Annotated in this window: 49 protein-coding genes and 1 pseudogene (2 of these 50 cut by a window edge); 22 read left to right on the top strand and 28 right to left on the bottom strand. The window is 37.2% G+C overall.

What is annotated here, in order from left to right:
* On the top strand, positions 1 to 551 hold the 3' end of the coding sequence (locus JGE69_RS01420) for a Na+/H+ antiporter NhaC family protein (protein ID WP_199111987.1). 877 nt of this gene lie to the left of the window's left edge; 551 of the gene's 1,428 nt are visible here — the last part of the coding sequence; its start codon lies off the left edge, out of view; it ends in the stop codon at positions 549 to 551.
* Between the two features lie 180 nt (positions 552 to 731).
* Here the strand turns inward: JGE69_RS01420 and JGE69_RS01425 are convergent, their stop codons facing one another.
* Positions 732 to 1,547, bottom strand: a complete 816-nt coding sequence (locus JGE69_RS01425) for an alpha/beta fold hydrolase (RefSeq protein ID WP_199111989.1) — start codon at positions 1,545 to 1,547, stop codon at positions 732 to 734.
* A 479-nt stretch (positions 1,548 to 2,026) separates the two neighbouring features.
* Here JGE69_RS01425 and JGE69_RS01430 point away from each other — a divergent pair, with 479 nt between their 5' ends.
* Positions 2,027 to 3,775 carry an FAD-dependent oxidoreductase gene (locus JGE69_RS01430; RefSeq protein ID WP_199111991.1) on the top strand — a complete coding sequence of 583 codons (1,749 nt, stop codon included), beginning with the start codon at positions 2,027 to 2,029 and terminating at the stop codon, positions 3,773 to 3,775.
* A 386-nt stretch (positions 3,776 to 4,161) separates the two neighbouring features.
* Complete coding sequence (locus tag JGE69_RS01435; protein WP_081410586.1) at positions 4,162 to 4,485, top strand: hypothetical protein; 324 nt, start codon at positions 4,162 to 4,164, stop codon at positions 4,483 to 4,485.
* 11 nt (positions 4,486 to 4,496) lie between these two features.
* Here the strand turns inward: JGE69_RS01435 and JGE69_RS01440 are convergent, their stop codons facing one another.
* The 3 genes from JGE69_RS01440 to JGE69_RS01450 form a co-directional block, all read right to left on the bottom strand.
* Positions 4,497 to 5,597, bottom strand: coding sequence for a M48 family metallopeptidase (locus tag JGE69_RS01440; protein WP_199111993.1), 1,101 nt, complete (start codon positions 5,595 to 5,597; stop codon positions 4,497 to 4,499).
* Positions 5,598 to 5,617: 20 nt separating this feature from the next.
* Positions 5,618 to 6,706 carry a YjgN family protein gene (locus JGE69_RS01445; RefSeq protein WP_199111995.1) on the bottom strand — a complete coding sequence of 363 codons (1,089 nt, stop codon included), beginning with the start codon at positions 6,704 to 6,706 and terminating at the stop codon, positions 5,618 to 5,620.
* Between the two features lie 186 nt (positions 6,707 to 6,892).
* Positions 6,893 to 7,264, bottom strand: a complete 372-nt coding sequence (locus tag JGE69_RS01450; RefSeq protein ID WP_068563288.1) for a hypothetical protein — start codon at positions 7,262 to 7,264, stop codon at positions 6,893 to 6,895.
* Positions 7,265 to 8,068: 804 nt separating this feature from the next.
* Here JGE69_RS01450 and JGE69_RS01455 point away from each other — a divergent pair.
* The 4 genes from JGE69_RS01455 to JGE69_RS01470 all read left to right on the top strand — a co-directional run bounded on the left by JGE69_RS01455 (position 8,069) and on the right by JGE69_RS01470 (position 17,634).
* Positions 8,069 to 8,641: a TetR/AcrR family transcriptional regulator gene (locus tag JGE69_RS01455; protein WP_199111997.1), complete on the top strand. Its 573-nt coding sequence runs from the start codon at positions 8,069 to 8,071 to the stop codon at positions 8,639 to 8,641.
* 274 nt (positions 8,642 to 8,915) lie between these two features.
* Complete coding sequence (locus tag JGE69_RS01460) at positions 8,916 to 12,122, top strand: type VI secretion system Vgr family protein (RefSeq protein ID WP_199111999.1); 3,207 nt, start codon at positions 8,916 to 8,918, stop codon at positions 12,120 to 12,122.
* Positions 12,123 to 12,192: 70 nt separating this feature from the next.
* On the top strand, positions 12,193 to 16,896 hold the full coding sequence (locus tag JGE69_RS01465; protein ID WP_199112001.1) for an RHS repeat-associated core domain-containing protein: 4,704 nt from the start codon (positions 12,193 to 12,195) through the stop codon (positions 16,894 to 16,896).
* A 12-nt stretch (positions 16,897 to 16,908) separates the two neighbouring features.
* Complete coding sequence (locus JGE69_RS01470) at positions 16,909 to 17,634, top strand: tetratricopeptide repeat protein (RefSeq protein ID WP_068563289.1); 726 nt, start codon at positions 16,909 to 16,911, stop codon at positions 17,632 to 17,634.
* Positions 17,635 to 17,789: 155 nt separating this feature from the next.
* On the opposite strand, the gene JGE69_RS01475 is transcribed toward JGE69_RS01470, so the two are convergent.
* Complete coding sequence (locus tag JGE69_RS01475) at positions 17,790 to 18,647, bottom strand: tetratricopeptide repeat protein (RefSeq protein ID WP_069122597.1); 858 nt, start codon at positions 18,645 to 18,647, stop codon at positions 17,790 to 17,792.
* A gap of 369 nt (positions 18,648 to 19,016) precedes the next feature.
* Here JGE69_RS01475 and JGE69_RS01480 point away from each other — a divergent pair, with 369 nt between their 5' ends.
* From JGE69_RS01480 to JGE69_RS01495, 4 genes are all read left to right on the top strand, one after another.
* Positions 19,017 to 19,754 carry a tetratricopeptide repeat protein gene (locus tag JGE69_RS01480; protein WP_199112003.1) on the top strand — a complete coding sequence of 246 codons (738 nt, stop codon included), beginning with the start codon at positions 19,017 to 19,019 and terminating at the stop codon, positions 19,752 to 19,754.
* A gap of 141 nt (positions 19,755 to 19,895) precedes the next feature.
* Entirely contained in the window at positions 19,896 to 20,246 is a 351-nt protein-coding gene (locus tag JGE69_RS01485) for a hypothetical protein (protein ID WP_068563197.1), read from the top strand.
* A 204-nt stretch (positions 20,247 to 20,450) separates the two neighbouring features.
* A complete protein-coding gene (locus JGE69_RS01490) occupies positions 20,451 to 20,804 on the top strand; it encodes a hypothetical protein (RefSeq protein WP_063098375.1) in 354 nt (117 codons plus the stop codon).
* 65 nt (positions 20,805 to 20,869) lie between these two features.
* Positions 20,870 to 21,238: a hypothetical protein gene (locus JGE69_RS01495; RefSeq protein WP_227602349.1), complete on the top strand. Its 369-nt coding sequence runs from the start codon at positions 20,870 to 20,872 to the stop codon at positions 21,236 to 21,238.
* A 238-nt stretch (positions 21,239 to 21,476) separates the two neighbouring features.
* On the opposite strand, the gene JGE69_RS01500 is transcribed toward JGE69_RS01495, so the two are convergent.
* The 9 genes from JGE69_RS01500 to JGE69_RS01540 all read right to left on the bottom strand — a co-directional run bounded on the left by JGE69_RS01500 (position 21,477) and on the right by JGE69_RS01540 (position 31,167).
* Positions 21,477 to 21,947, bottom strand: a complete 471-nt coding sequence (locus tag JGE69_RS01500; protein ID WP_063098376.1) for a hypothetical protein — start codon at positions 21,945 to 21,947, stop codon at positions 21,477 to 21,479.
* A 230-nt stretch (positions 21,948 to 22,177) separates the two neighbouring features.
* Positions 22,178 to 22,537 carry a hypothetical protein gene (locus JGE69_RS01505; protein ID WP_002120526.1) on the bottom strand — a complete coding sequence of 120 codons (360 nt, stop codon included), beginning with the start codon at positions 22,535 to 22,537 and terminating at the stop codon, positions 22,178 to 22,180.
* A gap of 365 nt (positions 22,538 to 22,902) precedes the next feature.
* The gene (locus JGE69_RS01510) at positions 22,903 to 24,261 is read right to left on the bottom strand and encodes an amino acid permease (protein ID WP_081325663.1); all 1,359 of its coding nucleotides are present in this window, start codon (positions 24,259 to 24,261) and stop codon (positions 22,903 to 22,905) included.
* Between the two features lie 145 nt (positions 24,262 to 24,406).
* The gene (locus JGE69_RS01515; protein WP_199112005.1) at positions 24,407 to 25,852 is read right to left on the bottom strand and encodes an NAD(P)/FAD-dependent oxidoreductase; all 1,446 of its coding nucleotides are present in this window, start codon (positions 25,850 to 25,852) and stop codon (positions 24,407 to 24,409) included.
* Between the two features lie 18 nt (positions 25,853 to 25,870).
* Complete coding sequence (locus JGE69_RS01520; RefSeq protein WP_044425212.1) at positions 25,871 to 27,202, bottom strand: APC family permease; 1,332 nt, start codon at positions 27,200 to 27,202, stop codon at positions 25,871 to 25,873.
* Between the two features lie 187 nt (positions 27,203 to 27,389).
* Positions 27,390 to 28,097 (bottom strand): cache domain-containing protein, encoded by a 708-nt coding sequence (locus JGE69_RS01525; protein ID WP_068611530.1) that lies wholly within the window; start codon positions 28,095 to 28,097, stop codon positions 27,390 to 27,392.
* A 65-nt stretch (positions 28,098 to 28,162) separates the two neighbouring features.
* Entirely contained in the window at positions 28,163 to 28,882 is a 720-nt protein-coding gene (locus JGE69_RS01530; protein ID WP_199112007.1) for a FadR/GntR family transcriptional regulator, read from the bottom strand.
* 55 nt (positions 28,883 to 28,937) lie between these two features.
* Positions 28,938 to 29,708, bottom strand: coding sequence for a nuclear transport factor 2 family protein (locus tag JGE69_RS01535; protein WP_199112009.1), 771 nt, complete (start codon positions 29,706 to 29,708; stop codon positions 28,938 to 28,940).
* A gap of 28 nt (positions 29,709 to 29,736) precedes the next feature.
* Positions 29,737 to 31,167 carry a gamma-aminobutyraldehyde dehydrogenase gene (locus tag JGE69_RS01540; protein WP_130118683.1) on the bottom strand — a complete coding sequence of 477 codons (1,431 nt, stop codon included), beginning with the start codon at positions 31,165 to 31,167 and terminating at the stop codon, positions 29,737 to 29,739.
* A 467-nt stretch (positions 31,168 to 31,634) separates the two neighbouring features.
* Between JGE69_RS01540 and JGE69_RS01545 the strand changes: the two genes are divergently transcribed.
* Positions 31,635 to 32,084, top strand: coding sequence for a hypothetical protein (locus JGE69_RS01545; RefSeq protein ID WP_060465481.1), 450 nt, complete (start codon positions 31,635 to 31,637; stop codon positions 32,082 to 32,084).
* 112 nt (positions 32,085 to 32,196) lie between these two features.
* Here the strand turns inward: JGE69_RS01545 and JGE69_RS01550 are convergent, their stop codons facing one another.
* Positions 32,197 to 32,619: an Lrp/AsnC family transcriptional regulator gene (locus tag JGE69_RS01550; protein WP_002001056.1), complete on the bottom strand. Its 423-nt coding sequence runs from the start codon at positions 32,617 to 32,619 to the stop codon at positions 32,197 to 32,199.
* Positions 32,620 to 32,754: 135 nt separating this feature from the next.
* Between JGE69_RS01550 and JGE69_RS01555 the strand changes: the two genes are divergently transcribed.
* The 4 genes from JGE69_RS01555 to JGE69_RS01570 all read left to right on the top strand — a co-directional run bounded on the left by JGE69_RS01555 (position 32,755) and on the right by JGE69_RS01570 (position 37,548).
* Positions 32,755 to 33,990 carry an aspartate aminotransferase family protein gene (locus tag JGE69_RS01555; RefSeq protein ID WP_199112011.1) on the top strand — a complete coding sequence of 412 codons (1,236 nt, stop codon included), beginning with the start codon at positions 32,755 to 32,757 and terminating at the stop codon, positions 33,988 to 33,990.
* Entirely contained in the window at positions 33,987 to 35,081 is a 1,095-nt protein-coding gene (astA, locus tag JGE69_RS01560; protein WP_000972685.1) for an arginine N-succinyltransferase, read from the top strand. The genes JGE69_RS01555 and astA overlap by 4 nt, the downstream gene beginning before the upstream one ends.
* 398 nt (positions 35,082 to 35,479) lie before the next feature.
* Positions 35,480 to 36,943 (top strand): amino acid permease, encoded by a 1,464-nt coding sequence (locus JGE69_RS01565; protein ID WP_199112013.1) that lies wholly within the window; start codon positions 35,480 to 35,482, stop codon positions 36,941 to 36,943.
* Positions 36,944 to 37,182: 239 nt separating this feature from the next.
* Positions 37,183 to 37,548: a hypothetical protein gene (locus JGE69_RS01570; RefSeq protein WP_017400408.1), complete on the top strand. Its 366-nt coding sequence runs from the start codon at positions 37,183 to 37,185 to the stop codon at positions 37,546 to 37,548.
* A 50-nt stretch (positions 37,549 to 37,598) separates the two neighbouring features.
* On the opposite strand, the gene JGE69_RS01575 is transcribed toward JGE69_RS01570, so the two are convergent.
* Positions 37,599 to 39,059, bottom strand: a complete 1,461-nt coding sequence (locus JGE69_RS01575; protein ID WP_199112015.1) for a coniferyl aldehyde dehydrogenase — start codon at positions 39,057 to 39,059, stop codon at positions 37,599 to 37,601.
* A gap of 129 nt (positions 39,060 to 39,188) precedes the next feature.
* Here JGE69_RS01575 and JGE69_RS01580 point away from each other — a divergent pair.
* The 3 genes and pseudogenes from JGE69_RS01580 to JGE69_RS01590 all read left to right on the top strand — a co-directional run.
* Positions 39,189 to 39,588, top strand: a pseudogene (locus JGE69_RS01580) (AraC family transcriptional regulator ligand-binding domain-containing protein); the annotation flags it as partial.
* 99 nt (positions 39,589 to 39,687) lie between these two features.
* The gene (locus JGE69_RS01585; RefSeq protein WP_069030434.1) at positions 39,688 to 39,957 is read left to right on the top strand and encodes a hypothetical protein; all 270 of its coding nucleotides are present in this window, start codon (positions 39,688 to 39,690) and stop codon (positions 39,955 to 39,957) included.
* 258 nt (positions 39,958 to 40,215) lie between these two features.
* Entirely contained in the window at positions 40,216 to 40,560 is a 345-nt protein-coding gene (locus tag JGE69_RS01590) for a hypothetical protein (protein WP_199112017.1), read from the top strand.
* Between the two features lie 250 nt (positions 40,561 to 40,810).
* Here JGE69_RS01590 and JGE69_RS01595 read toward each other — a convergent pair whose 3' ends face one another.
* From JGE69_RS01595 to JGE69_RS01635, 9 genes are all read right to left on the bottom strand, one after another.
* The gene (locus JGE69_RS01595) at positions 40,811 to 41,707 is read right to left on the bottom strand and encodes a DMT family transporter (protein ID WP_199112019.1); all 897 of its coding nucleotides are present in this window, start codon (positions 41,705 to 41,707) and stop codon (positions 40,811 to 40,813) included.
* A 147-nt stretch (positions 41,708 to 41,854) separates the two neighbouring features.
* A complete protein-coding gene (locus tag JGE69_RS01600) occupies positions 41,855 to 43,606 on the bottom strand; it encodes a tannase/feruloyl esterase family alpha/beta hydrolase (RefSeq protein ID WP_199112021.1) in 1,752 nt (583 codons plus the stop codon).
* Positions 43,607 to 43,639: 33 nt separating this feature from the next.
* Positions 43,640 to 44,029: a PaaI family thioesterase gene (locus JGE69_RS01605; RefSeq protein ID WP_086394521.1), complete on the bottom strand. Its 390-nt coding sequence runs from the start codon at positions 44,027 to 44,029 to the stop codon at positions 43,640 to 43,642.
* A gap of 39 nt (positions 44,030 to 44,068) precedes the next feature.
* Positions 44,069 to 44,605: a DUF3237 domain-containing protein gene (locus JGE69_RS01610; RefSeq protein WP_002120536.1), complete on the bottom strand. Its 537-nt coding sequence runs from the start codon at positions 44,603 to 44,605 to the stop codon at positions 44,069 to 44,071.
* A gap of 57 nt (positions 44,606 to 44,662) precedes the next feature.
* Complete coding sequence (locus JGE69_RS01615; RefSeq protein ID WP_199112023.1) at positions 44,663 to 45,913, bottom strand: OprD family porin; 1,251 nt, start codon at positions 45,911 to 45,913, stop codon at positions 44,663 to 44,665.
* A gap of 81 nt (positions 45,914 to 45,994) precedes the next feature.
* On the bottom strand, positions 45,995 to 47,134 hold the full coding sequence (locus tag JGE69_RS01620; protein WP_199112025.1) for an acyl-CoA dehydrogenase family protein: 1,140 nt from the start codon (positions 47,132 to 47,134) through the stop codon (positions 45,995 to 45,997).
* Between the two features lie 74 nt (positions 47,135 to 47,208).
* On the bottom strand, positions 47,209 to 49,095 hold the full coding sequence (locus JGE69_RS01625; protein WP_199112027.1) for a feruloyl-CoA synthase: 1,887 nt from the start codon (positions 49,093 to 49,095) through the stop codon (positions 47,209 to 47,211).
* Positions 49,096 to 49,177: 82 nt separating this feature from the next.
* Positions 49,178 to 50,629, bottom strand: a complete 1,452-nt coding sequence (locus JGE69_RS01630; protein ID WP_199112029.1) for an aldehyde dehydrogenase — start codon at positions 50,627 to 50,629, stop codon at positions 49,178 to 49,180.
* 37 nt (positions 50,630 to 50,666) lie between these two features.
* Positions 50,667 to 51,506 (bottom strand): p-hydroxycinnamoyl CoA hydratase/lyase, encoded by an 840-nt coding sequence (locus JGE69_RS01635; protein WP_169538806.1) that lies wholly within the window; start codon positions 51,504 to 51,506, stop codon positions 50,667 to 50,669.
* A 248-nt stretch (positions 51,507 to 51,754) separates the two neighbouring features.
* On the opposite strand from JGE69_RS01635, the gene mhpT reads away from it, so the two are divergent.
* Together mhpT and JGE69_RS01645 are read left to right on the top strand one after the other, a co-directional pair.
* On the top strand, positions 51,755 to 52,987 hold the full coding sequence (mhpT, locus tag JGE69_RS01640) for a 3-(3-hydroxy-phenyl)propionate transporter MhpT (protein ID WP_032037968.1): 1,233 nt from the start codon (positions 51,755 to 51,757) through the stop codon (positions 52,985 to 52,987).
* Positions 52,988 to 53,057: 70 nt separating this feature from the next.
* Positions 53,058 to 53,516: a MarR family winged helix-turn-helix transcriptional regulator gene (locus tag JGE69_RS01645; RefSeq protein WP_002120484.1), complete on the top strand. Its 459-nt coding sequence runs from the start codon at positions 53,058 to 53,060 to the stop codon at positions 53,514 to 53,516.
* 95 nt (positions 53,517 to 53,611) lie between these two features.
* On the opposite strand, the gene JGE69_RS01650 is transcribed toward JGE69_RS01645, so the two are convergent.
* A complete protein-coding gene (locus tag JGE69_RS01650) occupies positions 53,612 to 55,183 on the bottom strand; it encodes a carboxypeptidase regulator (protein ID WP_068563218.1) in 1,572 nt (523 codons plus the stop codon).
* A gap of 488 nt (positions 55,184 to 55,671) precedes the next feature.
* On the opposite strand from JGE69_RS01650, the gene JGE69_RS01655 reads away from it, so the two are divergent.
* Positions 55,672 to 56,364 (top strand): GntR family transcriptional regulator, encoded by a 693-nt coding sequence (locus tag JGE69_RS01655; RefSeq protein ID WP_199112031.1) that lies wholly within the window; start codon positions 55,672 to 55,674, stop codon positions 56,362 to 56,364.
* Between the two features lie 41 nt (positions 56,365 to 56,405).
* Here JGE69_RS01655 and JGE69_RS01660 read toward each other — a convergent pair whose 3' ends face one another.
* Complete coding sequence (locus JGE69_RS01660) at positions 56,406 to 57,350, bottom strand: PDR/VanB family oxidoreductase (protein ID WP_199112033.1); 945 nt, start codon at positions 57,348 to 57,350, stop codon at positions 56,406 to 56,408.
* A 12-nt stretch (positions 57,351 to 57,362) separates the two neighbouring features.
* A protein-coding gene (locus JGE69_RS01665) for an aromatic ring-hydroxylating oxygenase subunit alpha (RefSeq protein ID WP_199112035.1) crosses the window boundary here: on the bottom strand, positions 57,363 to 57,671 show its 3' portion. The gene runs 768 nt beyond the window's last position; only the last 309 of its 1,077 coding nucleotides appear in the window; its start codon lies beyond the right edge, outside the window — the gene reads right to left on this strand; its stop codon occupies positions 57,363 to 57,365.

Raw genomic sequence — 57,671 nt, forward strand, 5'->3', positions numbered from 1 at the left:
AAGCAGGCTTTAGTTTTGCAATTATTGTGATGCTTACTGTTGCCACATTAACTGGGTTAGTGGCGGGGTTTAGTCCTAAACAAATTTTGGAAGCACTCTATGAGGGATGCGGTAAATTAGTATGGATGTTTATTCTTTACTGGTTATACAATCCAATTTTAGTTCTTGTTGAAAAACTTAATGCTTATCAAACACTGTTAGATAATGCGACACCGTATTTGGTCGACTTAAGTCCTGCGATGCTGTGTTTTGGTATTTTTTTATTTAATATTGTGGGGCATATTCCAGGAGCAGCTGTTGCACAAATGACTTTTACCAATAAAATTTTTGGACCAATTTTACTGGCAAATGGTGTTCCACCTGTTGCGGTTACAGCAGTTTTATTATCAAGCTCCCAAGTAGACTGGTTTGGTCCTTTCCCATCTTCTGATATGTTTGGTCAAATGGGTTTAGCACGTTCAAGTCAACTGAAATATATGCTATATGGTGGTTGGGCCATAGTGATCGCAAATATTCTACTCTTTGCAGTATTGTTTCAGATTTTGAATTAGCCCCTACAAATTAAAGCTATTTCTTATTTAAATGAATTTTAAAAGTCTTTTAAACTAGAAAGTTTAAGGGGCTTTATTTTTTCGACGATAACAAATGCACCTAACATTGTAGGAGTTGAAAATTCATTCTATTCGTTTTTAACAAGACGAGAACCTTTTGCAGTCCAATCTAATCAATTTTTAAATATTATAATTTCTGATATTTTTTAAGAGGTAATGATCTTTATCTTTCTCAATTATGAAATTAAAGTTAGCTTTTCGCATGGAAATTTTTTTTAAGGATTGGACTATCTCATAGGGAATAGGGGAGTACTTTGTAATACCATTCATTTCATAAAACCCTTTCGACTTTCCATTATCTGTTTTTATACCATCTAACTCTCCATAAACTATTGTGATTTCTCTTTTATATTCCATTAAAAAAAGCCAAATTGATGATGAGTAAAAGCTATAAGGTTTGGAAATTTCATCCTTAAATTCATTTCCATATATTTTTTTGACTGCTTGATCTGAATATATCGCTGGGCATAATAGAATCAATCGATCAATTTGAAATTTTTTAGCTAAATTAATTGCAATATAACCGCCTAAACTATATCCAATGACAATATCCACTTTTTTTAGAAGGCTGTAAAAAACCATACTTTCATTTATGTTCTGAGATAAAGATGATTTCGTTTCACTCGTATTATTTAAGCCACTTAAATTGAATGAAAGTGTTCCAATATTTTTACTTATAAGTAGATTTTCCAAAGGACTTAAAGAACTTAAATCAGAATTGCCGCCATGTATCAGTAAAGCAATTTTCTGTGGAAAACCATCACAATAATTGAATTTAGCTTCTAATTCATAAGTACCAAAGTCATGTAGAAAGAAGAAAGAATTTTCATTTTCAATAGGATCATTTTTTAGCTTATGTATTGGAAAATTTGTTAGATTAGAAATCGTATTGGAAAAATATCTATCTACAATCGATATCACATCTTGCTTTTCCATAATTCATAATTCCTATTGATGGTGTTAATAATATTCGTTTGTATAAAGTACAATTTAAATAATGATTACTTCATAATTTTATTTTAAAAGTATAGCTCATATGATTTTAATAAATAAAAAAACTGCTTAAAAATTAGAGATTGAACTAGAGGCCTAGGTCTATCTAAAAGATATATTCTGTATGGATTTGCCAATGCTACCAATAAAATCTAAATGTTATATTATTTTAGACTCTAGATCATTTGGTTTCTAAATTTTCCTTTATTTATTAGAATCTTGAACTGTGAAGATATATCAATTTTTATTAAAAATCTGTTTTATAACTTTTATAGACTTATTTAATACTTAATGTTGTGAAGTTTTTACCTACATGATCTAAAAGAGTTTTTAGAAGCAATATTATATCAAAAATAGTTATTTTCGTTAAGTTTATGCAATAGCGATTTAGCTACCAAGAATATGTAAGTAATAGGATAAAAATGTTAGAAACTGATGTTTTAATTGTTGGAAGTGGTCCAGCTGGTTCTTCTGCTGCACTTATGTTAAGTAATTATGGAATCAGAAATATCATAATAACTAAATATAGATGGCTAGCAAACAGCCCTCGTGCCCATTATATCAGTCAAAGAACTATGGAAATTGTTCGAGACTTGGGGATCTCAGATGAAGTAATCGCAAAAGCAGCACCAAAAGAAGTTATGGGAGATGTTGTTTATTGCACATCTTTAACGGGTGATGAAATTGGACGTTTTCCTTATGGAATGAATAATCCAGAAAGAATATCTGAGTATGCTAAAGCGAGTCCCTGTGAACAGTGCGATCTTCCTCAACATCTATTTGAACCTATTTTGCTTTCAAATGCTGCATCACGAGGTAGCCATCCAAGATTTGATACGGAATACTTATCTCATGTACAAGATGAGAATGGTGTAACAGTCACTGTTTTAGATAGATTAACTAAACAAACATACTTAATTCGTTGTAAGTATTTAATCGGAGCTGATGGTGCAAGCAGCCAAGTCGTAAAAGATTTAGATTTGCCTATGGCAGGTAAAATGGGGAAAAGTGGGAGTATCAGTATTATTTTTAAAGCCGATTTAACAAAATACGTTTCACATCGGCCTGGTTACCTGTGGTGGATTATACAACCTGGAGCAAACATTGGTGGGATTGGCCTAGGGTTGTTGCGTATGGTCAGACCTTGGAATGAATGGCAGATTGTTTGGGGATATGACATTGAAAAAGAAGAACCATCTCTTACCGATGATGAGGCAATTGCAATTTGCAAGCAGCTTATTGGCGATAACGACATTGAAATAAGCATAAGTAGTAAGTCGTTATGGACAGTAAATGAAATGTATGCAGAGCAATACTCAAAAGGTCGAGTTTTCTGTATTGGCGATGCTGTCCATCGTCATCCACCTTCGAATGGATTAGGTTCAAACTCATCTATACAAGACGCTTATAACTTATGTTGGAAATTAGCATTTGTATTAAATGGCAAAGCGGGTAGTGGTTTATTAGATAGTTTTAATGATGAAAGAGCACCTGTTGGTGAGCGAATTGTTAAACGAGCAAATCAAAGTGTTAGAGAGTTCTCTACAATCTTTTCTGCTTTAGAGTTAGATGGAAAGTACAGTACAGAGACGATGCAAGGAAGTATAAATGTCTTAAGCGAAGGTAATGAAAAAGGTGCTGTTAAACGCCGTGATTTAAGATCTGCAATTGAATATAAAGCTTATGAATTTGCTGCTTTAGGCGTAGAAACTAACATACGTTATCATTCATCTGCAATTGTTAGAGCAGAATATCATATTGAAAATAAAATAGATTCTAGTAGAGATGAAGATCTTCATTATTATCCTTCATTTACCTCTGGCCATAAACTCCCTCATGTATGGCTAGTCAAAAATCATAAAAAAATATCAACCTTAGACTTAATCGGAAATGGAAAGTTTACGCTGTTCTGTTGGTTACAAGGTGACAAATGGAAGTGGGTTGTAGACAAACTTAATAACCAGCTCAACTTGGATATTAACGTTATACAGGTAGGTCCAAAAAGAGACGTTGAAGACTCTTATGGAGAACTTTCTCGCTCTTGGGGTAATGATGAAAATGCTTGCATAATGATCAGGCCAGACGGCTATATTGCTTGGCAAAGCAACAAAATTGAATCGGCGGACAATGAATTACACAAAGCCATGTCATCAATACTTAGTTTGAATTAGGATTTCACCGCTTCCGCCAAATTCGAAAAGCCCCTGTTAAAAGCAGGGGCTTTTTTTTATATCTATTATTTTACCCCTCATTCTACCCCACATAAAAATTTGGATTGAGTTAGACAGATTTTGATTTCAGTTTAATTTTATATTGTGTAGTTAATGCACCATCATAATGGTCAATATCTTGTAATTGTTTGATGAATTCTTTCGAGTCAACTATTGCTGCTATATGTATAATTATAGGCGGAATAGCTCCTTATAATACTAATCCCTTTGCATCACTAACTTGCAAAGTAAAATCGCCTGATATGTACCAAATTTAAATTAAGAGATATGGATAATTCATGAATTTAATAAATCACAGTAGTAAGTTCTTTTTTGCAATTTTTCTTATGATGAATCTTTCAAATACATATGCCGCACAAATACAGGCTGTAGGTGTTGAAGTACAGGAGAGTGCTGGAGACGCAATGGAAGCTGCTGGAGCAGAAGCTGTAGAAGTTGGTGGGCAAGAGGCTATATGTCGTGCTGATGAGGCGTGTGATGTTGCATCTGCTGTTTCTGAGGATGAAATGTACGGTGGTATTCAACAGGAATATGTCGTAAAAGGCTGCAAGGTAACAATCTACAATGATGGGCCTGTGAAAATGGTCAATATAAAGACGGATCAACCATGTGATGCTCCACTTCCTAAAGACCATAAATTTTCTAGATAGACTCTGTGAGCCTATAAATTATTTTGTGCGCCTTTCTGTTTTTTCTCAAAATCATGAACCATTCGAATACGCTCTTCGGTTGCAGGATGAGAGGATAAAGTATCAAGAACAGCTGTAGATAGTTTATTAGCTGAAGATTCTTCTTGAGAAGTTGCTGGGTTGGCCTGATTCTTTTTATCGATACCTTCTTCTGTTGTATCGCTTAAACGTTGTAAGAAATTTGCAAAGTGCGAGACTTCGATATGCTTCCTATCCATCAACTGTAAAGCATATAGATCGGCTTCGGATTCAAATTTACGTGAGTAATTTGCACCAATCATAGCAGCAGGTAAGGACGTAAATAAGTCTGAATTATCTCCTGTCATTGCAATATATAATATACTTAGGCCTAAACTCGTTAACCCTTGTTGCAAACTATGGCGATAAACCAAATGGCCTTGTTCATGGGCTAATACGCCTAAGATTTCCTGATTCGTATGTGCCAATTTGATCAGTTCATCTGTGATAATAATCGTATTATTGGGTAGCGCTACAGCATTAGCCCCTAATTGATCGCCTTTACGGAAGACTAATTTGGCTGGTTTGTTTTCAGCAACAGTATTCAAATATTGTTTAGTAATTTGATCTTTTTGAGTTTGTGTTAATTGGCTGGGTGCAGTCCAATTATTTAATACATAATTCTCTGCTTCATCACCTAGTTTCTTTAAAGTATTCTCAGGCAATTGAAAAGCAAGATAATGGGATGTGGCTGGAACACCCCATTTGACTAGACTGATCGCAAAAGTAATCACAAAAATTACACTAAAAAGAATAAGACCCGGAGAGCGTTCAAATTTCCAGATCGAATGTTGAACCTTTTTAGTTGTGTAATTAAACCATTCAGGTAATGCACTATGAAATTCAATTCGTGCATCATCAGATAATTCAATTACTGGGTGTAACTGTCCCAGCGCACCAATCAATTTCATATCAGTATATTGATAATGACGCTGAAGTTCTAATTGCTCACCATACCGAATTAGAACTTCAGATTCAGATTGAGCTGAAATCTGAGCAGGGTATGGTTTAGACACTAGGCCATCATAGAAAGTGATATCTACTGCTTGGGACATAAATTATTAAACTCAGATTATTATAAAGAGATGTCGATATCAAAAATATCACTGATTTCTTCAGCTAAAGCACTTTGCTCTTGTTGGGCTAGATTCATCATTTGATCTGGATCATCTAATAAAATTAAACTCATCGATTCAATCTGGTATTTATGAATACGAACTGCAGCCCAAGCAGACATTAAACCTATGGATAAGATTTTTACAATCCAGTTTGATGCTACAATCCATGCAAAACGCCATTGATTACAGTCTGTTTTAAATTGACTGTTTCCAACTGTAGTATTGTTCCATGTCGTAATAAAAATACGTGCAGCGATTAATGGATAAATAAATAATCCAATAAATGCATATACCGTAAATATTCCGAAGAATATAGCGTTTGGTGAGAACCCAGAAATTGTTCCTGCCATAGCAAAGTAAATGATTGAAAAAATAGCAATTATACCAATTGCAATAAAAACTGGTATATAAACTGCAGCCATATATGCAGACCATTTCGCGTTTAATTTAAAATTTAATTGTCCAGCATATAAGTTGTTAAGATAATATTTTTTATATAGCCAAATAGCTACAGGTGTAAAGATTCCTAAAGTGAAAATATATACCAATATACTCAAAAGAAAGACTTTATAAGATTCTTTTGTCGTTCCACCAAAATAAAAACGTGCGTTGCCGAACTTACTATTTCTTGCCGTAAAACGTAAAGTAGCGCGAATTAGCCAAGGTACTGCTGCATATAGCGCAACTAGTCCAACCACAGTCGCAATCATTGAATACTGTGATGAAATTGCAAAAACGACGTAAATTCCTAATGCAATTAAACGTCCAATCAAAATCTTGGTTGGAATCCCTGTAAAATCAAAGCGGCGTTCAAAAAATTCTGTATTACCATAGAAATAGCGTAAGCGACGAACTTTAGCCCAAGGCGCATATAAGCTTAAGGTAATAATAGTCAAAAGAATATTAACGATCCAGATTCCAAAATATTCTGAGGCATTCCCATGAAATTTAAAATGATGAATTCCTGAATGTGAAATTGGTGGAGTTGTAATATTTTGATCCTCATTTACATCTTGAGGAAGAGAGGTTAAAGCTTGGTCTTGCATTTTATTCTCTTTATTGAAAATATATGATCTTGATTGAATGTAATAGATAATTAAAAAACTATTGAGAATATTATATATTTTTTATAAATTGAAATAAATAGAATGAAAAGCAAACAGCAATACCACTCGTGTCCTTCTGTAGCGAAACGGGAGAAAATCACCTTTTATTTTATATAAAGCTTCTTATTATTTTAGTTGAGAATAATATTGTTTTCTCCAATCAAGATAGTTTAAATCTAAATAATCTTCATTCCCCAACTTTATGGAATAGTATGATCGCAAGGCTATTTCAAAAGCGCCTTCATGGTGTAAAAGCTCTGCAACTTGCTGCATAGTCAATCTATGTAATAAATTATGATAAAACTTATTCACTATTTTATCTGAATTTTCTTTATCTTCTTTAAATATTGAACTTAACTGAGATGATATAACATCTAGTAAGTGAGGAATATCACATTCAATAATAAAATCACTTTCTAATCTCTTTTCTAGTGTTTCTTCTGCAATTGAGTGGATTATCAGTTTCGATATTATTTCGGAAGATTGTGAAAGAATCATTATTTCTCCTTTTTCTTCCAAATTTTCAAGTATTTTACTTACCTTATTTATATAGTCTTGATGAGTGTTCGTTAGCATTAAATTTTTAGTCTTATAGATTGTTATTAATATTATAAAATTTTCAATAATTAATATAGTACCCCTTATACGAAATACGGGCACAAACCCAAATCAATAAACCTATAAATCGCTAAATTATTGTGACTTTATAAACCCCACTTTAACAATAACTCATTCATTATTTATCCTTACTTTTTAATGATCTAATTTAAAACAAATGTCATTTTGTGTGCTTGACTGTAAGAGAGTTGAATACTATTCTTCGCATGCTGGCCACATTGCCAGCCGGTTGTCGCAGACCGGGAAAACAAAGTCGATATGCAAAATTCTTATTTTGTGTGTCGGGAACTCGTTCGCCCCCTTTTTCTCTACGGTAGGGCGGAAGGGGGACACCTTCGGGTGTGCTGGTTCCTTTGTTTCCAGTCTGCGAACCCCCTTTCGTTCTGCCACCATAATTTTAATGATTTGGCAGAACTCCCAATAAAAAAGGAGTTGGCTTTGCACATTCATTATTTCTTGGCAGCCTTTGTCAAAGTCTATATCGACACAACTTAAAAATTTAAAGCAGCTTGAACGTCATAAGGTTTTCAGGCTTTAAGTCATTTTTACTTAAAACTTAGCAACTACAAAACTTGAGATGTGCCAAGCACCGTCTTACGGCTTTGCTGTGCCTTTTTTTCTCCCAGAAAGGGCACAGGCTTTTTATCTCATTTAGACATAACAAGAATTTATAACGGTAAAACGATGCCAACTTTAGAAATATCTTCCAAAAAATTACAGGTGGTTCAAACCGCTATCCAACTTTTTACCACGCATGGATTTCATAATGCAGGCGTAGACCTGATTATCAAAAAATCCAAAATTCAAAAAGCGACGTTTTATAACTACTTTCACTCGAAAGAACGACTTGTTGAAATGTGCTTAATCTTTCAAAAAAGCCGACTCAAAGAAGAAGTTCTGGCAATTGTCTACTCACACCGCTACCCAACCGCAGCCGATAAACTCAAAGAAATTATTCGCTTACATGTCGATATAAATAGCCTTTACCATCTTTTGTTTAAAGCTATTTTTGAATTAAAACTGCTTTATCCTCGAGCTTACCGCATGGCGATTGAATATAGAAAATGGCTACTTAAAGAACTTTTTGATTTGATATTTAGTCTAGAAAGTCGTGGCTTAAAAGCTGATGCAAACATGATTTTATTTATGATTGATGGCGCAATCATCCAACTTTTAGATCCTAATAAAGCTAGTGAAAGGGAGAAGTTGTTGGATTATTTTTTAAATGCTTTGGAACGAAGTTTGGTGACTGTATGAATAAGAGTATAAAAAGTATATTAGTTATATTAATAATATATTCTATATCAATAATTATATTATCTAAATTTTATTAATTTGTGCTTAAGCTATTGTAATTGTAGTGAATTGTTTTTACTTTTTATGGGGTGGCATTTTATAAGATATTGATTTTTAATTTTATTACATACATTCTAGGAAGTTATTATTTGTAAAAGGGTAGATTTGAAAATAGACAAATCTGTCTATTTTTTATAAAATATAGTAGTTTATAACTCAGATTTATAAAAAAGTGATGTTTAATAATATCTTTCAAATTTTAGAGAATTTTGGTTTTCTCTCAAAACATCGTTCGGTATACCTTCAATTTTCAGATGCATCCCTGAATAGCCAAGTTTTTTTACAACGTATAGATGGGCAACATTATCTTAATCAGGGCATAACTGCAGATTTGATTTGTTTATCAACCAATGCTCACCTTCCACTTAAAAAATTTATAGGTGTACAGGTTGCTGTTGATCAGGTGACAGATCAAGGACAATTATTTCGTACTACAGGTATTATTACTGGAGCATCACAGGGGCAAAGTGATGGTGCTCTAACTTTATATAAGCTCACAATAAGTGATTCAACTTATCTTTGGCATAAACGCAGAAATAGCCGTGTGTTTATGAACAAGAGTGTGAAAGAAATTAGTGAAATTCTTTTTCAAGACTGGCAAGGGAAAAGCCCATTATTTGCTGCTAGCCTTACACTAGATTTGAGTGGGTTAAAACAGCAATATGATACTCGTCCTTTCGTTATGCAGTTGAACGAAACTGACTATGACTTTCTAACTCGTTTATGGCGAAGTGAAGGTATTAATTGGCTGATTGATGAAGCGGAACTGATCGTACCGAATAATACAGATCATATTCAGGCACAAAAATTACGTCTCATTGATGATAATAACCAATTTCAAGCGCTGACAAGAAGAACGGTTCGCTACCATCGAAGTCATGCAACTGAACAGTTTGATAGCATGACTAGCCTAATCGCTGGTCGTAGTTTACAGCCGACTTCTGTGTATGTGCAGCGTTGGCAGTCAGATACATTACAACAAACAGATGGGGCTGGCAATGTACAAAGTAAACATCAACATAGCAGTAATTATGACAATCAGAGTTTAAGTCTTGAAGATGCTTGGCATTTTAGCCCAGCATGGATGCAAGATTTGAAAGGTGAAGATGGTGCAACACCAGCAAGTGGTCAGCAGCTAGAAAAGTTCAATCAAAACTTAAGTGCTTATCATGATGCTCAATCTAAGCAGTTTGTTGCTCAAACTACTGTACGGGATACACAAGTCGGCTATTGGTTTGAACTTAATGAGCATCCGGAAATTGATCTACATAGTGGAGCAGACAAAGAGTTCTTAATTATTGGTAAGAGTTACTACAACCAGAACAATTTACCCAAAGATTTAAATCAGCAAATTCAAGCTTTGGTTCAACAAAGCGATTGGCCGTTGGGTAATACAGAAGAACGTCAGGGTAATGAACTGATTTTACAACGCCGCAATATTAAAATTGTGCCTGAATATCAACCATTACAAAATCGGCCTAAAGCTTCTCCTCAACGTGCGCGTGTAGTTGGTCCAGCGGGTGAAGAGATTTATGTTGATCAATGGGGACGTATTAAAGTTCGTTTCTTGTTTACAAGAAGTGATGACCATAACCACGATGGTGGAGCGGGAAGTAATGACAATGACACTGATTCAGCTTGGATCGATGTTTTAAGCCCTTGGGCTGGAAAGGGGTATGGTGTACGTTTCTTACCACGTGTTGGAGAAATCGTTGCTATTAATTTCTTTGATGGTAATGTCGATCGCCCATTTGTAGTTGGACGCATTCACGAGGCTGAACGTCATCCAACCCGATTTGACCAGAAAGGACAGTTACCCGATACCAAAAAACTAAGTGGGATTCGTTCAGAAGAGGTGGGTGGAAAAGGCTTTAACCAGTTACGACTTGATGATACGACTGGGCAAATTAGTGCACAGTTACAAAGTAGCCATGCTGTTAGTCAGTTAAACCTTGGTAATTTGAGCCATCCGAAAGGAAGTGCGACAAGTGAAGGTCGTGGTGAGGGGTTTGAACTCAGAACGGATCAATGGGGAGCTATTCGAGCTGGTAGTGGTTTACTCATTACTACTCATAAACAGGATCAAGCCCAAGGTGTGCATCTTGATGCAAATAATGCCGAACAACAAATAGAGGGTAGCCTCAACAATGCCAAAGCACTTAGTGAAGTTGCTAAAAATCAGCAAACCGATCCACTAGAAGTGCTTGAAAATCTAAAAACTTTTTTAGAACAAATTGAACAGCAAGATAAAGATAAAGCAGCTGTATTTAAGCAAGCTATTATGGTGTTAAGTGCACCAAATAGCGTGGCTATAGCCAGTAACGAAGATATACATTTAAGTGCAGATGGCCAATTAAGCCAAAGTGCTGGAGATAGTATTAATTTAAGCACTCAAAAAAACATAATTGCACACGCACAAAATAAGATCAGTCTTTTTGCAGCCCAACAGGGAGCTAGGCTCTATGCGGGTAAAGGGAAAGTTGAGATACAAGCCCAAGCTGACGGAGCAGACTTAATTGCACGTAAAGGCGTTCAGATTATTTCTACAGAAGATCGAATTGAAATTACTGCCTCTAAAGAAGTTGTAATCACATCTGGTGGTTCCCAAATTAAGATCAATAGTTCGGGAATTTTCCCCGTCACAGGCGGGAAGTTTGAGGTGAAAGCTGGGCAGCATTTATTTACTTCTGGAGCAAGTGTGAGTGCAAATACTCCACAGTTACCTAAAGCTAAATCAATGCAAGGAGCTTTGGAGTTATTGCGGAGTTATGGTGGAGAAAATTTCTTCAAGCAAAATAGCTATAAAGTTATTGATTCATTAGGTAAGCAAATCACAGGCAAACTCGATGGAAATGGTTTCGCACAAGTAACAGGTATTGCGCCTGGACCGGCTAAAGTAGTTTTTGAGAAAGATAATACAAGTGCATGGCTACAAAGCAGTGATTTTAATCGTAAATACACTTGGGCTGAGCCAGTCAAAAGTGTTCAAGGTTTAATGAAAAATACCCTAGGAGCAGTGGGGCAAAATGCTATGTCTCAGTTGCAAAATAATCTTTTTTCAGCTGATAAAAATAGTTTCAAAAACTTTGGCAAGAATACTTTAGATAATTTAGTTGGACAAACAGTAGGTCAGATTAAAAATCAGGTAACCAATACTGCCCTCAATACTGTTTCAAAACAACTTAATCACAATTTATCTGCCGATCAAATGAAAAGTCTTGGTCAAATGGCGTTAAACCCAAGCCAGTCTCTTGAAATGCTTAAAGAGCAGAGTGAAGGTTTTCTCAGTAATCAAATGGCTGCAAAATTATCTAAGTCCATAAATCAAGATTCACCTATTCAGCAGAGTGCTGTAGATACTTTTGTGCAGTCAAAAAAGTAGATTAGATGAATAGAGCGATTCAACATAGAAAAACATTGCTGTAATTGAATGAGTTAAAGGTTTTATATTGATGGCTAAAGAGAATACACAACAGAAAGAAATTAAAAAACAACCTGCTGTTGAACTTGCTGTTTTTAACTTAAATAGCGTTACGGATGTAGCGGACTTGCAAATGATTGCAAGTCAGGTTCAGCGTTATTTACAAGTGTGTGGAAACACGACACTAGAACAAATAAAAAGTAAGGCCAATATAACCACGGTTGCTAATATCTTTGCATTAACGGGTAGTGTATTAGACCTAATGCTCTATGCTACAGATAAGAAAACTGGTGATGTTGCTGTACAACGTGGGGCATTACTTGCGGCAAATTTAATAGGCTTATTTTCAGAACCAAGTAATGAAGCTCATGCGCGCATGGCTTTACGTCCGATGTTTGGTTTAATGGCACAGCGCTTATATCGAGAAAATGGAAAAATTACAGAAACTGATATTAAGCGGTTAGGTTTACATCTCAATGCGATGATCGCTGGAGATTTAGAGAACTTTTTAAAAGAGACTCAAGCGAAGTTAAGCACTCTACTTGCCAGTGCTACGGCGTTGGGTGTAACTATATTACAAAGCATGGCGACCCCAGCAACAGGTATAAATGTAGGAATAACTATTGCGGCAGGTGCAAGTGCAGAGAAACGAGATCCAAAACTCAAATTTACAAATTGGGCCATTCCACTCATTGATTTGTTAGGGAAGCCTACCCAGGCAAATTTAACCCCTAAAATACAACCAACTATAACAAGTCTTTTGCAACAAGAAGCAACTCAAGCTATTGTGGCTTTAAGTCAAACTTTACAACAGCAAGCGAATACAAGCCAAAAATATACGTTGGCATGGCTATTACAAGAAACACTGAAAGCCATACAGGCATTAGAAAATAAAGGTAATGCAAATGTGCCAATCAACCAGACGGGCGAGTATGAACGGCATACGAAAGGAGACACTTTAGAGTTTGTAAGTTTACAGGCAGATGCTTTAAATGCTCCGCCATGTGAAGGTGCTGATTCACAATCTGGAAAAAGTATTAGCTATTCAATTGGTGCTGAACGGGTTCAACATGCAGACTTCTATTTACCAAAAATAGGTTTTTCTTTTATACGGCAATATAACTCACAAATGGATGAGTTTGATCAAAGTATGATGGGTGCACGTTGGATGATGCCATTTTCCAATATGATTCAGCATAATGCTCAAGGCTATCTATTTATTGATAGTAAAGGGCGAAAGCATCAACTGCCAGCTTCCATTATATTTGAAACTTATGAAGTACCGTATGAAGGAATAATAGTACAACCTCTTAAAAGTGGAGATTTGGTTCTAAACTTTGGGGGAGACTGGTCTTTTCAATTTCATCAGTTTTCAGTTGGACAGCCTTATCAATTGATTCAACAATTCAATGAAAAAACACAAGAAAAGATTGATTTAAGTTACCTTATTTTTGAAAAGGTTGCTTATCTTCAATATGTTGATTTTCAATTAGAGCATGCCAAACACCAATTAAAATTTGCTTTTAATGAGCAAGTTAAAATTATGGCGGTGTTTTTAGATGATAAAGCCGAACCATTAGCACGTTATGAATACGATACCCAAGGGAACTTAATTAAAGCTATTGATCAGAATGGCCATATAAGAACTTATGAATATAATCACTTTCATCAACTAACGCGCTATACAGACCGTACAGGGCGTGGACAAAATATTCGCTATGAATCAACTGAAGCCAAAGCTAAAGCAATAGAAGAATGGGCTGATGATGGCAGTTTCCATACCAAACTAAAATGGCATCCCCGCTTACGCCAAGTGGCGGTTTATGATGCTTATGATGTTCCAACTTACTATTACTTTGACCTCAATGGGTTTACTTACCGCACACGTTTAGCAGATGGACGTGAATCATGGTACAGCCGTGATGGGCAAAAGCGGATTACTCGTCAAATTGATTTTGAAGGGCGAGAGACTCAACAAGAATATAATGATCAAGATCAACTTGTTAAAATTGTCCAGCCAAACGGCGGAGTAATTCGTTTTGCATATGATGAACAGGGCAATTTAGTTGAAATTAAAGATCCAGAGGGCAGTATTTGGAAACGCGAATATGATAAAAATGGTAACCTTAGTAAAGAAATCAATCCATTAGGGCATATCACACAGTACAAATATAACAATAATAATCAATTGGTTGAAGTCATTAATGCAAAAGGTAGTGCTAAGAAAATTCAATACAATGAATTGGGGCAGATGATTTCATATACCGATTGCTCAGGTAAGAGTAGTACATGGGAATATGATGAAGATGGTGCACTGACAGCTGAACAAACTGCAAATAATAAAGTTGTACAGTATTTTTACAGCGATAAAGGCCGAGATAAAGGGCAGCTACAAAGCATTATCTATCCTGATGGGTTAAAAGAATACTTTGAACATGATGAAGAAGGACGCTTACTTAAGCACATAGATACTAAAGGTTTAGTAACGGAATATAAGTACAATCAAGTTGGCTTATTAGAGCAACGTATTGATGCCAATCGACATAGCGTAACTTATCAATGGGACAAACAAGGTCGCATTCAAAAGCTAATTAACCAGAATCAAGCGGAATACTTGTTTGGATACAATCCGTATGGATATTTGATACGTGAACAGGCCTTTGATGGAGAGGAAAAGCACTATAGTTATAATGAGAACGGAAGATTATTTCAAATCCGTCAACCAAATATACTGACCCAATTTGAATATTATGCAGATGGACAAATTGCTTCTAAAAGCTTTACCCATTTACATACAGGGCAGAAACAAACAGAACAATTTGACTATAACCTGAATAGCCAACTGAGCCGAGCCAGTAATGAGGTTAGCCAAATTGATTTCTATCGCAATGCACTTGGACAGTTGGTTAGAGAGCACCAGCATTATAAAATTCCAGAACTAAAACCACTCACAGCAGTATTACATTATGAATATGATGAGCTTGGAAATTTAATTAAAACAATTCGACCTGATGGACAAACATTGAACCATCTTGTTTATGGTTCAGGGCACATTTATGCGATTGGTTTAAATAACCAAGAAGTTGCTTCATTTCAGCGTGATGAGTTGCATAGAGAAACAACACGACTACTGGCAAATGGACTCATTCAAACCAAACAATATAATGATATCGGGTTATTGAATTCACAGCTCATTCAACCTGAGCAAGAAACTCAAGACTATTTACAATATCAAGCACATAGATACTATCAATACGATCAAAACTATTTGCTTAGTCAAGTCGAAGATAGCCGTCTGGGTAAGCTCAATTATCAATATGATTCAATTGGGCGTTTAATTGCAGCTCAAAGTTTACATAAAACAGAAAGTTTTAATTTTGACCCAGCAGGTAACTTAATTGACACTGACTCGGTACTAAGTCCAGCACAAATTAAAAATAACCTTATTAAAAGTTATAAAGGTAAACACTACCAATATGACGCTCAAGGTAATGTGACAGAGATTACTCAAGCAGGCAAAAACCTTAAACTGACTTGGGACAATCAAAACAGACTTATTCGAAGCGATAATAATGGTCTAGTTACAGAATATGGTTACGATGTATTTGGTCGTCGACTCTACAAAAAAACAGCCAGAGAATTAACTTTATTTGGTTGGGATGGAGATTTAATGATATGGGAGTCTTTTAAATCTGCACAGACCAATTATACAAAGCACTATATTTATGAACCTGATAGCTTTGTTCCACTATTACAAGCAGGTTATAAGGATTTTATTCAACTCATAGAAACTCCTGATTATCAGGAATATCAAACAAAACCTTATTCTATTTATAAAGACCCAATATGGAATAGTAATACTCGGAAAAAGCGTACTGATTTAGAGCAGATTACATTCTACCATTGTGATCAGGTAGGAACACCACAAACCATGACTAATACCCGAGGAGAATGTGTTTGGGAAATTCTCCACGACACGTGGGGAACGGCATCGGAAATTACAACGGTAAACCAAGATAATCCATTTGAACAAAATAATTTACGCTTTCAAGGACAATATTACGATCTGGAAACAGAACTGCACTATAACCGTTATCGTTATTATGAGCCTCATAGTGCAAGATATGTGAGTAAAGACCCGATTGGTTTAAGTGGCGGAATTAATACCTCTGCTTATGTAAGTGATCCAACTCAATGGATAGATCCGCGGGGGCTTGCATCGAATTCGATTGGTTCATATGGAAGTGTAAAATCAGCATCAGATACATATGAAAAGTATGCAACAAGTAAAAGTTTAAAAGATGTAGCCGAAAGATATGCGGCTGGGAAAACAGCTAATGCAAGTATTGTGGCAGGTGTGGGGATTGGTGGTTCTGTAGAATATAAAGGAAATGGTGTAACTAGGTCGACTTTAGAAAGAAGTATAGGCTTATATGGAGAAGCAAGTATCACCGAACCAGTCGATGGGTTTGCATTTGGTGAACGCAAAGATGGTAAGTATGTAGAAGCATGCGCTGGTGTTGTTAAATATAAGGCTTGTGGTGGTTCTAATACAGACAAGATCAATCTATATGGTAGATTAGAAAAACCACAAGGTATTTCTAAAGGATTGAAAATTTCTCAGGGCCAACAAACAACAGTTGACCATAAGTTACCGAAACTCCCACGAATCCCAGATGCCCCATCCAAAATGGGTTATCATCCACTTGATTTTCCAAACCAAGGCATGTTTTAAATGAGAGATAATATGAAAATTTTCTTGTCAATATTTATATTTAGTACATTAACTTTGGTAGGATGTGATTCATCTAATATAAAAGTTAAAAGTTCTAATAGTGAGTTAAGTAAATATCAAAAAGACGCAGAAAATGGTGATCCTGTTGCCCAATACAATATGGGGGTAGTATATCAACAAGGTTTAAATGGTGAGAAAGTAGATTTAGATAAGGCCGTTTATTGGTTTGAAAAAGCAGCTAAGCAAGGTGAAGAAGATGCTAAATATAATTTGGGTGTAATTTACATTAGTGATAATTCAAAATATAAGAATGTTAAAAAAGCAATTGAAATTTTTTCAGAAGGGATGGAAAAAAATGATGCTGAATCTATTAATCAATTAGGAGTTATATATAAAGATGGTATTGATACTGCTGTAGATTATACAAAAGCATTATCTTTATTTAAGCAAGCAGCTAATTTAGGATCGAATAGTGCAGAGTTTAATCTAGGGATAATGTATTTTAAGGGGCAAGGTGTTAAACAAGATTTTATTGAAGCTAGGAAATGGTTTGAAAGAGCATATCAAACAGGTGAAAATATTGATGCAGCTTATACCCTTGCTGGAATGTATTATGAAGGGAGAGGAGGGAGTAAAGATATTGAAAAAGCACTAAATTTATATCAGTTTGCAGCTGATCACGGAGATCAAGAAGCTGCTAAAAATATAGAAATTATAAAAAAAGAATGTGGGTGTTAAGAAAATGAGATGATCTGAGTGAGGATAAATAATATCTAAGCTCAGGATGAACTATAAAATAATATTTTAATTTTAGTATGGATTGGTTTTTATATATTAACTACTTAGTAAGATAAGAATTATACTTTTAGGTTAATTTTATATTTAAATAGATATTAATTTAACTTGAATAATTCTTGAGCTGCATATGAGTTTCCTGCTTCAGCAGACTTTTCAAACCAAGTACGGGCTAAGGATAAGTTCTTATCCACTCCTAGTCCGTCTTTATATATTTTCCCGAGATGATATTGTGCATTGCTTTCGCCTTGATTTGCAGCTGCCAAAAACCATTTTTGTGCTTGAGAATAATCTTGTCTTATACCATCTCCGAGTAAGTGCATAAGCCCTAAATTATATTGGGCATCAATATCTCCTTGGATGGCAGCTTTCAAATACCATTGAGAAGCTTCTAACTTGTTTTGAGTTACTCCTCTACCATATAAAAACATGGTGGCAAGATTTGTTTGAGCATCTGAATCACCTGCATTCGCAGCATCTAAGTAGTATTTAATAGCCTTTTGATAGTCCTGCTTAATACCTAAACCTTTACTGTAGAAATTTCCAAGTTCGTTTAAGGATGGTATATCACCTTGTACTGCGGCTTTCTCATACCAATATTTTGCTTTGATATAATCTGGTTTAATATGCTCATTTCCCATGTATAATAAACCTAAATTATATTGAGCATTAACATAACCCTGATTTGCAGATAAAGTGTACCATTCAATAGCTTTTAGAATATCGGGTTGAATGTCTTTATATCCTTCTGCATACATTACACCTAAATTGTACTGTGCTTCCGGATCTCCCTTTTCAGCTTTTGATCGGATATCATTTACATTAATATTATTTATATTATTCTGATTAGAGTGCTGTTGTTCATTATTGTCATTAGCTTGATTGACATATTTTGCACAACCTGAACTTAATATACTTAAAAGACAAACAGTTAGAAAATTTTTTTTTGATAACATCTTTTATCTCGGATAGATTAATGGGTGTTAATTTACTATATAAGAATTCTACTTGCTCAATTTGCAACGTAAAATAACATAAACGGAAAAACAACGTATCAAAAAGAAGGATTTTCATAGATCAATTTTAAGAAAAGATATATGCGTGTATCTATAGAAAATTATAATCAATCTAATTACTGATTTTAATAATAAGAATAGTTTTATGATCATGTACATACTACTAAAGATTGAGAATATAATTTCAAAGCTTCACAAAACTAACAGTCAACTGTTGATCATAAATTACCGCCAGCTCCAAGAATTCTTCATGCTCCATCCCAAATAGGCTATCATCCACTTGATTTTCCAAATCAAGGCATGTTTTAAATGAGAGATAATATGAAATTTTTCTTATCAATATTTATATTTAGTACATTAACTTTGGTAGGATGTGATTCATCTAATATAAAAGTTAAAAGTTCTAATAGTGAGTTAAGTAAATATCAAAAAGACGCAGAAAATGGTGATCCTATTGCCCAATACAATATGGGGGTAGTATATCAACAGGGTTTAAGTGGTGAGAAAGTAGATTTGGACAAGGCTGTTTATTGGTTTGAGAAAGCTGCCGAACAGGATGAAAAGGAAGCCAAAGCTAATTTGGGTATAATTTATTATACAGAGGGGACTAAATATACTAATATCCCTAAGGCTTTAGATACTTTTTCTGAGCTTTCGAAAAAAGATAATAGAGTAGCTCTTAATTTTTTAGGAAAAATGTATAAGGATGGAGTTGGTGTAAAACAGGATAATAATAAGGCTTTTAATCTTTTTAATAGAGCTTCTATTTTGGGTGACTTAAGTGCAAATTTTAATTTAGGTAATATGTATTTTAATGGCGAAGGGACCCCTTTAGATTATGAAAAGGCTGCCTATTGGTATAATAAAGCAGTTATAAAAGGAAAAGATGGAGATGCGGCTAAAATACTTGCTGGAATGTACTACGAAGGAAGAGGTGTAGAAAAAAATATTAATAAATCAATTGAATTACTTCAGATTGCTGCTGATCAAGGAGATCAAGAGTCGGCCCAAAATATAGAAATTATAAAAAGAGAGTGTGATTGTTAATAAAGAATATATTAAATTGGTCTGAACTAAGATAAATAATATCTAAGATTAGGAAAGAATATAGTTAATAATTTAAAAAATATAGTATTCTAATTGTTTAATTAACTTAATTTTAAATTATTATTGGTTTTAGAGATTCTAATGAAAATTATCGCTATTTTATCAATATTATTAATACTTGCAGGTTGTGGTAAAAAATATACGATTACTCCTGATAGTTTGCCAATAGCTCACGTTAATCAAGAATATAAGCAAACTATAGAAATATCAGGGGGTAAAGTTGTCGATCAATATGCTGAATTAAATACGAATATTCCAAAAGACTTTGGGATAACTGTTCAACCAGATAATGATTCAAATGGCTATAATATTTTAGTTGTGAAGGGGACTCCAAAATATAGTGGAGAATATCTCATAACGATAAGAGCTGATTTCTTTGGTGGTGGTGGTGCTGAAATCAAAAAAACCTATACTCTTAAAGTTGAGAAATAAATATTTTAAATTTTAAGAAGTTCCAAAATTAACTTAGTACTCTTCCCAAAAAAAATAGTCTATTATTTATAGGCTATTTTTATTTGTAATTTTTATCAATGCAAATTTAACAATAAATTTTAATATTTGAAAGCTTGCTTAGTCGCGGTAGTTAATTACGAAAAAAGTATTTTTTGCTTCAATTGTTAAAAAGGAAAAATTCTAATGAAAATTAAACTTATTGCTATTTTCTCAATATTATTGATACTTACAGGTTGTGGTAAGAAATATACGATTACACCTGATGAGTTACCCGTTGCTCATGTCAATCAGAAATATTATCAAGTGATTCATATTTCAGGTGGTAAAGTCGTTGATACAGATCAGCCATTGAACACAAATATTCCTGAAGATTTAGGAATAACAGTTCAACCTGCTAATGATCGAGATGGTTATAATATTATTGAGGTCAAGGGAACCCCAAAGTATAAAGGTACATTTACAATTCATATTTGGGCTGGTTTTTATGCAGGGGGTAATAATGAGATCAATAAAACTTATAATTTTACAGTTCAATAAAAGAGATTTAACCTGTAATAAGTTATATGAAATTTCTATCCATTTAACAGAAAGAAGATGGTCTAATGATGGGGAAATCTAACAACTATATTCGCTCCATTATTTTTTCAATTTTACTGATACTTACAGGCTGCGGTAAAAAATATATGATTACACCTGATGTGCTTCCAACAGCTCATGTGAGTCAGGAGTATAGACAACTTATTCAGATTTCTGGAGGTAAAGTTGTAGATAAAGAGGCTGAATTAACTACAGATATACCTGATGATCTGGGTATTACAGTTAAGCCAGAAAATGATTTATCTAAATACAATATTATTGAGATCAAAGGAAAACCAAAATATAAGGGAACATTTTCTATAAAAATTTGGGCTGGGTTTCATGGTGGGGGAAGCTCTGTAATTGAAAAAACCTATACTTTTAAAGTTGAATGAAAAGAAACATCATTTAGTATCTATACTTTTATGTGCGCTTTTATAGAAAACTTAAAAATATAGTAATACATGGTATTTTAATTATGTTTGATGGTGCTAATTTTGTAGGACTTGCAGCAACAATAAAGACTTGATAAATAATTGAATTATGGCTTCTTATTGCTGAGTTAACTATATATTCCTTTATTATTTTGAGCCAAACAACTTGTTTGGCTCTTATTTTGAGGTTAATCCCTATCTATTCAGACTGAGCTAAGTCACGTTCACGGCATGATAATTCATAATAATTACCTTTTGGCAGAGAACGAATTTTAAAGCCATAGTAATCACTCGTCGACTCTATAGGAGCGACACTACATTGATTTGTTTTCGCAAATTTTTCAATCAATTTTAAATTAGAAGTTTGCTTAAATATGGCTCCCCAACCTTCACTCACACAACAGCCCACATATTCAGACATATATTCATCTGAAATGAGTACAACGTTTTGTCCCATAAATTCATAAGGCTTTTTCAGTTTGTATATATCGTTATAGTCTGCTCGTGAAATATTAGGTTTCTTGGCTAAAAAGCCTTTTTGTTTGAGTATTTGGAACTTTAAAAAATTCTGAGGCCCAGTACCAAGTCCTCTATAAACCGAATTATTATCTTCTGCAAAGCTATATGAGCTAAGCATACTGACTAAACTTAAAAATAATATTTTTCTCATTTTAAATTTCAAAAGTTATATGAGGCCGTAATTCTTTCATATCTTATGAGTAGCGTAAAGTAAATGACTGATTTTTACAGTCTACACATAAAATATAGTGTCGATAATAGTTTGTTATTAAATTAAGTTTTCTTTGAATTAGATGAGGTAAGAGAGGGAGGAAAGCAATCAAAAATGCTTACTTTCCTTACTTTAAAATAAATTAAACCTGAGCTTAATTTATATAAATATTACTTCTTTTGCTTAAAACGGTATTTACATTTTAAACAGCGATAATCTTGAAAAATATTCTTGTCGATTATTACGCCAGCTTTCTTACCAAAAATATTACCAACTACACCGCCAGTAATTCCTGCACTAATGGCACCAACAAAAGTCCCTACAGTTCCGCCAACAATTACACCTAAAGGACCAGCAACAGTACCAATAGCTGCTCCAACAGTAGCACCAGTCGCAGCACCACCTACAGTGCCTGCCGTTGTGCCGGCAGCTGTGAGTAAAACACCGCCAGTTGTTCTAAGTAATTTGTCATGGTCACGTGCTTCAATTTCTGTAGAACCACACTTAGGACATTGCAGAGCTTTTTCCATAAAATTTCCTGTCTTTCATCATTGAGTGACACAGTTGAAGGCTAAATCAGTAAAGTGGGTAAAGAACCTGTCTTGCGATACAGTATCTTTTGCCTATTGAGTGATCGTAACGATAAACTGGTCTGTTTTGATTTTAGCTGAACATTGACACAAATATTTATAGATCATGTAAACACTTGTACTTTAATAATTATCTCATTAAATACCAATGTTTAGAATGACTAAGGCTTATATATCCATGTGTCTAGTAGAGAACAATTTAATAATGATGAATAGAATGTGAATGGTTTTTCTAAAGTTACTTAGAGTGACAAGCTGATAAATGATAAAAGGCCTATTCTGTTTGAATAAGCCTTTTTTGAATATTAGAGTGCTTTTTTCCAACTCAGAAATTTATATAATCCAAACATGAATATAATCCAGATTGGAATTAAAATCACAGATTTTTCAAACCCTTTTGTCCACATGATATATAAAATCATGCCAATAAAAATCAAAACGATATAGTTACTTAAAGGTGAAAATAGAGCAGGGAACTTGGCAACTTTGTCTTCAAGTTTCATGGCACGTTTAAACTTTAAATGAGTAAAGCTAATAATTGCCCAGTTTAAAACCAGTGCAGCCACGGCCATGTACATGAGATAGCTTAAAGCTTCTTCTGGAATAAAGTAGTTCAGCAATACACAACCGAAAATCAGAATAGAAGAAAAGATAACAGCAGGTGTTGGAACCCCTTGTTTGCTGACTTTTGTAAAAATTTTGGATGCATGGCCTTGTACTGCTAGACCATATAACATACGACTGTTTGCGTACATACCGCTGTTATAAACAGACAGTGCGGCTGTTAAAATAATAAAGTTAAGCAAATGCGCTGCCCAACCAATCCCAAGCTGGCTAAAAATCATCACAAATGGACTTTTATCTAAACCACCGAGGTCAAGCTGATTCCACGGAATAAGCGACATGATGATAGCAAGCGAAGCCACATAGAAAACCAAGATTCGAAAGATGACTTGGTTAATGGCTTGCGGAATACTTTTTTCAGGATTCTCTGCTTCAGCGGCAGTCATCCCAATCAGTTCAATACCGCCAAATGCAAACATTAAAAAGGCGAGCATATAAAACAGGCCCGAGAACCCATGCGGGAAAAATCCGCCATGCTGCCACAAGTTCGCAAAGCTAGCGATAGAATCACTACCCGCGGTAAGCAACAAATATAAGCCAAACACGATCATGGCAATGACCGCCGCAACTTTAATAATGGCTAACCAAAACTCAGATTCACCGTAAAATTTAACGTTGCCTAAGTTCAAACAGGTAACCAAAACAAAGAAAAATAAGGCTGATATCCACGCAGGAATGTGGGGCCACCAGTAATGCACATATTTAGCAACTGCTGTTAATTCGGTCATCGCGACCAGAATATAAACCACCCAATAGTTCCAGCCCGATAAAAAACCGGGGAATTTCCCCCAATATTTTTGTGCAAAGTAACTAAAGGAACCGACCACAGGTTCTTCTACGATCATTTCACCCATTTGACGCATAATTAAAAATGCGACCAAACCGACAATGGCATAACCTAAAATAATAGAAGGACCAGCAGACTGGATGACTTGTGCAGAGCCTAAAAATAAACCTGTCCCGACAGCACCACCCATAGCAATTAACTGGATATGGCGATTTTTAAGTCCGCGTTTTAATTGGGAAGATGAGTTGCTCAAAATATATGCGCTGAATAAAAAAGCTGGCGCTATTGTAATAGATTGGTTAGGGATAACCTAGTTTGAAAAGGATTTTACTCCGCTAAATAAAAAGGATCCGTACAAAGCTATACGGATCCCTTTTTGAAATCGGTTATTTTATAAATTAGAAAGATACCATTTTGCCCGGATTAATCATTGCACCGATACCATACATGCTTTTAGCGAGTGGAATAACAACGGGAGCAAGGGTACGACCAAAAATAATATTTTGATGATCAATTTTAGATAACATTTCGAAGTCGTTAGATTGCCCAACAAAGTCATTCGCGATGGCTTTACCAATACGTACCGTCTGAGCAACGCCGTGACCACTCCAACCATGAACAGCATAAATCGGGAACTTATTACCAAACTTACGGCTATCGACTGCACCATTTACGGTTAAATCAGTTGTTCCACTCCAGACAAAATCCATCTCTAGATTTTTAATTTGAGGGAAAACAGTGTGAATTCGATGCTCTAGATAATTTAATGTTTTCTCTGGACCCCAGCATGTGCCAGTACCTTGGCCACCAAACAATAAGCGGTTATTAAATACGGGACGGTAGTAATCAATCTGGAACTGAGTATCATAAACTGGATGCCCAAATGGCAGTAGCTCTTTAGTATCAAGCTCTAGCGGGGCAGTCGTCGCAACATAGGTATAAAACGGAATAGTGGTATTGTTTTGCTCTGATAAAAGTTTAAAAGAAGCATGGTGCACGGCTAACACCACAGACTTTTTAGCTTTTACGACCGCATTTGCAGTTTGAACATAAATGCCATCTACTTTTTCTTCTATTGAAATGACTTCTGTTTGTTCATAAACAGTACCGCCATTTTGGCAAAATCCATAAATTAAGCCACGGTTTAAAGCTAAAGGATGAATTTGTCCACCTAACTCATCAATTAAACCACCTGTGTAATAATCAGACTTAATAAAGTCCATGAGTTCGTGTTTACCTACAATGCGCGTATGGTCTTCACCTAAGTATTTTCGTGCATCGGCGCCTTGTGTTAAACCAACCAAATGCCCTTCATGAACAGCGGCAGTAATGTGGCCGTATTTGCGGTCAAAGTTGAGTTGGTATTTTTCCGAGATGTCATCAATGAGTTGCATGGCTTCTGTAGAAGTAAAATGCCAGAGTTTTTTTGCATCTTCATAGCTCAAGCGATCGGCCATTTCTTGAGCTTCCCAGCGAGCTAAACCAGGGGTGAGTTGTCCGCCATTGCGTCCAGAAGCTGCGCTACCTACACGGTTTTTTTCTAATAAAATAGTCTCTACGCCTTGTTCAGCTAAATGTAAGGCCGTAGATGAACCTAATAAACCACCACCAATAACCACCACATCGCATTCAATATCAGCTTTTAAGCTGTCAAAGGTATGCCAATCAGAAAGTGAGCTTTCATAGTAGTTTGCTGGATTATCTGCCGATGCACCTTCTACAGTTGTTGCGTCAAATTTTGCATGCTTTGGATTTAACCAACTCCACTCTTTGCCCACTTGTAGAGATTTACTTGGTTTATATTCCACGTCTTTTAAAAGTTGAGGTTTAGAAATAATTTTCATAATAAAGTTCCTTAAAAATTAATAAGCATTGCTGATAGCAATACTTTGTTTTTTAATCGTTTTATAAATAAATAGGAGAATGCCCAAAGCTAACCAGAAACATCCAAAAATCAGTGAAGATGAGTCAAGATTAAGCCAGAGGCAAATAATGCTAAAGACTGATATAAGCGGTAAAAACAGGTTTAGAAATTTATTTTTAAACCCTGAACGCTGTTTATCTTTAATATAAAACTTCATAAAAACTGAGAAATTTACGGCTGTAAAAGCGACTAGCGCACCAAAGCTGATGAGGCTTACGACTTGGGCTAAATCTAGAAAAACCGCAGACATTGAAATAAGACCAACAAACAAAACCGAGAAAAACGGTGTACCTAATGAAATATGAATTGTCCCAAAATACTTTTTAGGGAAAATATTATCGGTACCCATTATATACAGTAAACGTGAAGCGCTGGCATGTGAGGCAAGGCCAGAGGCGACTGTGTTCATAATTTGCCCGCATAAGAATACGGATTGGAAAAAAGCACCACCAACGTAAAGCACAATTTCAGGCAACGCTTCAGATGGATGCTGAAAGCGTAGATTGTTTGGAAAATAAAGCTGAATAAACCAAGCGGCTGTGAAAAAAATAAGCCCGCCAGCGAGAGTCGTTAACATGACTGCACGAGGAATATTTTTGGTGGGTTGTTTGGTTTCATTAGAAAGCGTGGTAACCGCATCGAAACCTAAAAATGAAAAGCACAAAACTGAGGCACCCGCAACGAGGGGGAGTAAAGATTGGTGCTCATGCCAGAGTGGAGCCAATGTAAGCACATGCTCATAACCTTGAGTCGAGCCAATCCCCTTAATCACTAAATAAACAAAAATGACCATGAGTATGATGGGTGCAAACACAAACAATAGACTCAAATTGGCGAGTAACCGAATGCGGAAACAATTCACTAAAGTGACTAGGCTCGCTGACACAATTACCCAGAACCAGTAAGGCAGACTTGGAATAAGGGCTGTGAGATAAATTGCGGCTAGCAAAACATTAATGAGAGGTAATAACAAATAGTCGAGCAGAGAGCACCAACCGACAAAAAAACCACTTTTAGGCCCTAAACTTTCAGCTGTATAGCTATATGCCGAGCCTGATTTTTCTGAGTTTTTACTAAATCTTGCATAGCTCCAAGCGGTGAGTAGCATGGCGCCAAGTGCGAGTAAATATGCCAGTGGTACGTGTCCATTGGTAATTCCAGAGACAATACCGAAGGTATCAAATACCGTCATAGGGGTCATGTAGGCAATACCAATAATCGTGACTTGCCAAAGAGACAGTTTTTTTAAGGAAGACGTTTTATTTTCCATGTCATTTCAACCTCAAATTTCGTTGTTTTGCTTTTCATCCGGAAAAGCGATGCTATTTTTGAGCCAAAACTTCCCCTAGACTTGAATAAACACGTCTATTTGGAGAAAGTTTGTACAAAAGTGGGTGGCTGTTTCGCCTTGGTGATGCCCTAAAGCAAGATCAAATACTTATATCTTTGATATAACTCTAGATCACGACCAATTGAAAAGATTGACACGGTCGTGAGAGAACCTGCTCGGGGCTTTGGCCTTTAAATAATGTGCCTGTTCTGATGGTGATGTCATTTGAAGTAATCACTCGAGAAGAGTCGTTAATCACAATTGCTTTTTGTTTAATATTTTTAAGCTTCGGCATAAGAATTTTTTCGAGTGCGGAAACTAAAATATCGGTGGCAATCACACCGATAAATTGATCACGAATCATGACTGGATGGGCAAGGGTGATGGTGTATGCACCATTGCAAATATAATCGACATAGGGTCCATGGATGCACGGACTTTTGTTTTGAGCAGGTTTATGGAACCATTCAAAAGAGCGAAAATCTAAAAATCGCTGAGCATTTTGATAGTTTTCAAGCTTTGCTTGCTGTAACTGATCTTCTTTTTTATACCACCATTCGAGTGTCCAATAATCTTGCTCTTCTTGCGTTGCAGGGCTATAACTTGCAAAACCAATACCTTGACTGTAATGGCTTTCCTGTAAGGCCTTTTTAATTTCTTTTTGCAAAGCTGAACGCTCTGAGCCTGAAAGCTTAACGTCTTTGGTTTTTTCAGGTTCATGTTTTGAAAGAATTTTGCTCGCTTTAGTTGCCAGCTTTTCTGTAATGGTTGTCGTTTCTTCAACCACCGTCTTTAACAAATTTTGAAGCTCTTCTATATCTAAATGTTGGGTCATTCCTATAACTCCTAAAATTCCGTATTTCTCACTCGATATTTTATAAGTGCTCTACTTTATTGTTTTTATTCAATAGATAACTTATATCGAAGCATTTGGTCTGTTAGCATCGAAATGATTTTTCGCGCTTGAATAACAGCATCATCTTCATTGCCTTGAACAAAAGATGATAAAAGTTGGTGGTATTGAGCGACGACCAGTTGATGAAATTGATCATCTTGGTAAAGCACAGCAATGAGCGGTGCCCATTCGGCTTGTATGGTTAACTCTTGATTTGCCAGTCGAGCTGATTGAGCAAAAGAGGTAAGTGTTAACAAACAACGTAAATCAAGTTGGGCACGTGTGTCTGGTTCAACTGCTTGTTCAAATTGATCAATAAGCTCTTTGATTTTACCCAGTTCATATTCAGTGGCTCTTTGTGCTGCCAAATATGCACCATGGCTTAAAATTGCACTATGAAACTCACCTAAATCAGCCAGATATTCATTTGAAGCTTGACGTAGAGGATGCTTGTTTAAGAGTAAATCTGAAGGTAACTCGCAAACAAAGCTTCCGCCGTTTCGCCCGCGTCGTGTATCAATCAGACCTTTTACGCGTAAAGTATTTAAAGCTTCACGGACCGTAATGGGTGACACTCCCATTAAGCGAGCTAGATCCGCCTCGTTAGGAAGCTGTTCATTGCTTTTGAGCAATCCAGAGATAATTGCATTTTCCAAGCGTTCTACAACTTGTTCCGATCGAGTTGCCTGAGCGATAGGTGCAAAAATTATCGTATATGCTGACATGGCGAATTCTCTAAAAGCTAAGTCAGAGACTTAGCTTAATGAAACGGATAAATGATTAAAACACGCCATATTGATGGACTGCCTGTTCATCTTCAGGCACAGCTGGTATTGCATCCCAAAGTTCAACAATTTTGCCATTATCGACTCGCCATAATTCAAAATAGGCATGTCGATTTCCGGCAATACTTCCTTCGGAATGTGTCAAGACAAATTGACCATCAGCAATGGAGCGATGCGTTTTGGAGTATACCAAACCTTGTCCTTCATTACGGATATTGTTCAAAAAATCAATGACTGCTTTAACACCATCGCCAATGTCTGGACTATGTTGAATGAACTGATCGTCGTGGGTGTATTCTTTAAATGCCTCGTAATTGCCATCAATTAATGACTTCTTAAAGAACGAGGTCACAATCTCGCGGTTTTTCTCTGGATCATGGTGAGTAACGATTTCAGTTGGACCATCTAATTGGGTTCTACCACTCACATTTGGCGCAGCTTCTGCCACAAGACCATCCCAATGTTCCACAATTTTGCCATCTTTCACTCTGTAAATATCAAAACCAACTAAAGGGTTTTCATCTAGACCCTGAAAGCGGCCATGAATTGCAACCAAATCACCATCTGCCAATACACGCACAGCTTCGTGTTGCATGTCAGGACAGTCTTCTACCAATTGGCGAAGGCCCGAAATGCCATTTGCAACGAGTGGCGAGTGCTCTATAAAGTCTTCAGAAAAATAACGGTCCAAAGCAGTGGTGTCGTGCAAATTAAATAGCTCGTGATGGGCTTTAGTCACCAAGGCTTTCATTTCTTGCTTATTCATTTTGATCTCCTTTCAAAGCTCATTGTTATTATTCATTTGAACTCATCACATGTTTAACGCGAGTATATTCTTCAAAACCATAGCCAGATAAATCTTTACCATAACCTGATTTTTTGAAACCGCCGTGTGGCATTTCTGCGGTTAAAGGAATATGGGTGTTAATCCAAACTGTACCGAAATCGAGTTCACGTGACAGACGAGTTGCACGAGCATGGTCTTTGGTCCAAACACTTGAAGCTAGGCCATATTCAACATCGTTGGCTTTTTCAATCGCATCATTTTCATCTGTAAATTTTTGAACGGTAATCACTGGTCCAAAAATTTCATTTTGAATGGCTTCGTCGTGTTGTTTTAAGCCACTAATAACAGTTGGTTCAAAATAGAAGCCTGGACGGTCTGCTTGTTTTCCGCCTGTTTCAACTTTGGCGTGAGCAGGTAAGTTGTCGATAAAGGCTTTAACATTTTTTAATTGGTTGGCATTGTTAAGTGGACCATAAAGCGCATCTTGATCATCGGGTTCACCAAAACGGGTATTTTTTGCAGCTTCAACTAATTTGCTTAAAAATTCATCATGAACTGCTTCAGCCACAATTACACGTGTTGCCGCAGTACAGTCTTGGCCTGCGTTGAAATAGCCTGTTAAAGCAATCATTTCAACTGCTTTGTCGAGGTCAGCATCTTCAAAAACCACTACAGGTGCTTTACCACCAAGCTCAAGATGTGCCTTGGCTAGATTTGCTGCGGCAGAAGCTGCAACTTGTAATCCCGCACGAACTGAACCTGTAATCGAAACGAGAGCAGGGGTTTTATGTGATACCACTTTTGAACCGACTTGAGCTTGACCTAACACCACGTTAAATGCACCTTTAGGGAAAAATGGTGCAGCAATTTCAGCAAGTAAAAGCGTACTTTCCGGCGTCGTATCACTTGGTTTAAGTACCACGGTATTACCTGCGGCTAAAGCTGGAGCAATTTTCCAAACAGCCATCATGAGTGGATAGTTCCACGGTGTAACTTGTCCAACTACACCGACAGGTTCGCGGCGAATAGAAGAGGTTAAACCTTCTAAATATTCACCTGAAGCAGTGCCATTGAGTAGGCGAGCAGCACCTGCAAAGAAACGAACCTGATCTGCTGATGCACCTACTTCCTCAGATGCGATTAAATGTTTTAACTGACCCGTATTACGACTTTGTGCTTCAATTAAACGCTCCGCATTTGCTTCAATAGCATCTGCTAAATTCAGTAATGCTTTTTGACGAGTCGAAGGTGTACTGCGTCCCCAAATTTTAAATGCTTCTTTTGCAGCGGCATAAGCTGCATCAACTTCTGCCTCGGTTGCATTCGGTGATTGTGCATAAACTTCACCAGTCACTGGGCTGACCAAATCGAAATAATCATTTCCTTTGCTAGCAACATATTCGCCGTTAATGAAGTGTTGTAGTTGAGTTTTAGCCATTTTTTATACCTTGTCCTTAGGTTTTAACATATAACATATAATACTATATGTATTATGTTTTAAATTTTCTGTCAAATGCTTTGATGAGGGGATTGAGTGAAAAAAGTTGGAATTTAAATCAAATTGGATTTTAAGTTTTTGAATTGATTATTTAAAAAATATTAAAAATTTATTGAAGATTTTTAATTGTTCTCTATTGATTCACTACTACAAGATAGTTCTGAACCTTTTTAGAGAGGGGAAGATGCAAGTTTTTGGAAAGGTAACATCATTTTCAAAAAGTTAAGTGAATTACTTCAGCTTTATATTTTAACTTTGTAGTTTTATTCAAAGGTATCTTATATTTTAATGAGGATAATGAGTTAGAGATTCATTTAAATTCATATGATAAAATAAGTTCAGTAAAGAATTCTTTCTTATTAATAATTTATTGAAAGAAAAAATATCATTTTAAATGAGAATAATATATGGAAACTATGTATTTGGTATATCATGTTAGAGATAAAATAAGAAAAGATCCTAATTATATAAAAAAAGTTCAGGCTTTAACTTTGAATGAATTAAGACCAATGCATGGATTGAAAGGCACATATGGGCTATATGGTTCGCTTGAGTGGTTAAATAATTTAGAGTCGGGGACAATTCCACGTCAAGAAATATCAGGAACAATTCGGCGTATTTATACAACTGATATGGATAATGGCAACATACCAGACACTATGGATATTGAATTAAAAGATATCGGCAAAATTATGAAGCAAGGTATTTTTTTAAATAATGAATCCGATATAAATCTTTTTATTGTAGGGAGGAGGATAGAGATTATCTATTATATAGAGGATATGAAAGCAATTGATCATACAACTGGTGAAAATGTAAAGCATGAGTTTGTTCTTGAAATGAAAATTTCAAACTGATCATAGATAGTCTTTCAATATATTCTACAGAAAGAGATATCCTATTCTGTAGAATAATATATTGAATATGTTTGTAGGTTATTAGCTTGAAAAAATAAGAAAACTATTAATCTCAGGTCTTATGACTCGCAAGCAGAATGCTGGTTTCACTGTTATAAATACCTGAAATATTCCTGATTCTTTCTAATACTTTATCGAAGTTTTCTAAAGTGTCAGAGCGTAGCTCAACCAAAATGTCCCATTTGCCATTGGTTTTATGCAAACATTCCACGGCACTTTCTAGGCGTAATTCTTTAATCACAGACTGCGCTTTAGTGCCTTCAACCATAATGCTCATCCATGCACGGATGACGTTGCGTTCAGCATTCGGTTTAAAACGAACCGTATATCCGGTAATAATGCCCGAAGACTCAAGATACTCCATTCTCTTCTTAATAGTTGCTCTTGAAACGTGAACTTTTTCGGCTAATTCAGTAACAGACATCCGTGCGTTATCTTTAAGTAAACCTAAAATAATTTGATCAATGTTATCCATATTGTAATTGTCAATTATCAGATTGGTAAAAAATAATTCATTTTTGACTGAATTACAAATTTTGTGAATCAATTTGATTTTGAATAATAGGGTCATCAGTTAAGCCTAATAATTCAATTTAATGGACTAGATAAGATGAATAATTTTGCAGTTTCTCGTAATGACTTTAACGAGTGGATGGTTCCAGTTTTTGCACCGGCAAATTTCATTCCAGTACGTGGTGAAGGTTCACGTATTTGGGATCAAGAAAATAAAGAATATATCGATTTTGCAGGCGGGATTGCAGTAAACGCATTAGGTCATGCGCATCCAGTGGCAGTAAATGCTTTAACAGAACAAGCAACAAAACTTTGGCACGTTGGTAACGGTTATACAAATGAACCTGTTCTACGCCTTGCAAAACAACTCACTGAAAATACATTTGCGGATAAAGTATTCTTCTGTAACTCAGGTGCAGAAGCGAACGAAGCCGCATTAAAATTGGCTCGTAAAGTTGGACTCGACAGCGGCGTAGCTGGCAAAAGTGGCATTGTGGCATTTAACAATGCGTTCCACGGTCGTACCTTATTTACCGTTTCAGCGGGTGGTCAACCTAAATATTCACAAGACTTTGCACCACTTCCAAACGGAATTAACCACGTTGCCTTTAATGATTTAGAAGCTGCAAAAGCAGTAATTAATGAACAAACTTGTGCAGTCATTGTTGAACCGATCCAAGGTGAAGGCGGCGTTATTCCTGCTGAGATCGAATTTTTAAAAGGTTTACGTGAACTGTGTGATCAGTTTGGTGCATTGCTGATTTTTGATGAAGTACAAACCGGTGTTGGCCGTACAGGTGCACTGTATGCCTACATGAACTCTGGTGTTATTCCAGATGTATTAACGACTGCAAAAGCATTAGGTGGTGGTTTCCCAGTCGGTGCAATGCTAACAACCGATAAGTTTGCTCCGCATTTTTCTGTCGGTACACATGGTACGACTTATGGTGGTAACCCGTTAGCAAGTGCGGTTGCAGGGGCTGTATTTGAATTTATTAATACGCCTGAAGTGCTGAATGGTGTTAAAGAACGTCATGACTACTATAAAAATGCTTTAAATAAATTAAATGAAAAATATGAAGTCTTTAAAACGATTCGCGGTGAAGGCTTATTGATAGGTTGCGCTTTAGAAGACAAATTTGCTGGTAAAGCAAAAGACATCAATAACCTTGCGGGCGAAGAAGGTTTACTGAGTCTGATTGCTGGTCCAAACGTTGTACGTTTTACGCCGTCTTTAATTATTCCATTTGCTGACATTGATGAAGGTTTGCAACGCTTTGAACGTGCACTTGCTCGCTTTGTTGAAATTCAAAAGGATGACCAAGCAGCATGATGATTATTCGCTACATTGAACCTAAAGATGTCAATGACCTTTATCTCTTGGCGCAAAAAGCAGGTTTTGGTTTGACATCTTTGCAGCCAAATATGCAAAAACTTGCTGCTCGTATTGAGAGGGCGTGTAAGACAGTCGCAGGCGAACTCCCAAAGGCAGATCAGGTTTACCTATTTGTTTTAGAAGATACTGAACTCAACAAAGTTGTCGGTGTTTGCGGTATTGAAGTCGCACTTGGTTTAAAAGAACCTTGGTATAACTTTCATGTAGGAACACAAGTTCATGCTTCTGAACCGTTAAGTGTTTATAACGCTTTACCGACTTTGTATTTGAGTAATGACCATACCAACTGTAGTGAGCTTTGTACTTTATTTTTAGACCCTGACTATCGCTTAAATAAAAATGGCAAGTTTCTATCTAAAGTCCGTTTCTTATTTCTTTCAGCATTCCGTCAATATTTTGAAGAAACGATTGTTGCCGAAATGCGCGGATATTCTGATGAAAATGGACAATCACCATTTTGGAACGCAGTAGGTCATAAGTTTTTTAATATTGAATTTACCAAAGCCGATTACTTAAGTGGTGTCGGGCAAAAGGCTTTTATTGCTGAGCTGATGCCAAGACATCCACTCTATGTCGATATGTTGCCGGACGATGCTAAAGCTGCGATTGGCATTGTTCACCCAAATACTCGACCAGCCTACAATCTCTTGCTTGAAGAAGGACTACGCTACAAAGGCTATGTCGATATTTTTGATGGCGGTGCGACGTTGCAAGCAGATATCGAAAATTTAAGGGCGATTAAAGAAAGTCAGTCCGTAACGGTACAAGTCGAACAAACTGAAAATATCGCTGTAGGGGATGAATCTTACATTGTGGCCAATGATGACTATGAAAATTATCGCGCCATTCTTGTGTATAGCAAACCTCATCAGAACATATTGCAGTTAACAAAAGAACAGGCAAACCAATTGAATGTTGAAAATGGCTCTTTAGTTCGGGTGCTAAGTGTTCATGTTAAACAAGTTTCGAGTCCAGAAGTGGTCAATAAACTCAAAGCCACTGAACATTTTCGAATGGCTGTTAATTAAGCGGAAATTACTACACATTTCACCAAATTTAAGAAGGAATACTATATTATCGCTAGCGCAAGATGGGTATATGGATAAATACAATCTTGCTCGCTGAGCTGAGATTAATTAGCCTGTTTTTCTATATAAAAGTTAAATCAATAAAATATTTAATTAGTTTATATATTTTAAATGTTTATCGAAATTATATTTTGGAAATCAGGCTAATATAATAATGAAGGAAAGGAATGATGAATAATTTTTATTGTTATAGGTGATGGCTTTTAAAAAGGAATTTATAAGGTCTTAAGTGATTTAATAATATTTTAGAATGGTTTAATGGACTAAATTAATAATCATATAATTTGTTTATTATTAAAGCATTTACGACGGTTGCTATAAATTGGAGTAAATATTACATGAGTAAGAATAACGGAAAGCAGTTCCTGGAAGGAGATCTTCTTGGTAGTCAACATATGACTGAACAAGAAGAAGAGAAATTGCAGCGCTCATTAACCAATCGTCATATTCAGATGATCGCAATTGGTGGTGCAATTGGTACTGGATTATTTATGGGTTCCGGGAAAACATTAAGTGTTTCGGGTACTTCAATTGTTTTAACCTATTTAATTATTGGTTTCTTCTTTTTCTTCGTGATGCGAGCAATGGGTGAATTGTTGCTTGCGAACACTAATTTTAAAACTTTCGCCGATTTTGCAACGGCTTATCTCGGCCCATGGGCGGGTTTTTTCCTTGGTTGGTCCTACTGGTGTAACTGGATTATTACTGCGATTGCAGACGTGATTGTAATCGGAGGGTACATGCAGTTTTGGTATCCCGATTTACCCGTTTGGATTCCTGCATTTACTTCATTAGCGGTTTTAACCATACTTAACTTTGTGGCTGTGCGATTGTTCGGTGAACTTGAGTTTTGGTTCTCACTCATCAAAATTACTGCAATTATTCTGTTTATTCTGGCTGGTATTTATTTAATTAGTACCGGATTTACTTCACCAAATGGGGTTAAGGCCTCAATGAGCCATTTGTTTGAAACACAATCCATGTTTCCTTATGGTGTAACAGGTTTCTTAGCTGGTTTCCAAATTGCCATATTTGCGTTTGTGGGTATTGAGCTGGTTGGTACAACAGCTGCTGAAACCAAAGACCCGTATACCTCACTTCCAAAAGCAATTAACTCTATTCCTTTACGTATTTTATTATTCTATGTGGGTGCATTGGTTTGTATTATTGCGGTTACATCTTGGGCTAAGGTTTCACCAGAAAAAAGCCCATTTGTAGAGATGTTTACTTTGGTCGGGTTACCAATTGCTGCGGGTTTAATCAACTTTGTTGTTGCGACTTCAGCTTTATCTTCTGCAAATAGTGGAATCTTTGCGACCAGCCGTATGTTATACGGTTTGGCTTTAGACAACGACGCACCTAAAAGCTTTAGCAAATTATCGAAAAGAAAAGTTCCAATTCGCGGACTTGTATTTTCAATGGCGTGCGTAACGGTTGGAACATCTATTTTATTTATTGTTCCAAATGTCATGACAGCATTTACGATTATTTCAGCGCTCACTTCAATTTTATGTATTTTTACGTTTATGTTGATTGTGCTTTCATATATTTATTATCGTAAGAAAAGCCCTGAACTACATATCCAGTCAAAATATAAAATGCCAGGTGGTTTATTTATGGCATGGATGACTATGTTGTTTTTAGTGTTTACTATCGTAATTTTAGCTTTAGACCATGATACTTTAATTGCACTTGAGTGTTCACCAATCTGGTTTATTGGTTTATTTATTGCCTATAAATATAAAAAGAAAAAGATGTTGCAGCTTGATATCTTAAAAGCTCAAAAGGTTGATTATATTTAAGTCGATTATAGTTGTTTTTATATTAAAGCTAGGTGGGTGCCTAGCTTTTTTATTTTTAAAATAATAATTTTTAGTTAAGATAATTTGTTTATGGTTCCAACATTTAGCAGCAAACTTACTCAGAAAATTTTTGTAAGGTCTGAAATGTTTTTCAGGATTTTAAATATAGTCATAAATATTAAAATGAATTAAATTGATTTTAAAACTAAAGATTACAAAGTAAAAGGAATAGTAATCCCATGATACTTAAGTGTAATGATAGTAATTTGTACGATTTTACTATGGGGAAAAGATATATCTGTTTTGGGATGCAATTTAATGAATATCGAAATGAAACAAAGGTATCCGTTCGCCGTGATTCAGATGGTACCCCTGTTATTGTAGATATTTCTAAATTTGAAATAATTAATCCTAGTATACCTGAAGGTTGGGAAATTTCATTTTATAGACAGGAAGATACTATAACGACGACTATTGAACCTAAAGAATTTAGTGGAGAATTTTGGGATGACTATCATGATGGAAATCCTAAAATGGAAAAATTATTTGAAGATACTTATTTAAAGATCTGTAAATTTCATAATTTTTCTATTACGTCCGGTTGATTAATTAAAACCCAATAAAAAAGCCTCACTACGAGGCTTTTTTATCATCCTTATTTAATATTTGGATCGCCTTTCTTCAAGAAAAAGCGAATCGCTAATTTTTGTAGGAATGTCCCATAAGGAGGGTGGAAAAGCTGAGTCGGGAAAAACCGATGACGAATAAATACAGTTTTTGCATGTGAAAGTTCGCGGAAACCTTCTTCACCATGATATGACCCCATGCCTGAGTTGCCGATACCACCGAAAGGAGCGTCATGGTTAACTACATGCCAACCCCAGTCATTGATGGTCACACCACCCGAATGAGTTTCACGTAAAATACGATCACGTTCTACCGAGCTATGTGTAAAGCAATAAAGTGCTAAAGGTCGCTCGTCCGATTTCACATAGGTAATCGCATCATCTAAAGAATCATAAGCCACCACAGGTAAAATAGGACCAAATAGTTCTTCTTTCATAATCCGCATGTCTGACGTGCAATTCAGCACAATTTGTAGAGGCATTCTACGGCCTTGTTGGTCGAAGCTATAAGTGTCACAAGGAATAACGTGTGCACCTTTTTCTTGTGCATCGGTCAAGATATCTTGAATACGTTTTAAATGACGGTCATTTACAATCGATGTGTAATTCTCATTGTTTTCAATGTTTTGACCAAACATTTTTATAAAGCTTGATTTCGCAGCATCTACAAACTCATCAATACTTTCTTTTGGAACCAACGCATAGTCAGGTGCTACACAGATTTGACCACTGTTTGTTGCTTTGCCATGTGTAATACGTTTTGCCGCATCGGCAAGCGGGTAGTTGCGGCTTACAATTGCAGGAGATTTACCACCTAACTCAAGTGTAACAGGTGTTAGATTTTCAGCAGCAGCTCGCATGACGATTTTGCCAATGGCAGGAGAACCCGTAAAGACAATATGATTAAATGGCAAAGAGGTAAATCTTGCTGGGTCTGTAATTTCTTCACCAAAAACCGCCACTTCATCTTCGTTAAAGACTTCGGCAAGCATGCGTTTTAGCATGGCATTAGTATTCGGGGTAATTTCAGGGAGTTTAATCATGACTCGATTGCCCGCAGCTAATGCGGCAATGAGTGGGCCAAGTGCTAAATAAACGGGGAAGTTCCAAGGCACAATCACACCAACCACGCCTTTAGGTTGGTATTGCACACTTAAACGGTTTGATAAAAATAAAAGCTCGGTACGGCGTTTGCTTGGACGCATCCAGCGTCGTAAATGATGAATCGCATGATCGGCTTCCAACACAGAGCCAAGCAAATCGAGTAATTTGGATTCATCAAGTGATCTTGAGCTAAAGTCAGCATTAATCGCAGCAGCTAAAGCATCTTGATAACGAATAATTTGTTTTTTGAGTTGATGCAGTTTTGTGCGGCGTGACTCAAGACTTGGGTAAGGATCTGCCTCAAAATTGGCACGTTGTTTGGAAAAAATAAGTTCCATATGTTCAGTGGCAGAGCCGCTATATTCTTTTAAGGTGGACTGTTCCATTATTATTCCTTCCATACTTTTGCTTATCATACTTTATGCTTGAAGCGTTGTATGGTCGATGTTAAATTGAGACAACAAGAGGTAGTTTAGTGCCATTATGCATGTCACTCTAGGGATGGTGTGAATTAAATGCCTAATAATGTTTATAAAAATACAAATGCGGTTATCGAAGGAAATTATGATAATACATCCTTAGGTGCCAATACATATTTGCTGGGTTTGACCAGTTTATTTGATGAAATGGGTACGCAAGGCCATTCAATATCAGATGTTCTATCTGACACAAATATTTCGCCAGATGCGATGAATCAATCCTCTATATATTTCCCAAGTCCAAAAAATTCAGCTATTTCAAAATATTCAAAAACTATCTCACGATCCTTTAATTGCACTACGCGCAGGACAAAAGCAGCAATTGTCTGATTTTGGAGTATATGGTTACACGCTTTACTCTTCGCGTAATTTTAGACAAGCGGTAGATCTGGGCATCCGACACATTAAGCTTGCAGGGAATGTAATGGGGGCTAGTGGAAAAGGTGGGAAAATGCCTGAAAAAGAATGAGCTCTGCCGAATCCAAATGTTAGAATTTTAGAAATGTTAAAACGTTAATAACGGGATACCTTAAATATGAGTAAACAGTTTCAAAGAGATTTTGGAGTTTATTGCTGTCCCCATATATTTCATAAAGAAAAACCTGTTTTATTGGTAATCCGTGATGAAGATGGAGATTGGCAGTTCTTATGTGGGAATGATGTTGACGATGAATGTCACTATGTTGGAGTCGGCCATCTTTTAGATAGAGATAATTCCTTAGAAGTATTAGTTAATCTTGAAAAGAATACAGGTGCTGAACGTGATGATGCTAATCAGGTTTGGAAATATTTTCCTTTGGATTAAATAAATGAAACAGTGAATACTATTATTTATAGTATTCACTGTTTTAAATATTTATAAAAATTCTCTAAGTTCTTGAAGATTTGGTGAAAAGAAATATATTTAAGAAAAATACCTAAAAATCTTATTTTCACACTTTAAAATAAATTAAATGAGCTTACTTTAGACAAAATTATATCCACATTGCAAAGATTGTAGTGGGAAACAAGCTGGACAAGTTACACAGGAACAAAGGCGTATATTTTTGGAGTTTAAGAATCGATGAAAGATATTTTGAAAGTTCAGAAAGAATGTTGTGATCATTATGAAGAAAAATTTTTTCCTGTAGAGTTAGATCAGTTGGTTGTAGTATCTGATGGAGTTTTAGAAGGAGAAATATCAATAGAAGGTGTTAGGTATAGATCATCTAAACATATGAGTGGTTGGTGGTTAACAGCTGATAAATATGATGGTGATATAAAAACTCTCAAGAATGTTCATTTTGCACATATATTGGAAAAAAGACCTGATTTAGCAATTTATATGGCATTACCTTGCGGATATAGATTTATATTGGGGGGAGAAGAGGAACATGTTTGGTTTGATGAGAATACTTTAGATGAATAGTTTATATTTAATTGTAAAGTAAGATGGTTGGGGATTTAATAGTCATTTGATTTCAGTGACTATTAAGTCTAATCCAATTTTCTTGAAAGTGAAGTTGGCAGTCTTTTTAGTTAATGAAAAAACTAATAAATATAATCAGTTTTTAGGTTGAAATAATATTGTATCGCTTATGGTATATTGTAAGAGTTAATTTTTAATATGAATTTTTTAATAAACTATTATAGGCTGTGTTAAGTTGTAATAAATTTATTTACTTAAATCGAGAAAGTAACTTTTTCTGCAAAAATGGATTACAGAGCAAAATCGCAAATAAAATAATAAATATACCGATAATGCTGAATAGATCCGGTAATTCATGCCAAAAAATAAATCCCCAAACTCCTGCAAAAATAATAGCAATATAGTTCATTGGGCCAATTTGTCCTGCTGGCGCTAAGCTATAGGCATAAGACATAAATAGTTGGCTAATATTTGCTAAAAGTCCTGCGGCAATGAGTAGGCTTAATTCGTGCCAAGTGAAAATACGCCAATGCCAAAACATGGGAATAGAGGAAATTAAACTACCGAAAACACAGAAGTAAAAAACGATACGTTCAGGCGGCTCTGTACTGGTTAAAGCTCTTACGGTGACAAAGGCCATTGCTGATAAAAAGCATGCACCCAAGCCAATAAAAGATAGTGCGTTAAATAGACCTTGGTCGGGTTTAGCGACAAATAAAACTCCAATGAGCCCAATCATAGCGGCAAAAACCATCGATTTGGTAATTTTTTCTTTTAAGAAAAGCCATGCAATCAGTGGAATAAAGATAGGAGATGAATAACTAAAAACCATGGCGTTCGATAGTTTTAAGTTCGCAATGGCATAGAAAAAACCATACATTGCGGCTAGCCCGACAATACTTCGCCAAGTATGCATCCAGAGTTTATCGGTTTTAATAAAATCTAGCCCCTGTTTAAAGAGCATCGGAATAAAAATAAATAAACCTACTGCATTTCTAAAAAACACGACGGTCGCATTGTCTACCGTTTCTGAAGCAAAACGAATGCACACTCCCATAATGGAAAATAATAATGCTGATGTCATAAGACAAAGCAGTGCTTTTCCAAGTTGAGTTGAGGGGAGGTTTGAAGCAGTCTGATTTTGCATATCGAAATGAGTTTTTGGTTTTTTCGGTGTTATCTTAGCAGTGATGCAGGTATTGGATGAAATATCATTTAATAATGATTCAATAGTGATACTTAGTAAAATAAAAAAAGAGAGCTTATTTAAGCTCTCTTTTAATTTTATAGGGTGTTATTTACAGCTAAAGTTTTCAGCTTTTTCACTATCGCCTTGACCGTTGTAACGGGCAATCAGTGGGTAAGGGCAAAGTGGGCGGGTACGGTCTGGTGCCCAATCTTGCGGAAGTTCAGTATTCACTTGACCACTTGGGTTACCTGCGCCGCGTGCGGTCGCAATGATTTTGTCAGGTGCTTGGCCATATTCGACCCAGTTAACTAAAGCAGTCAATGCGTCAAATTGGTCGGTCGCAATCCCATCACGGGTATGGTTCATGCCCGGAACTCTAAAGAAACGTGCAAATTCAGGTGCTGTACCTTTTGCATCATTTTTATAGTGCTGGAGTAGTTGATCGTACCAATCTTGGGTGTCATCTACAGAGAAAACGCCGTCTGCTGTGCCTTGTACCACAATCATTTTTCCACCGTGATTACGGAGTTTATCTAGATTGAGTTCATCGGGTGGCATCATGAAGGACATGGAACTTTCGGTATAGACATCATTGGTTGCTGATAGTTTTGGATAGTCGGTATCGAAGTTAAAATTAAAGGCAAATTGTCTAGAGTTTTGAGTCACAGTTGGGTCTGGTGGGACTTGAAAAAGAATGCCGACTGCAACTGGGTCACGTGCTGTTCCCACAGAAGATTCAAATTTCCAGCTTGCCCAGTTGCTTCCCACTAAACCAGGGTCAAAAGGCTGGGTTGCATAGAGCGCTTGTCCAGCCGAATTTACAGGGCCACGGTAAATGTTGGCTAATACATCAATTTGTTCGGTGCTTAAACAAGTACCATCTCTTGTGCTTGAGCAAACAGGTACATCTTTGTGAATATCAAAAGCTGTACGACAAGATTCGACATCTTGAACCAAGCCATCTGCAACACCGTCTAGAGCATCGCATCGATCTAAAATCGCTTTTGCTAAAACTTTACGCTCCGTAAGAGTAAGAGCGGTACTTAGGTCATTTTCATCTGTTGCTACACGACGAAGCTGCTGCGCTGTGTAGAGCTGAGCCGCGGCTGCACGAGGTAAATGAAAACCCGGTGTACTTGCTAAAATTCCATCATATTGGTCACCCAAACGAGTTGCAGCAATCATGGCATGACGCCCACCGTTCGATGTGCCGCCTGCATATGAGCGGTCTGGCAATTTACCATATGCGGTTTTAATTAGGTTTTTTGCCATAGGCGTGAGTTTGGTAATCGCACCGTAGCCATAGTCAATTCTTGCTTGAGGGTCTAAACCAAACATTGGATTTTGTGAAGCATTATGTCCGGCATCGGAAGAAATAACAGCAAAACCATCATGCAGGGCATTGGTCAGCGGGCCACCACTGCCGACCTGACCTGTTGCAGGGACTAAATTACCATCGGTTCCGCCATTGCCTTGATAGAGGAAACGACCGTTCCAATCAACAGGTAAGCGCATTTCAAAACCAATTTGATAAGTTTGTCCATCGATCGGGCTTACACGTTGGTCCATATAACCTTTGATCAAACAATGAGCGCCAATCGGTTTGTTGGCGACAGTCAATGTGCCTGCTTCTTGAAGGGTAGCTGAGCTAATGACTGTATTGTTGTATTGAAATCCGAGTAAGTCCGTACAGCTTCCTGTCATTTTTACGCCCACAGCAGGAGATAACTGCGGTGGTTTGGTTGTTGAGGGAATCGTTGTGTCATCACTATCACTTCCACAGCCTGCCAAAGAACCAAGCATGGCAAGTACTAAAGCGGAGTGGGTCAAAATTCGTTTAGTGTTGGTGTAATTCATTTATTCATATCCTTATTGAATGAATGGTCGCAATTAATCTAAAACCAGAAAATTAGCTGTGCTTCGTGCAATCATTTTGTTGTTTTGCCAAGCTTCACTTTCAAGATTTAGTACAGTTTTGCCTTGTTTAATGAATCGGCATTTTGTAATGACTTCACCCACAGCACAGGGCCTTAAAAAATCCATTGTTAAGTTGATGGTGGTAGCGGGTTTATGGTTATTGGCGAGATATGCAAAAAGTCCCATCACATCGTCGAGCATGGCGCAGATCATGCCGCCTTCAACGGTGCCACGTGGATTGGTAAAGCTTTCTAGGGCTGTGTAATGGATGTTAAGTTCAGTGTTTTGATCATTCCAATGGATATTGTGTCCGCCCAAATGGTGATGGATGGGCGGTAAGTGCTCTAAAATTTTTTGATCCATAATGAAGGGTCCATCCTTTTGAAAGTGTTATAAAAATTATTATTTCAAGGTGTAGGCATCATAAATAACAGCTTTACCCAAACGCATTGCACTACCTACCGCAACGGTCTGGTTAAGCCATGAATATTTAGGTGAGCTGGTTTCAAACTGCATGGTAATTTTGAAATAGTAATTTTTCGGGTCGACATCTTTGCCTTGGGCAAGCTGTTTTAGTGTTTCTGCCGAGCCATGTCGGTAACCTTTGGTTTGAAGGTAAATAAGCGCACCATCATTGGTTTCTAATAGATATCGCGTATCAATAATGGCTAGCCCTTTACTGTCGACAATTTGCCAATCTGCGCCATTATTTAAAATGCGGCCCTTAAGTGATTTCCCTTCAAATGTCCCACCTGTAATGGGAATAATTCGGCGTTTACCTGCGTCACTGGTTGTGCCTAATTCCCAAACAGGCGCATTTAAATCAACACTGAATTTTGCTAAAGGTTCAAGCTGAATAGGTGGCGGGCTATATTGTGTTTCGGCATGAGTCAGGCTAATGAGACAAATTCCGCAGAGTAGCGTTACAACTTTCTTCATGATGAATTTCCCGAAATAAAAAGAGGTTCTATGTGTGACAGAACCTCTCGTTTTGAATTATTTAAATTTCCATGTGTAGTCAATGTTGATACGGGTTTCATTTACAGGTTTGATGTTGGCTGTAGAGAGCATGTTGTTGTCATAAATGGCGTAGCGCGCACGTAGCCCTAGATTTTTTAACCAGCCACTTTGAACGGTGTAGCCTAAATCAAAGTCGGTTTCGCGTTCTTTTAAATTGGTGCCACCTAAGTTAGGTGCATAAATATTGTGGCCTGTGGTGTAACGAGTCATGAAACGTAAACCCGGCACATAATCTTTAAAGTCATATTCATAGCGGAAGCTATAGGCTTTTTCTCTTGGGTTTAAAAACTCACCCGGCCATGTGTCAATGAGAAGCCCAGTTTCACCTCCAGTCAAATACGGAAAGGCGGTGTCGCCGTGATGCTGGAAAGTTCCAAAAATAAATTTATGGTTTTGATGTTTGAGTTCGAAATGCGCATGATAGAGGTCATTATCGACTAAGCCTGCTTTTGCTTGCCCGTCATCTCGGCTGCGGTAGTAACGTAATTGTGAGCTAAAGTTAGTGGTGTCATTAATTTTGTGTTGATGTAAAGCACCGACCATGGTTTGGTTATAAAGATCATCAACATCCATGTAGAAAGCGGTGAGTTTGAGTGCAGGATTAAACTGATAGTTTCCACCTAAATAATAGAGTCCATCCGTTTCAGCACTTTTAAAGCGTCCATTTACGCCTGAAATTTTAATTTTTTCATAGTTGGTCGAATCACGATGATTCACTTTATCGAGGTAGGCCGTTTGTAAGTCGAAGTCTTTAATATCTTTACTGGTGAGTGAAATTCCTCGATAGGTTTGAGGAAGTAAACGAGCAGGTGAAGCCACTAAAACTGGGTTCATCGGCATTAGCGTACCAATGCGTAGTTCAGTCTGACTCATTTTGGCTTTTGCTGTGACCCCAATTTCGCCATAAGAGTCAGCAGGTTCATTGGTACGCGTGTCTCTAGGTAAGTTTCCTGTACCGCCATGCTCTGCGTCGGCATCGAGTTTAAAACCCGCCGTCGCAAGTACATCCAGCCCAAAACCGACAGTCCCTTCGGTATAACCTGAATTGGCTTTAAGAATAAACCCTTGTGTCCAGTCCTTAGCAGCAGGGTAAGCAGATTGCTCTTGATAGTCGCGGTCAAAATAGAAATTTCGCGTGGTGAGTTCTACTGAGCTGTTGTCAATAAAATTGCCAGCCCACACTGAACCAGAGAGCATAAGGGTAGAGTACATCCATAATTTCGACATAGCATTTCTTCCTGAAATAACATTTTTTTGTTTTAAACAAGGCATAGTTGTTGTGTCTGCCTTGTTTGGTTTTAAATCGAATTATTTTCCGAGCAGTTCTCGGGCCACGATTTCTTTCATAATTTCATTGGTTCCCCCATAAATTTTTTGTACCCGCGCATCGACAAAAAAGCGTGAAATCGGGTATTCCTGCATGTAACCGTAGCCACCAAAAAGCTGAAGTAATTGATCAATCACTTCACATTGGACATCGGTAATAAAGCACTTCAGTGCGGCAACTTGAGTGACGCTTAACTGGTGTTGTTGATACAGCGCTGCACATTGGTCTACAAAAGCTTGAGCGGCTTTGGCTTTGATTTGAGCGTTTGCGAGTACAAAGCGCGTGTTTTGCATTTGGCTTAAAGGTTGTCCGAAAGCTTTACGTTCTAGTACATAGTCTTTGGTGATTTCGATGGCGCCTAAAATTGACCCCAAAGCCATCATGGAAATACTCAAACGTTCACGAGGTAACTCTTGCATTAAATAAGCAAAGCCTTGTCCTTCTTCACCCAAACGCTGAGTTGCAGGCACACAAACATCATCAAAAAATAGTTCGGCTGTATCTTGGGCATGCAGCCCGATTTTTTGTAAAGAGCGACCTTTTTTAACGCCGTCTAAAGCAGCATCAACTAATAATATTGAAATGCCTTTTGCTTTAGCTTGAGGGTCAGTTTTTGCCACCAAAACAATCAGGTCGGCATGTAATCCATTCGAGATAAAGGTTTTTGAACCATTCACACGATAGTGGTCATTTTCTAAAATGGCTTGAGTGCGTATGGCTTGTAGGTCTGAACCAGCATTGGCTTCGGTCATAGCAATTGCAGTGACGACTTCACCTGTGACCATTTTCGGTAACCAATAACGTTTTTGCTCTTCAGTTCCAATATTTTGCAGGTAAGGAGAAACCAACTCATTTTGCCCGCCAATGGCAACCGCCAAAGACGCAAAGCCCGCTTGAGCCGTTTCTTGAACCAGCATGAGGGAGTAATGAACAGGAGCGCCGTAACCGCCATATTCCTCAGGCACATCAACACACAAAAAACCATTTTCCCCAAGACGAAGCCATAGATCACGTGGGATAAGGCCATTGTGTTCCCACTGTTCGTAATACGGGGCAACCTGTTCTTTTAAGAACCTGCGATAGCTGTCCCGAAATAGTTCAAATTCTGTATCGTGTGGCATGTTGAACCTTTTTTAGGCAAAAGTGAGGCTAAGGCCCAAACCGAAATTTGAGCTTCCTTTTTTATTTCAATTGCTTATTGTTTTAAGGTGGGCACCCGAATAATCAGCGGGTTATCAGTCTGCTTTTGATAAAGTTCATCAATTAAAGCTGCACGACGCTTGGTAATACTGCTTTGATTGAGGTTGCCTTTATCGGTCACTTCACCTGCATCGAGTTGAGGTGGTTCGATCATTAAATAAAGCATTGAGACTGTATTTGAACTGCCAGTCGCATCTTTATTAAAGGTCGTTAAAAATTGGCGGAACCATTGCTGGACTTTAGGATGCTGTAATATCTCTGTTGCAGAATGATCACCAAGGTTAAGACCTGCATGTTGAGCACAAGCTTCTAATTTTGGAAAAATCAGAAAACCCACAGCATTCAGGTTTGAACCAGTAATACAAACATCTTGAATCAGTAAATTACCTTGAATCAGTACTTTGTTGCGTAGTGTGCCCACATTCACAAAAGTACCCGTATTGAGTTTAAAGTCTTCGGCAATTCGTCCGTCGTACATCAGACCTTTAGTTGGATCATTCACATCGACTAAACGAACAGCATCTCCAGTATGGAAAAAGCCTTCATCGTCAAATACAGTGCTTTGTTGGTCTGCCTTTAAACGCCAATAACCTTTCATGACATGTTTGCCACGAACACAAAACTCAAGTTTGTCACCACATGGCACTAGCTTAATTTCGCATCCCGGAGCAGGGTATCCAATAAAGCCAGCCATCACGCGTGGGCCAGTTGTAAAAGCACAAGAGGGAGCAGTTTCAGTCATGCCTAATCCGCTCATAATGCGAATTTTTTCTCCGCAATGTTGCTGAGCAATTTTATCGAGTCTGTTCCAGCCCGCTTCTGAAAGCGCTGCACCTGCAAAGAATAGAATTTTAACTTTGGCAAAAAAGCGGTCTCTTAATTCTTCATCTTTTTCTAACGCTTCGGTGAGTTCTTCCCAACCTTTTGGCACATTTAAATAAACTGTCGGAGAAATTTCTTTGAGATTACGAATAGTTTCGTCAAATTTTCCGGTAACGGGTTTGCCATCATCAATGTAAATCGTACCACCGTTATAGAGTGCGATGCCGACATTGTGACTGCCGCCAAATGTGTGGTGCCAAGACAGCCAGTCGAGTAGGACAGGCGGCGTTTCTTCAAACTCAGGGAAAGTCTGCAATAGCATTTGCTGATTAACACACAACATTAAATGTGTGGTCGGTACAGCTTTAGGTAATTTGGTTGAACCTGATGTAAATAAGAATTTGGCAATCTGGTTTTCATCAAGGGTCTGATAAAATTCTTGAACATTTGAAACTGGCGTATCTAAAAGCGATTGAAAAGATGTGCAAATCTGATCGCCCACAATCCCTTTATTGGTCACCACTTCAATGTCAGGTGTAATACATGCTTGAATGGCTTTGGCAAAGGCTTGTCCATCGCTGGCATAGACCATACCAGGAGTGAGCACTTCAAACACATGTTTGAGTTTGCCAAAGTCTTGAGAAATCAGAGAGTAGGCGGGTGAAATAGCAGAGAAAGGCACACCCGCCAGCATGGCAGCCATAGACAGTGTTAAATGTTCCAGATCATTACCACTTAAAATGATGAGTGGTCGTTCTTGGCTTAACTTACGTTCATGTAATGCCTGAGCAATGTGCCATGCACGTTGTAAAACTTCTGCATAACTCAGTTTGACCCATTCACCTTGAGCATTGCGTTTTGCTGCAAAAATATGGTCTGGTTTGGTTTGTGCAAAATGAATTAACCGATCTGTCAGTTTTTGTGGGTACGGTTTTAATTGCTCTTTGGGGCTGATATAGAGCGTGTCATCTTTATGGTGATAATGAATATCATGTTGCCCTAATTTTACGAACCGTTCGCGGTCTTGTGATTGAGTGGCATTCATTTGCATTTCTTTCACTCCATGGAAAGCGCATCACTGCGCTTTATTTTTTTGCATCATGCAATTTTTATTTAATATGTCGGTATTCGCATTAGCCTGACTAAATCGGGTAATGACGTGATTGGGTTTGAATGGTAATCCAGCGTAGTTCGGTAAATTCGGCAACAGAGACTTTACTACCAAAACGTCCGTAACCACTCGATTTTGTTCCGCCAAATGGCATTTGAGCTTCGTCATGTACGGTTGCGCCGTTAATATGACAAATACCCGAATCAATCTGTTTAGCGACTTCCAGTGCTTGCGAAATATTTTGGCTAAACACTGCTGAAGAAAGGCCGAACTCGCTGTCATTTGCCAGTGCTACGCCTTCTTCAATGCTTGAAAAACGTTGAACTGTGCATACAGGTCCAAATGATTCTTCATGGTAAAGCAGCATGTCAGGTTTAATATTGAGCACCAGTGTCGGTTGCATGGTGGTGTCTTCAATATGGATGCCTAAAGGTAAGTCAGCCCCTTTGTTTTGGGCATCTTCTAGCAAATGCTGAATACGGCTTGCAGCACGGCGACTTTCTAAAACACCGAGTACATTGTCTTTTGAGGTTGGATTACCTGCCCGAATAGCGCGGGTTTTTTCAATCAGTTTCTCAATAAATTGATCGGCAATTTTGTCTTGAACCAAAACACGTTCGGTTGACATACAGATTTGCCCCTGATTAAAGAATGCTCCAAAAGCAACTGCATTTACGGCTTCATTAATGTCAGCTTCATTTAAAACTACGACAGGGGCTTTCCCACCCAATTCAAGTAAAACAGGTTTTAAATATTTGGCAGCAGTCTCGGCAATAATTTTTCCAACTTTGGTTGAACCGGTAAAATTAATGCGTTTCACAGCTGGATGAGACACTAAACGCTCCACGATTTGTGGTGCATCTTCGGCGGCATGCGTAATCACATTGACCACACCTTCACCCAGACCTGCTTCATGTAACACTTCACCAATGAGACGATGTGTTGCTGGGCAGGCTTCCGATGCTTTTAACACAACCGTGTTACCACAAGCCAAAGGCATAGCAAGCGCACGTGTTGCCAAAATCACAGGGGCGTTCCAAGGTGCAATGCCAACAATGACACCGCAAGGAACTCGTACACCCATCGCAAGATTGCCCGGCACATCTGATGGAATCAGGCTTCCGTCAATTTGTGTGGTCATCGCTGCTGCTTCCCGTAACATGTTAGCAGCAAGGTGAACGTTAAACCCATACCATGTTGCAGTTGAACCTGTTTCTTGCATTCCAGTTTCAATGAATTGCTCGGTTTTTTGGTCCATTAAATCGGCTGCTTTTAATAAGCGTAAACGGCGCTCAGTAGGCGAGAGTTTCGACCATACTTTAAAAGCTTGCTGTGCCGAATCGATTGCACGGTCAACATCTTCCAGTGTTGCGGCAGCAGCTTTACTGGCTACTGATCCATCAATTGGGCTAATACGCTCAAAAGTTGCCTGATTTGATGCATCAACAGATCGACCGTGAATAAGTAACTGTACATTTTGCATGGGTTGCGTCCTTACATTGCCATTAAAGTATCAAAAGTTAACCAGTACGTTTATAACTCTGTAAACCCGGTTTAATTGATTTTTCATCTAAGAATTGTTTCAAACCTTCTTGGCGGCCATTTTCTGTATCGCGGTGGATACATTGATCAAGTTTGGCATATAAGTAGTCTTCGTTTTGGTCCCATGTCAGTTCGCGGCAACGCTTAAATCCATTTTTAGCGGTACGAAGAACCACAGGGTTTTTCTCAAGTAAGCAATTTGCAAGTTCAGTCACTTCTGCTTTTAATTGGGCAAGCGGTACGCTTTTGTTCACAAGGCCCATGGTTTCAGCTTCTTTACCACTAAAGGTTTTACCCGTCATGATGTAGTACAAAGATGCACGGTGACCTACGGTATCTGCCATTGCTTTGCTTACAAGGTTACCTGGCGGGATTCCCCAGTTAATTTCAGATAAACCGAAAGTTGCTTCATCGGCTGCAATTGCGAGGTCACAAGCCACTAAAGGTGAGAAACCGCCTCCAAAACACCAGCCGTTGACCATAGCAATAGTTGGTTTTGAATACATACGAAGAAGTTGCCACTGCCAGCGACAAGAGTCACGGCGAATACGTTCTTGGAAAATTTCAGGCTGAGTGTCGACTTCACGGAAATATTCCTTCAAATCCATACCCGCTGTCCAAGAGTCACCAGCACCCGTCAAAACTAAAACACGCGCATCTTGATCAAGCTCAAGAGTTTCGAGCACATCAATCATTTCACGATTGAGTGTTGGGCTCATGGCATTTTTCTTTTCTGGGCGGTTTAGTGTTACCCATGCAATTCCATCTTCAACTTTGACATCTACTGTTTCCCAGCGGTTTTCATAACTCATCTTCATACTCCTTGAATGATTTTTAGCTGTTCTGGGATTTAATCTAATATCAGTTAAACTTACATTCAAGTCTTTTTTATAAAATTTCATAAATATTTTTTAATTCATTGTATTTTAATTAATAATTATTTTTTAAATTAATTTAATATAAAAATATGTTGATTTTTTAGTAAGTTTAACTGATATTTTTGGTGTGTTTAAACAACAATACACAAAGGGCTAAATGGAACGACTAGTCAATAAAGGACAACACAATGGAAAAAATATCAGGACAGCCTTCAAGGGCAAAAATCACGTTGCTACTGTGCTTTGCCATAGCAATTTTTGAAGGGTTTGATCTTCAATCAATGGGGGTAGCCGCTCCACGAATGCGGGCTGAGTTCATGTTAGACAATGCCCAGATGGCGTGGGCGTTTAGTGCTGCAATTTTAGGGACGTTACCAGGTGCAATATTAGGCGGTAGATTTGCCGATATTGTCGGGCGTAAGAAAATTCTGATTTTTAGTATTTTACTTTTTGGAATTATGTCTTTGCTAACGGCTTATGCTGCTAACTTTAGTTTGCTGTTACTCATTCGTTTTTGTACTGGTTTAGGAATGGGTGGGGCACTTCCAATGATGATTACACTGGCATCTGAAGCTGTACCTGATAAATATAAAGGTACCGCGGTAAGTATTATGTATAGCGGTATTCCTTTTGGTGGATTACTTACTTCTGTAGTTGCCATGTCGTTGGCTGGCGACGCAGAGTGGCGTCATATTTTCTATATTGGTGGGATTGCGCCAATTTTACTCATTCCACTGATTATGCGCTTTTTACCTGAGTCAAATGATTACCTGCAACGTAAAGGTCAAGCGCAAAAAACGACTCCATTCTTGGAAGTTTTATTTGCAAAAGAGCGTCGTATGTCGACCATTCAACTTTGGGTCAGTTTTTTCTGTACGCTGGTGGTACTGTATTTCTTGTTGAACTGGTTGCCGTTACTGATGGGCGCGCAAGGCTTATCGAAACTTCAGGCAAACTATGTACAGATGGGCTACAACGTTGGTGGAATTTTAGGTTCAATTCTCATGGGTGTATTACTTGATAAATTACGCATGAGTTTTGTGATTAAGCTGATTTATCTCGGTATTTTATTTTCGCTTTGTTGTTTAGCAATATCCCCAACCGTTGCTTTACTTGCACTTTCGGCAGTGGGCTGTGGCTTATTCATTGTGGGTGGGCAATCGGCGTTGTATGGTTTGGCTGCCATGTATTATCCAACCGAAATGCGTGGAACCGGAGTTGGCGCTGCGGTTGCAATCGGGCGTATTGGTTCGTTTGCTGGACCTTTAATGGCTGGTTTTTTACTCTCGCTTGGGCAAAGCTCGACCATCGTGATTGGTTCAAGTATTCCAGTGATTTTAATTGCAGCGATCTCTGCATTACTTCTTGTCAAGAAACCTAAACAGCCTGTACATTTAGTACAAAGCTCAGGTGCTCGCTAAGTTTTAACGAAAGTATGGGGTTAGAACCTCATACTTTCACTACAGATTTTCTTATGATGAATGAAAGGTTATGGTACGTTCGAATTTAGTTCCAAAAAAAGTAGAAGATGAGCCTAAGTTAAGTTATATGATTGCTCGTGTTGACCGAATTATTAGTAAACATTTAACAGAACATTTAAAAGAGCTTGAAATTACCTTACCGCAATTTACTGCACTTTCTGTTTTAGCTTCAAAAAGTAATTTATCTAATGCCAAGCTTGCTGAGCGCTCTTTCATTAAGCCGCAATCAGCCAACAAAATTTTGCAAGATTTACTGGTCAATGGCTGGATTGAGAAAAAACCAGACCCAACACATGGCCGCCGTATTCTAATTACGCTGACCGACAGTGGTATTGATAAGCTAAATAAATGTAATGAAGTGGTTTTAAAAGTTGAAGAAAAAATGCTTGAAGGCATTGATATTAACTTGGCTTATTTAATTCGTAATAATCTCGATATTATGGTCAATAATCTTAAGAATTTTAAATAATTTAGATTAAGATTTTCTAAAATTAGTAAATTATAGTAATAATTTAAGGAACAGCGATCTAAAGATTATTTAAATCGCTGTATATAATACTAAATTTATTTAGAGCAATATTTTATTGCAGATGGAGAGACTGTTGGTTCTGAATTTAGCCATTGTTTTGTTGGGGTCACTGTAATATCACAATTTTCAGCAACTTTAATTTTAAATGCGCTCCAATAGAAGCTTTCTCCAGTATTTGAAGTAGGGGTAAAAATTTGAGTACCTTTCATTGTATTTAATTCAACTTTTATTGGTGAGCCAAAAATACCGGGATTCGATGTGCCTGAATAGTTGTGAACAAAATAATGGTAATCACCTACCATCAATTTACTTAATGTGATCACTTCAGGGCCATAGCTGGTCGTATCATCAACATCTAAATTTATAAAAGGATGTTGCAGTAATGCTCCTTGGGCACTGTATGAAACATGACTGCCATCCGGGGCTAGCATATGCGAGTCAATATCATCGGGGTTTTGGCCCCAAGTCAACCTAACCGTAATATTTTGGCTTGGCTCTGTTAAAACTAAGCAATCATTTAAAGTGCTATTTGATGCTAATACAGTATGTTCAACGGTATTACTGCGTAAACTATTTGCTTGACCATTAATTAATACAATAGAGTTTTGTTTTGCTGCGGCTGAGAACTCACCATTATTGTTGGTATTGGTAATGGTGTAGCCAGAGTAGTCTTTACCCTCAAGCAAAATTTGAGCATTAGCAATTCGTTTTCCACTTGAATCTGCTAAGCAGCCAGCAACATTTGTTGTCTGATAAGGAATATCTGCATTTACAACATTTAATGTACTTGAGTTACCTGTGTAGAAACGATTTCCGTTATTATCCATCTGTAAGGTGAGTGTTTGGTTACCATCCTGAAGCCAATAACCACGAGTAGGGTCAAAATAATAAAGTGGAATGGTAGCAGGGGCAATTCCTCTCGCCATTAAAGGAATACGAATATTAGCCAATTGGTTAGCTATCAGTTCAACTTTTGCACCAGTGCTATCTCTCAAATCAACAACCATGGCTCCAAAACTTTCTAACGGCGCTCTTGTATTGTTCACTTGGGTTGCTAGGTCGCCTGGCATATTGCGCACTTCTTGTGCAGTGTTAATGAGGGCAAAACTCACATTTACATTACCTTGAATAGGCTGTCCATCTACACGTTTTAGACTATTTGGAGCAATAATAACTTGAGCTGTACTGTTTGCTAAGTTTACCGTTCCACCAGTGATGGCAGAAACAGACCCTCCTAAATTTAAAGGTATGAGTTGAACAATAATACCTGAGAGTTCTTGCTTATCCACTAAATCGACAGTAACAAATTGATCTGCATAACCAGTTTTACTAATTTTAATGACAGATCGACCAACAGCAATTTTTTGTAGTTGTGCTTTACCTTCTATATCAGTATTTAATGATACTGTTTTATTTACTATGCTAACTTGAGCATTATTAATTTGACTACCTGTAGTATTATCAAACACTTGTAAGGCAACACTTGCGGAAGGAGTCGTAACAGGTGAAGTTTCATTTGGATCATTATCGCTATCATTACAAGCCATTAAGCCCATACTTAATGCAATAATTAGTGGTAATTTTTTAAAAAATAATAAATTTCTCATTGATAAATCTCTAATCTGATAAGTATAAATAATTTTTAAAATTATCGTTTTAAAGCTGTGTTATTAATTTTAAAACGAGAATGAAGTCATCCTTTTTAATGAGTGATTTGAAAGTAAATATTTAATAAAAAGTAATTAAATACCTATCATCTAAAATAAATGAGTTTAAAATATATTATAAATTTATTTTTTATTAAAGAGGTTTTTGTGAAGATTTATTATAGAATAATCTTTAAATTATTCTTAATAATCAATATTTTTATTTATATTATTTAATGAATTTATGACTATATTTTATCAATTTAAAAATAAAAAATAAGTTAATTTTGATATGACGGTAAACCAAGTTGAGTACTTTTTTAAAAAATTAATTTAATCTTGATCAATTAAGTTGACGCTTATAAATGTCTGAGCTGTTAGATTCAAACAGAAAATTTATTTCATTTTACAAATGAACTTGCTAGCATCGAAGTGACGTTTTTGGTGATGTGTGGCAGCGAATGTCTTCAGGACAACAAGTTTTACTTAAACTAAGAAAAATGATTATTTCAGGGGAACTTGAAGGCGGTGCTAGAATTGCCGAAATTCCGACTGCCGAGTTACTTGGTGTTTCAAGGCAGCCTGTTCGTATTGCCTTTCGGTTGCTCGAGCAAGAAGGCCTCCTCATTAAAAACCCAACTCGTGGTTACACGGTTCGTGAAATTTCAGAGCAACTTGTTCATGATGCGCTCGAAGTACGCGGTGTGCTGGAAGGGTTGGCTGCGAAAACTTTGGCAGAACAAGGCTTAAGCGAAGATCAGAAAAAGACCTTGCAACATTGCATTCAGGAAACTGAAAAACTCTTTAATGAAAAAGACGAGTTTGGTGATGCTGAGCTAGAACGTTATCACCATTTTAATGTCATCTTTCATGACACTATTATTGAGGGAGCGCAAAACGTTGCGCTTATCCAAGCCTTAGCAAAAAACAACCAATTGCCAATGGCTTCTGCCCAAGCCATTACCTATGACCAGAACCAAGCTTTATCGGAATATCGCCGTTTGCACTATGCACATTTGCAGCATTGTTCGATTTTCGATGCATTGGTACATCGTCAGGCAGGGCGTGCTGAAACGTTAATGCGCGAACACAGTAGTGTGGTGATTTTAGGTGAAACCCTAAGAAATGTTCTCAGCGCTTAAAGTGAAAAGTTCCTTTATTTTTGAATAAAGGAACTTTCGAGTTAAAGCTCAATCACAAGATGTTTAGTTTTTGCACGAGAACAGCAGGGCGTAAACTGGTCATTCAATGCATGTTCCTCATCGGTCATAAACATATCTCGATGATCTGGAGTGCCTTCTACTACACGGGTAATGCACGTACCACAAATACCTTGTTCACACGAAACAGGAATATCAAAACCATTTGCAATTAATGCTTCTGTTGCTGTCTGCTCTGGTAATACTTCAATTCGGCGGCCCGTACCTTTCACTTCAATGGTGAAAGCTTCATCGTTGGACGTATCTACCTTTTGAGCAACAAAATGCTCTTGATGTAACTGTTCGCTATGCCAACCCGCTTGTTCGGCCGAGCTCATGACAAACTGCATAAACCCTGTAGGTCCACACACATATAAGTGTTTATCAGGTGAAGCTTGGCCCAAAACCTCTGCCATATTACATTCGGTGTCTGGTTGGTCTTGAATGTGAAAATGAACTTGGTCACCAAAGTGTTCGGTTAAGTTGCCATAGAAGGCAATCATTTCATGACTACGAACGAAGTAGTGCAATTCAAAAGGAATATTGGCCGACTTAAGCCGATATGCCATCGACAAAATCGGGGTAATACCAATACCACCCGCAAATAAAACCGCCTGTTTGGTTTGAGGATGAATCTCAAATAAATTACGCGGCTCACCAATTTTTAAATGATCGCCTTCACGATATTCGGTGTGGATGCAACGTGAGCCACCGCGTGAATTGGCATCATGTAAAACACCAATGACGTAGCGATGCTTTTCAGTGCAGCAGTTTGAAAGTGAATATTGACGGGTGAGGCCGTTTTTTAGGTGCACATCAATATGCGCACCTGCTTCAAAACTCGGCAGCGCTGTACCATTTGCTGCAACCAATTCAAACGCACGAATGGTCGGGGTAAGCTGGTGAATTTTTTGAATAATAACGTCCATGTTCATGCTCCTTTAAATAATCCGAATGTTTGGAAACTTCTGTGCGGACGTTTCAGGAGGTGTTTTATTTTCTTCGGCAAGTAGTCGCTCAATCACCTTACGGGACTGGACACCGCCTGCGTCGATGTTGAGCATCAGTAACTTGCGATGTGGGTTGTTTAAAATATTTTGTTGTTGTTGCTCCAGCATTTCTAAATCTTCAGTAAAGATTTTGCCTTGGCCTTCGCGAATTTGATCGGTGAGTTCAGCATTGTCTGGCTGGAAGTTACGTGCCATTCCCCAGAAATACCAGTGTGAGGTTTCAGTTTCTGGCGTAATAAA

It is taken from the genome of Acinetobacter sp. C13 (assembly GCF_016809775.1).
Taxonomy (GTDB): domain Bacteria; phylum Pseudomonadota; class Gammaproteobacteria; order Pseudomonadales; family Moraxellaceae; genus Acinetobacter; species Acinetobacter pittii.

Excerpts from the sequence above, each read along its gene's own strand:
- JGE69_RS01590 (WP_199112017.1), top strand. The coding sequence starts at position 40,216 with ATGAAAGATATTTTGAAAGTTCAGAAAGAATGTTGTGATCATTATGAA.
- JGE69_RS01595 (WP_199112019.1), bottom strand. The coding sequence starts at position 41,707 with ATGCAAAATCAGACTGCTTCAAACCTCCCCTCAACTCAACTTGGAAAA.
- JGE69_RS01490 (WP_063098375.1), top strand. The coding sequence starts at position 20,451 with ATGAAAATTAAACTTATTGCTATTTTCTCAATATTATTGATACTTACA.
- JGE69_RS01525 (WP_068611530.1), bottom strand. The coding sequence starts at position 28,097 with ATGACCCAACATTTAGATATAGAAGAGCTTCAAAATTTGTTAAAGACG.
- JGE69_RS01650 (WP_068563218.1), bottom strand. The coding sequence starts at position 55,183 with ATGAGAAATTTATTATTTTTTAAAAAATTACCACTAATTATTGCATTA.
- JGE69_RS01470 (WP_068563289.1), top strand. The coding sequence starts at position 16,909 with ATGAAAATTTTCTTGTCAATATTTATATTTAGTACATTAACTTTGGTA.
- JGE69_RS01555 (WP_199112011.1), top strand. The coding sequence starts at position 32,755 with ATGAATAATTTTGCAGTTTCTCGTAATGACTTTAACGAGTGGATGGTT.
- JGE69_RS01530 (WP_199112007.1), bottom strand. The coding sequence starts at position 28,882 with ATGTCAGCATATACGATAATTTTTGCACCTATCGCTCAGGCAACTCGA.
- JGE69_RS01515 (WP_199112005.1), bottom strand. The coding sequence starts at position 25,852 with ATGAAAATTATTTCTAAACCTCAACTTTTAAAAGACGTGGAATATAAA.
- astA (WP_000972685.1), top strand. The coding sequence starts at position 33,987 with ATGATGATTATTCGCTACATTGAACCTAAAGATGTCAATGACCTTTAT.
- JGE69_RS01645 (WP_002120484.1), top strand. The coding sequence starts at position 53,058 with ATGGTACGTTCGAATTTAGTTCCAAAAAAAGTAGAAGATGAGCCTAAG.
- JGE69_RS01540 (WP_130118683.1), bottom strand. The coding sequence starts at position 31,167 with ATGGCTAAAACTCAACTACAACACTTCATTAACGGCGAATATGTTGCT.
- JGE69_RS01605 (WP_086394521.1), bottom strand. The coding sequence starts at position 44,029 with ATGGATCAAAAAATTTTAGAGCACTTACCGCCCATCCATCACCATTTG.
- JGE69_RS01460 (WP_199111999.1), top strand. The coding sequence starts at position 8,916 with ATGTTTAATAATATCTTTCAAATTTTAGAGAATTTTGGTTTTCTCTCA.
- JGE69_RS01575 (WP_199112015.1), bottom strand. The coding sequence starts at position 39,059 with ATGGAACAGTCCACCTTAAAAGAATATAGCGGCTCTGCCACTGAACAT.
- JGE69_RS01505 (WP_002120526.1), bottom strand. The coding sequence starts at position 22,537 with ATGGAAAAAGCTCTGCAATGTCCTAAGTGTGGTTCTACAGAAATTGAA.
- mhpT (WP_032037968.1), top strand. The coding sequence starts at position 51,755 with ATGGAAAAAATATCAGGACAGCCTTCAAGGGCAAAAATCACGTTGCTA.
- JGE69_RS01660 (WP_199112033.1), bottom strand. The coding sequence starts at position 57,350 with ATGGACGTTATTATTCAAAAAATTCACCAGCTTACCCCGACCATTCGT.
- JGE69_RS01445 (WP_199111995.1), bottom strand. The coding sequence starts at position 6,706 with ATGCAAGACCAAGCTTTAACCTCTCTTCCTCAAGATGTAAATGAGGAT.
- JGE69_RS01430 (WP_199111991.1), top strand. The coding sequence starts at position 2,027 with ATGTTAGAAACTGATGTTTTAATTGTTGGAAGTGGTCCAGCTGGTTCT.
- JGE69_RS01480 (WP_199112003.1), top strand. The coding sequence starts at position 19,017 with ATGAGAGATAATATGAAATTTTTCTTATCAATATTTATATTTAGTACA.
- JGE69_RS01570 (WP_017400408.1), top strand. The coding sequence starts at position 37,183 with ATGATACTTAAGTGTAATGATAGTAATTTGTACGATTTTACTATGGGG.
- JGE69_RS01615 (WP_199112023.1), bottom strand. The coding sequence starts at position 45,913 with ATGTCGAAATTATGGATGTACTCTACCCTTATGCTCTCTGGTTCAGTG.
- JGE69_RS01550 (WP_002001056.1), bottom strand. The coding sequence starts at position 32,619 with ATGGATAACATTGATCAAATTATTTTAGGTTTACTTAAAGATAACGCA.
- JGE69_RS01485 (WP_068563197.1), top strand. The coding sequence starts at position 19,896 with ATGAAAATTATCGCTATTTTATCAATATTATTAATACTTGCAGGTTGT.
- JGE69_RS01520 (WP_044425212.1), bottom strand. The coding sequence starts at position 27,202 with ATGGAAAATAAAACGTCTTCCTTAAAAAAACTGTCTCTTTGGCAAGTC.
- JGE69_RS01425 (WP_199111989.1), bottom strand. The coding sequence starts at position 1,547 with ATGGAAAAGCAAGATGTGATATCGATTGTAGATAGATATTTTTCCAAT.
- JGE69_RS01455 (WP_199111997.1), top strand. The coding sequence starts at position 8,069 with ATGCCAACTTTAGAAATATCTTCCAAAAAATTACAGGTGGTTCAAACC.
- JGE69_RS01610 (WP_002120536.1), bottom strand. The coding sequence starts at position 44,605 with ATGAAGAAAGTTGTAACGCTACTCTGCGGAATTTGTCTCATTAGCCTG.
- JGE69_RS01500 (WP_063098376.1), bottom strand. The coding sequence starts at position 21,947 with ATGAGAAAAATATTATTTTTAAGTTTAGTCAGTATGCTTAGCTCATAT.
- JGE69_RS01535 (WP_199112009.1), bottom strand. The coding sequence starts at position 29,708 with ATGAATAAGCAAGAAATGAAAGCCTTGGTGACTAAAGCCCATCACGAG.
- JGE69_RS01475 (WP_069122597.1), bottom strand. The coding sequence starts at position 18,647 with ATGTTATCAAAAAAAAATTTTCTAACTGTTTGTCTTTTAAGTATATTA.
- JGE69_RS01620 (WP_199112025.1), bottom strand. The coding sequence starts at position 47,134 with ATGCCACACGATACAGAATTTGAACTATTTCGGGACAGCTATCGCAGG.
- JGE69_RS01565 (WP_199112013.1), top strand. The coding sequence starts at position 35,480 with ATGAGTAAGAATAACGGAAAGCAGTTCCTGGAAGGAGATCTTCTTGGT.
- JGE69_RS01545 (WP_060465481.1), top strand. The coding sequence starts at position 31,635 with ATGGAAACTATGTATTTGGTATATCATGTTAGAGATAAAATAAGAAAA.
- JGE69_RS01450 (WP_068563288.1), bottom strand. The coding sequence starts at position 7,264 with ATGATTCTTTCACAATCTTCCGAAATAATATCGAAACTGATAATCCAC.
- JGE69_RS01495 (WP_227602349.1), top strand. The coding sequence starts at position 20,870 with ATGATGGGGAAATCTAACAACTATATTCGCTCCATTATTTTTTCAATT.
- JGE69_RS01600 (WP_199112021.1), bottom strand. The coding sequence starts at position 43,606 with ATGAATTACACCAACACTAAACGAATTTTGACCCACTCCGCTTTAGTA.
- JGE69_RS01465 (WP_199112001.1), top strand. The coding sequence starts at position 12,193 with ATGGCTAAAGAGAATACACAACAGAAAGAAATTAAAAAACAACCTGCT.
- JGE69_RS01585 (WP_069030434.1), top strand. The coding sequence starts at position 39,688 with ATGAGTAAACAGTTTCAAAGAGATTTTGGAGTTTATTGCTGTCCCCAT.
- JGE69_RS01440 (WP_199111993.1), bottom strand. The coding sequence starts at position 5,597 with ATGTCCCAAGCAGTAGATATCACTTTCTATGATGGCCTAGTGTCTAAA.
- JGE69_RS01635 (WP_169538806.1), bottom strand. The coding sequence starts at position 51,506 with ATGAAGATGAGTTATGAAAACCGCTGGGAAACAGTAGATGTCAAAGTT.
- JGE69_RS01630 (WP_199112029.1), bottom strand. The coding sequence starts at position 50,629 with ATGCAAAATGTACAGTTACTTATTCACGGTCGATCTGTTGATGCATCA.
- JGE69_RS01435 (WP_081410586.1), top strand. The coding sequence starts at position 4,162 with ATGATGAATCTTTCAAATACATATGCCGCACAAATACAGGCTGTAGGT.